The organism is Sphingomonas sp. Leaf38 (genome assembly GCF_001421825.1).
Lineage (GTDB): Bacteria > Pseudomonadota > Alphaproteobacteria > Sphingomonadales > Sphingomonadaceae > Sphingomonas.
Window position 1 is genome coordinate 747,260 of sequence record NZ_LMLD01000011.1, and the last position, 45,567, is coordinate 792,826.

Genomic DNA, 45,567 nt, shown 5'->3' on the forward strand with positions numbered 1-45,567 from the left:
TCCCCCGCGGGGAGAGGGCACTGAGGACGAGAACGATGGGCTACGAAGGCCAGGATTTCAGCGATATCGCAGCCGGCGTCAGCCCGGCGTTCGTAGAGACGCTCTACGCCAAGTTCACCGCCGATCCGGCCTCGGTCGAATCCGGCTGGCGGACGTTCTTCGAGGATCTCGAAGGCTCCGCGCAGGGCCCGAGCTGGGAAAGCGCGCGCTGGCCGCTGACCACCACGGACGACCTCACCGCAGCACTCGATCCCACCCAGATGGAGCCCGCGCCCAAGCCTGCAAAGGGCGGCAAGCCCGCCCCCGCGGCTGCTGCGCCCGCGCCCGTCTCGAAGGACGAGATCGCCAAGGCCGCGGCCGATGCGATCCGCGCGCAGATGCTGATCCGCACCTACCGCGTCCGTGGCCACCTCGCCGCCAATCTCGATCCGCTGGGTCTCTCGAAGCGCGAGATGCCCGAGGATCTGAAGACCGAATATCACGGCTTCTCCGACGCCGACATCGACCGGAAGGTCTATCTCGGCGGCACGATGGGCTTCGAATGGGCGACCATCCGCGAGCTCGTCGACACGCTGCGCAAGAATTACTGCGGCAATGTCGGCCTCGAATATATGCACATCGCCGATGTCGAGGAGCGCCGCTTCCTCCAGGAGCGCATGGAGGGCCAGGACAAGGCGATCGAATTCTCCGTCGACGGCAAGAAGGCGATCCTCAACAAGGTCATCGAAGCCGAGCAGTGGGAGAAATTCCTCGGCAAGAAGTATGTCGGCACGAAGCGCTTCGGGCTCGACGGCGGCGAATCGATGATCCCCGCGCTCGAATCGGTCATCAAGTACGGCGGCCAGATGGGCGTGCGCGAGATCGTCATCGGCATGGCGCATCGCGGTCGTCTGAACGTGCTCGCCAACGTGATGGCCAAGCCCTTGCGCGTCATCTTCCACGAATTCGCCGGCGGCTCGGCCAACCCCGATGACATCGGCGGGTCGGGCGACGTGAAGTACCACCTCGGCACCAGCACCGACCGCGAGTTCGACGGCCACAAGGTTCATATGAGCCTCGTCGCCAACCCGTCGCATCTTGAGGCCGCCGACCCCGTCGTGCTGGGCAAGACGCGCGCGATCCAGACGCTCAACAACGATCTGAAGGACCATGTCGCTTCGCTCCCCGTCCTGATCCACGGCGACGCGGCGTTCGCGGGGCAGGGCATCGTCTGGGAGTGCCTCGGCTTCTCGGGCATCCGCGGCTACAACACCGGCGGCTGCGTCCACTTCATCATCAACAACCAGGTCGGCTTCACGACCAGCCCGCAGTTCGCGCGCTCGTCGCCCTACCCGTCGGACGTCGCCAAGGGCGTCCAGGCGCCGGTCTTCCACGTCAATGGCGACGATCCCGAGGCGGTCACCTTCGCCACCAAGATGGCGATGGAATTCCGTCAGAAGTTCCACCGCGACATCGTCATCGACATGTGGTGCTATCGCCGCTTCGGCCATAACGAGGGCGACGAGCCGTCCTTCACGCAGCCGCTGATGTACGACATCATCCGCAAGCATCCGGGTGTCTCGTCGGTGTACGGCAACCGCCTGATCAAGGAAGGCGTGATCGACCAGCCCTGGATCGACGAGAATGTGAAGCAGTTCACATTGCGGCTCGAGGGCGAGTTCGAAGCGGGTTCGTCGTACAAGCCGAACAAGGCCGACTGGTTCGGCGGTCGTTGGTCCGGCCTCGGCGCGCCGACCGATCCTTCGTCCGCGCGCCGCAACATCGAGACGGGCCTCAGCAGCAAGCTGTTCGACTCGCTCGGCCGCACGCTGACGACCGTTCCCGACAGCGTGAAGATCCACAAGACGCTGGCGCGCGTGATCGATGCCAAGCGCGAGATGTTCAAGTCGGGCAAGGGCTTCGACTGGGCGACCGGCGAGGCGCTCGCGTTCGGCGGGCTTCTGTCCGAGGGCTATGGCGTCCGTCTGTCCGGCCAGGATTCGGGTCGCGGCACCTTCTCGCAGCGTCACGCGGTGTGGGTCGACCAGACCGACGAGCACAAATATGTGCCGCTGAAGGAAATCGAGCACGGCAATTTCGAGGTGCTCGACAGCCCGCTCAGCGAATATGGCGTGCTCGGCTTCGAATATGGCTATGCGCTCGCCGACCCGAAGACGCTGGTCCTCTGGGAGGCGCAGTTCGGCGATTTCGTCAACGGCGCGCAGATCATGATCGATCAGTTCATCACCAGCGGCGAATCGAAGTGGCTCCGCGCCAACGGCCTCGTGATGCTGCTCCCGCATGGCTATGAAGGGCAGGGACCGGAGCACAGCTCGGCACGTCCCGAGCGCTTCCTCCAATCCTGCGCGGACGACAATATCCAGGTCGCGAACTGCACCAGCCCGGCAAACTACTTCCACCTGCTCCGCCGGCAGATGCACCGCAACTTCCGCAAGCCGCTGATCGTGATGACCCCCAAGTCGTTGCTCCGTCACAAGCTCGCGGTGTCGAACGCCGAGGACTTCCAGGGCGACAGCCACTTCCGTCGTCTCCTGTCCGACACCAACGGTGCGGCCGACGTCGACACGAAGCGTCTCGTCCTGTGCACCGGCAAGGTCGCGTACGACCTGATCGAGGCGCGCGATGCGGCGGGCGACACCGACACGCAGATCGTCCGCGTCGAACAGCTCTATCCCTTCCCCGGCAACCCGATCGCCGAGCGCGTCGCTCGGATGCCGAACCTGGAAGAGATCGTCTGGGCGCAGGAAGAGCCGAAGAACAACGGCTACTGGTTCTTCGTCGAGCCGCTGATCGAGGAGGCGCTGGCAACGGTGAATTCGCCCGTGAAGCGCGCGCGCTACGCCGGGCGCAACGCCTCGGCGTCGCCCGCGACCGGCCTGATGAAGCGTCACCAGGCCGAGCAGGGCGCACTCGTCGCCGACGCACTCGGCCACAGCGTCCGCGACGAAATCCGCCGCACCCGCGCATCGTAACACCGCCACCCTCACTGTTCCCCGGCGAAGGCCGGGGCCCAGTCGGGGGAGGCCAGTCGCTAAGAAATGACCTTTCCCACCTGGGCCCCGGCCTTCGCCGGGGAACGATAGGAAGATAGAAAATGGCAACCGAAGTCACCGTCCCCGTCCTGGGTGAATCGATCACCGAAGCCACCCTCGGCGAGTGGCTGAAGCAGCCCGGCGATCCCGTCGCCGTCGACGAGCCCATCGCCAGCCTCGAGACCGACAAGGTCTCGGTCGAGGTGCCGTCGCCGGTCGCCGGCGTCATGGGCCAGCACGCCGTCGCGGTCGGCGACACGGTGCAGGTCGGCGCGATGCTCGCCACGATCGACGCCGGCGACGGCGCCGCCGCCCCCGCGAAGGCTCCCGAGCCCGCCGCAACTGCAACGCCCGCGAAGGACGAGTCCGGCGCAGGTTACGGCGACCAGCCTGGTGCCGGCACCAGCGACTCCCCCGCAGCCCTCTCGCCGTCGGTCCGCCGCGCGGTGCTTGAGCACGGCGTCGACCCCGGCACCGTCAAGGGCACCGGCCGTGACGGTCGCATCACCAAGGAAGACGTGACCGCCGCCGCCTCGAGCAAGCCTGCCCCCGCCGCAGCACCTGCGCCTGCACCGGCAGCCGCCCCCGCAGCCTCGGGCCGCGGCGAAGAACGCGTCCGCATGACCCGCCTGCGCCAGACGATCGCCAAGCGCCTCAAGGAAGCTCAGAACACCGCCGCAATGCTGACGACGTTCAACGACGTCGACATGACCGCGGTGATCGAGGCGCGCGCCAAGTACAAGGACCTGTTCGAGAAGAAGCACGGCGTCCGCTTGGGCTTCATGGGCTTCTTCGTGAAGGCCGCAACCATGGCGCTGCGCGATATCCCGTCGGTCAACGCGTCGATCGACGGTGACGACATCGTCTATCACGATTACGCCGACATCTCGGTCGCGGTCTCGTCGCCGGGCGGTCTCGTCGTCCCCGTGATCCGCGATGCCGACCAGATGTCGGTCGCGACGATCGAGAAGACGATCGGCGACTTCGGCAAGCGCGCCAAGGACGGCGCGCTCAAGATGGACGAGATGAAGGGCGGCACGTTCACCATCTCGAACGGCGGCGTGTTCGGCTCGCTGATGTCGACCCCGATCATCAACCCGCCCCAGTCCGCGGTCCTCGGCCTCCACCGCATCGAGGAGCGCCCGGTCGCGATCAACGGCCAGGTCGTCATCCGCCCGATGATGTACTTGGCACTCAGCTACGATCACCGCCTGATCGACGGCCGCGAAGCCGTGACGTTCCTCGTCGCGCTCAAGAACGCGATCGAAGACCCGACGCGCATCCTGATCGACCTGTAAGTATCCAAGCACCCCGGCGCAGGCCGGGGCCCAGTGGGGAAGGCCGCGATGACGAAGCGCTTGGCCCTCCCCATATATCTCCCAACTGGGCCCCGGCCTGCGCCGGGGAAGTAAGAGAGAAGCGACAATGGCTGACTATGACTATGACGTCCTCGTAATCGGTGCGGGCCCCGGCGGGTACGTCGCCGCCATCCGCGCCGCGCAGCTCGGCCTGCGCGTCGCCTGCGCCGAATCGCGCGAGACGCTCGGCGGCACCTGCCTCAACGTCGGCTGCATCCCGTCCAAGGCGCTGCTGCACGCGTCCGAGCTGTACGAAGAGGCCAAGGGCGGTCACATGACCAAGTTCGGCGTCGAGTTTACCGGCGTCACGCTCAACCTCGACCAGATGCACGCCGAGAAGGCCAAGGCCGTCAAGGAACTGACCGGCGGCATCGAATTCCTGTTCAAGAAGAACAAGGTGACCTGGCTCAAGGGCAAGGCCGCGTTCCAGGACGCGCACACCGTCGACGTCGCGGGCCAGAAGGTGACGGCCAAGAACATCGTCATCGCCACCGGCTCGTCGGTGATGCCGCTCCCCGGCGTCGAGGTCGACCAGACCACGGTCGTCGATAGCACCGGCGCGCTCGCGCTCCCCAAGGTCCCCGAGCACATGGTCGTCATCGGCGGCGGCGTGATCGGCCTCGAGCTCGGCAGCGTGTGGCGTCGTCTCGGCGCGAAGGTCACCGTCGTCGAGTTCGTCGACCAGATCCTCCCCGGCTTCGACGGCGAAGTGCGACGTGAATCCGCCAAGCTCTTCAAGAAGCAGGGCATGGAGCTGAAGCTCTCGACCAAGGTCACCGGCGTGACCGTCGACAACGGCGTCGCGACCGTCACCGTCGAGCCCGCCGCGGGCGGCGCGTCCGAGACGATGACCGCCGACGCAGTGCTCGTCTCGATCGGCCGCAAGGCAAATGTCGACGGCCTCAACCTCGAAGCCATCGGCCTTGAGCTCAACAAGCGCGGCCAGATCGAGACCGACCACAGCTTCCGCACGAAGGTCGATGGCGTCTGGGCGATCGGCGACTGCGTTCCCGGCCTGATGCTCGCGCACAAGGCCGAGGACGAAGGCGTCGCGGTCGCGGAAAACATCGCCGGCCAGACCGGCATCATCAACGAGGACGTCATCCCGTCCGTCGTCTACACGATGCCCGAGATCGCCGGCGTCGGCCTCACCGAGGAAGCCGCGCGCGACAACACCGAGATCAAGGTCGGCAAGTTCCCGTTCGCCGCGAACAGCCGCGCCAAGACCAACCGCGACACCGACGGCTTCGTGAAGGTCATCGCCGACGCCAAGACCGACCGTGTCCTTGGCGTCTGGATCGTGTCGAGCCTCGCGGGCACGCTGATCGCCGAAGCCGCCATCGCGATGGAATTCGGCGCGACGTCCGAGGACATCGCCTACACCTGCCACGCGCATCCCACGCATGCCGAGGCGATGAAGGAAGCCGCGATGGCGGTACAAGGCAAGCCCATTCACATCTAGCAAGCGCTGGATGTGGATCTATAGGGCTTGCCCGGCCGGCGGCGCTCCAGCGCCGTCCGACGGCAGGGGCTCTGCCCCTGTCCGGCCAAGCACGGTCCAGCCGAGTTTAGGAGGGCGTCGGTGGTAATCCCACCGGCGCCCTCCCTGCGTTTGCTGGGTGTGCAAAGGCGAAGATAGCGGCGAGCGAATGTAAGGCCGCTTCACTCCAACCGCAGTCGTCCTCCCAAGCCGTGAGGGACCTCAACCTATCCGTCATCTCGGCGAACGCCGGGACCCATGGACACGGCGGACCCGGCGATACCGTGCTGCCATTACCCGGTCCGCAACCTGGGTCCCAGCGTCCGCCGGGATGACGGGGAAGAGTTTGGGACCAGAGGCATAGGTCGCGGGGAGCGAGGGCGGAGGTGGTGGGGAGCAGAGGCGGGGCTGGCGGCGCGAGACTGCATCCGCGCTTCGCCTCATCCGCAATCCCCCTCCCAAACCTCGTGAGGGACCCACACCCCCCTCCGTCATCCCGGCGAACGCCGGGACCCACGGACACGGCGGACCTGGCAATGCCGTGCTGCCATCACCCGGTCCGCAACCTGGCTCCCGGCATCCACCGCAATGACGGGGGAGGGGGAGCCACAGCAGCCCCCAACCGGAACCAATCCTTAGCAAAGCCGCGCTAGGACGCCGCCTGACGAACCAACAAGCAGGTCGCCGTGGCGCTGGATCTTACTACTCTCTACGTCGTTGCTGGCCTCGGCATGCTGGTCGCCGGCTTCATCCACCTCATTCCGCTTGCGACCGGCCGGTTCGGCGCATGGGCCGGCCTGTGGGGCGCCGGCCACCTCATCGCCGGTTGCGCGGCGTTGATGGCGGTGCTGAACGACCGGATCGGGCTCGCCTGGCTGCCCGGCATCGGCAACCCCGCGGTGGTGATCGGCTATGCCTTGATCGCGGGCGCGGTGATGCGGTTCAGCCGCCCCGACGCGCGCCTGATGCCGTTGCTCGGGATCGCACTGGTCTGCGGGCTACCCTTCTTGGTCATCCGCGACCCTGCGCAATTTCACCTTCGCGTCGCCTATCTCAGCGTCATCCGCGCCGCGTTCGACCTCGTCGTCGTCGTCGTCGCGATCCGCATGGCGCGCCGCGAGTCGCTCCAGACCGGCTGGATCATCGCCGCACTGTTCGCCATCACCGTCCCGATGTTCCTCGCCCGCGGGTGGCTCGCTTATGGCGACCGGATCGGCACGCGACTGACCGGCGTCCATGACGATATCGGCGCCTGGTTTGCCGCCGGCCAGATCGCCTTCATCATCTTCCGCGCCTTCTCGCTGCTGATCCTCCAGGCGGAGCGCGGCCAGAACGCGCTGCGCGACCAGATGGAGCGCGACTGGCTCACCGGCGCGCTCAACCGCGCCGGCCTAGACCGCGTCGCGCGCACGCTCGCCGACAGCGGACGCGTGTCGGTGATGATGATCGACGTCGATCGCTTCAAGATGCTCAACGACACGCAGGGTCACGCCGCGGGCGACGCCGCGTTGCGCATGCTCGCCGACATCGTCCGCGACGTCCTCGGTACGCACGGCCATCTCGCCCGCTGGGGCGGCGACGAGTTCGTCTGCCTGCTCCCCGGCATTCCCGTCGAGCAGGCCAGCGCACTCGGCACCCGCATGGCGACCGCGTTCGCGCAGACCATGACGCATCACGTCCCGATCGGCATCGCCCCCAGCATCAGCGTCGGCCTCATCGAGGACGCCGCCACCACGCCGCTCGCCACGCTCATCGCCCGCGCCGACCACGCGATGTACGCCGTCAAGAGCGACCGTCGCGCACCAAGGCTCCTCGCCAAGGTCGCCTGACAAGGCCGCGCGCCACCGCGGCCCAAACGATCCTCCCCCGCCAGGGGGAGGTGGCAGGCGCCAGCCTGACGGAGGGGGCGGTATGCGACGGCCTATGTTGCGCGTCCTCCCCCTCCGTCGCCTAACGGCGCCACCTCCCCCTGGCGGGGGAGGATTCAACTCCGGTCAGGCTTTCGGCGAGTCCGGCTTGGCGGGCTTGGTGAAGCCCGCGGCGAAGCGCTCGATACCCGCAGCGACCGAATCGATCACCTTGGACAATTCGGGCGGCAGCGCGGCGGCGTCGCTTTTCGGCGGGGTGGCGGTGCCGCCGGCGAAGGGCCCGGTCCCGGTCGCCGCAGACTCGCGCGACTCCGACGGCGACTCCGGCGGGGCGGACGACTCCGGCGTCGCCGCAGGCTTTGGCGGCTCGGGCGGACGTGGCGCGGCGCCACGCGCGTCCTTCGCGGTAATGGCGTTGGCCGCCATCATCAGCCCGGCCGCGATCACCTGTCGCCCCGCCGGCGTTCCCATCTGCCGTGTCAACGCTGCCGCAATCCCCGCGAACGGAGCAGCGCCACCATGCTTGTGCTTCCCATGCTTGTGCGAGTCATGCGTGTGCGCGCCGCCCGCGGCCTGCGCGGTCCGCTCGGCCTCGCGTTCGCGCCGCTTTCGCTCGTCCTTCTTCTTGCCCATGCCGGCCTCCAAAGCTGTATTGTATATCCAATACACCATGTAAGTATCGCGCTGACGCACGACAATGCCCCCTTTCGCCGGCCGCCGACGTTACCCATCTCAGCACCCGATCGAATGGCGCCGTGCAGGCGTCGCTGCGCGCGAACACGTCTTGCCGCACGCGAACAAATATGGAACAGACCGCCTTATGCTGACCAAGATTTCCGTACGCGGCGCGCGCGAGCACAACCTCAAGGACGTCGACATCGACATCCCCCGCGACACGCTGACGGTGATCACCGGGCTGTCGGGCTCGGGCAAGTCGAGCCTCGCGTTTGACACGATCTACGCCGAGGGCCAGCGCCGCTACGTCGAGAGCCTCAGCGCCTATGCCCGCCAGTTCCTCGAACTGATGCAGAAGCCCGATGTCGACCATATCGAAGGCCTCAGCCCCGCCATCTCGATCGAGCAGAAGACGACGTCGCGCAACCCGCGCTCGACCGTCGCGACCGTCACCGAGATCTACGATTACATGCGCCTGCTCTGGGCGCGCGTCGGCATCCCGTACTCCCCCGCGACCGGCGAGCCGATCGCCGCGCAGACCGTCAGCCAGATGGTCGACCGAGTCATGGCGCTCCCCGAGGGCACGCGGCTGTACCTGCTCGCCCCCGTCGTCCGCGGCCGCAAGGGCGAGTATCGCAAGGAACTCGCCGAGTGGCAGAAGGCGGGCTTCACGCGCGTCCGGATCGACGGCACGATCCACGACATCGACGAAGCCCCCGCGCTCGACAAGAAGTACAAGCACGACATCGAAGTCGTCGTCGACCGCCTCGTTGTCGGCGGCGAGATCGCCACGCGCCTGGCCGAGAGCTTCGAAACCGCGCTGAAGCTCGCCGAGGGCCTCGCCTATGTCGACCCCGCGGACCCGGTCGAGCCGCACACGCCGAAATCGGAAATCCTCGGCAGCAACGCCCCCGACGGCCGCATCGTCTTCAGCGAGAAGTTCGCCTGCCCGGTCAGCGGCTTCACCATCTCCGAGATCGAACCGCGTCTCTTCTCGTTCAACGCCCCCCAGGGCGCATGCCCGGCCTGCGACGGCCTCGGCGAGAAGCTGCTGTTCGACGAAGACCTCGTCGTTCCCAACCACATGCTCAGCATCAAGAAGGGTGCGGTCGTCCCCTGGGCGAAATCCAACCCCCCGTCGCCCTATTACATGCAGGTCCTCGGCAGCCTCGCGCGCGAGTACAAGTTCGACATCGAGACGCCCTGGTCCGACCTCCCCGAGGAGGTCCAGCGCGTCATCCTGCACGGCTCGAAGGGCAAGCCCGTCACGCTCACCTTCATCGACGGCAAGAAGAAATACGACGTCTCCAAGCCGTTCGAGGGCGTCATCGGCAACCTCAACCGCCGCCTGCTCCAGACCGAGAGCGCGTGGATGCGCGAGGAGCTTAACAAATACCAGTCCGCCGCCCCGTGCGAGGTCTGCGCCGGCGCGCGCCTCAAACCCGAAGCGCTCGCGGTCAAGATCGCGATGAAGGACATCAGCTACGCCACGCACCTCTCGGTCGTCGACGCGCTCGAGTTCTTCACCGACATGCCGCAGCACTTGGGCGACCAGCAGAACGCGATCGCCGAACGCATCCTGAAGGAAATCGTCGAACGCCTCGGCTTCCTCAACAATGTCGGGCTCGACTATCTCAACCTCGATCGCACGAGCGGAACGCTCAGCGGCGGCGAGAGCCAGCGCATCCGCCTCGCATCGCAGATCGGCAGCGGGCTGTCGGGCGTGCTCTACGTCCTCGACGAGCCCAGCATCGGTCTGCACCAGCGCGACAACGATATGCTCCTCAAGACGCTGCGGCGCCTGCGCGATCTCGGCAACACCGTGCTCGTCGTCGAGCATGACGAGGACGCGATCCGCACCGCCGATTACATCATCGACATGGGCCCGGGCGCAGGCGTCCGCGGCGGCCAGGTCGTGGCCCAAGGCACGCTCAAGCAGATCCTGAAGTCGAAGGGCAGCATCACTGCGGACTATCTCAACGGCACGCGCGAAGTGCCGGTCCCCGCCACGCGGCGCAAAGGCAACGGCAAGAAGCTCACCGTCCACAACGCCACCGCGAACAACCTGACGGGCGTCACCGCGAGCATCCCGCTCGGCACCTTCACCTGCGTCACCGGCGTCTCGGGGTCGGGCAAGTCGAGCTTCACGATCGACACGCTCTACGCCGCCGCCGCGCGCGAGCTGAACGGCGCGCGCATCGTGCAAGGGAAACACGACAAGATCACCGGCCTGCAATATCTCGACAAGGTCATCGACATCGACCAGTCGCCGATCGGCCGCACCCCGCGCAGCAACCCCGCCACCTATACCGGCAGCTTCACGCAGATCCGCGACTGGTTCGCGGGGCTCCCCGAAAGCCAGGCGCGCGGCTACAAGCCCGGCCGGTTCAGCTTCAACGTCAAGGGCGGCCGCTGCGAGGCGTGCCAGGGCGACGGCGTGCTCAAGATCGAGATGCACTTCCTCCCCGACGTCTATGTGCAGTGCGACGTCTGCCACGGCGCGCGCTACAATCGCGAGACTCTCGAGGTGAAGTTCAAGGGCCACAGCATCGCCGACGTGCTCGACATGACCGTCGAGGACGCCGCCGAGTTCTTCAAGGCGGTCCCCCCGATCCGCGACAAGATGGCGATGCTGGTCGAGGTCGGTCTCGGCTACGTCAAGGTCGGCCAGCAGGCGACGACGCTCTCGGGCGGCGAAGCGCAACGCGTGAAACTCGCCAAGGAACTCTCGCGCCGCGCGACCGGCAACACGCTCTACATCCTCGACGAACCCACGACGGGGCTGCATTTCGAGGACGTCCGCAAACTCCTCGAAGTCCTCCACGCGCTGGTCGAGCAGGGCAACACGGTGGTGGTGATCGAACACAATCTCGACGTCATCAAGACCGCGGACTGGGTACTCGACCTCGGCCCCGAAGGCGGCGTCAAGGGCGGCGAGATCGTCGCCGAGGGCACGCCGGAGAAGGTCGCCAAGGCCAAGGGGAGCTTCACGGGGAAGTATCTGGCGCCGTTGCTGGAGAAGCGGGTGGCGGCGGAGTGAAGTCGTAGCAAAACTCGGAATAACCGGTTACGGCGGCTTTGCATGTCACATGCGGCAGAGGGTGGGAGCCGAGGATGGCCAGTATTTTAGGCTTTAGAGTTCGAAACTTTCGAACTCTCAAAGACATCACATTTGGTCAGCTATGGAATGATAGGGAAAGATCGGCGCCCCTGACACCCCTAACGGCCGTCATCGGTAGAAACGGTGTTGGAAAGAGTACTCTCTTTGACGCATTCGGGTTTCTATCTGATTGCTTAAGGTTGGGCGTCGAGGAGGCATGTGATCTCCATAATCGCGGCGGCTTTCAGCGAATAAGATCGCAAGGAAGTGTTGGCCCTATAGAATTTGCGATTTACTACCGGGAGGATGATCGATCACGTCCGATTACTTACGAAGTGTCGTTCGACACCGATAGTAAGGGGCGTCCCTTTGTCAAATCGGAGAGACTTCGTCAGCGTCGTGCAAACCAGTCGCGAGGGTGGCCGTTCTCATTTCTTATCTTAAATGACGGCCAAGGTATTGCATGGCGTGGCGAATCGTATGGTATAAGTTTGCAAGACGAAAAAGGGATGACGCTTGAGCAACTATTGTCCCAATCTGATGAAGAGTCACCCGATACCGAAGTTGTTGAGATGGATGATGTCCGCAGGATGGGGATTGCCACGCTTGGTTCACTTCGTCAGCATCCGCGGATATCGGCCTTCCGGCGGTTCATCGAAGGCTGGCATCTGAGCTATTTTACACCGGACGCGGCGAGAAGTCTCCCGCTTGCGGGGCCTCAGCGGCACCTCAATGTGCATGGCGATAATTTGGGTAACGTGGTGCAATTTATGGAGCGTGAGCACCCTAAGCGGTTCAAAGAGGTTCTCAATACGATTGCTGCAAAAATCCCTGGCGTGAATGCGATCGATACTCACAAGACCGAGGACGGAAGGTTGTTGCTCAGGTTTAACGACAGCAGCTTTGAAGACCCGTTCTTTGCTCAACAGATGTCCGACGGAACGCTGAAGGTTTTTGCCTACCTTCTTTTGTTGGACGATCCGTCACCGCCGCCATTTTTATGCATCGAAGAGCCCGAAAACGGTCTGTATCATAAGCTGTTAAATGCTCTGGCTTCTGAGTTTAGGTCTCACGCCCTGAATAAGGGCCGGGGATCGCAAATATTTATTACCACGCATCAACCATATCTGGTGGATGCTCTTGGCCCAGAAGAGGTCTGGGTTATGGAGCGGGGTTCGGATGGCTTCGCGTCCATAAGACGTGCCTCTGATGACGCATTGGTGACTAACATGATCGCAGAAGGCCTTCCGCTTGGTGGCCTTTGGTACAGCGATTATTTGGATATGCGGTGATGCACATCGAGGTATTGGTAGAGGACTCTTCGGGGAAAACGTTCCTTGAGTCAATAATTCCAAAGATTATCACGGACCCCAATGTTACGTGGCGAGTGCATGGGTACCGCGGGATCGGAAGGATTCCGCGCGGATTGGCAGGCGTTGCTGATCCCTCCAAACGGATTATTCTTGATCAACTACCGCGTTTATTAGGCGGATTTAACAGAACTCCGTACGTCGATGCTGTAATTGTTGTTGTAGATAGCGATGATCGAAATTGCGCATCGTTCTTCGATGAATTGAATAGTATATGCGTCAGGGTTGGTATGACAAAGCGCGTATTGTTTGGATTGGCCACAGAAGAAATGGAGGCATGGTATTTCGGTGATCAAGTCGCGGTGATTGCAGCGTATCCCGGCGCTAACAAGAATGCTTTGAAGGCGTATGTTCAAGACTCAGTTTGTGGGACTTGGGAGCGGTTGGCCGACGCAATTGCTCCAGGTGGGTTCGAGCGCGTTCGGATCCAAGGCTGGCCTGCCCCTGGGGTGCTGAAGGCTGAGTGGGCGGGGCGTATACCACCTCATATGGACGTTGATAGGAACGTCTCTCCAAGCTTTGAAAGTCTAAGAAATGGTATCAGGGAGTTACTTGTTTAAACAACGGCGACATGATTAACCTCTCCGCTTTCTCACTTTCCAGGCTCGCTAAATCCCAACCGCTGCCAGCGGCGCGGATTGGCCGCTCCTGCCACATGGTCAACGCGGTGCTGCCAGCGGGGCGCGTGGTCAAGCCGGCGCACGGAACACGTCACCGTCACAGCCCGTTGACCCTCCAGAAGCAACAACACCGGACTAACCCCATGCCCAAATTCGACCACCGCCACCCCAACCAGCCCGACCACAAGCCCAAGCCCAAGACGTTCGGCCGCAACGCGATCGCGGCCGCCGCCGCCGCGATCGGGCTTGGCGGTGCGTTGCTCGCCGTCTTCCTGCGATCAAAGAAGAATCCCGCCGAGCATGCCGCACCCGATCTCGCGCTCGACAAGCCCCGCCCCGGCGCGGACGATCGCGCGCCCGACGCGTTCCGCCCCGATCCCACCGCCGTCCCGACCAAGGCCGAGCGCGAGTCGCTCCGCCCCGCCACCGGCCCCGCGCCGTCGTTCGCGGCCGATCGCGGCTCGACGCTCGGCTGAGATAGCCGGTCCCCGCAGCGTCTCCCCCTACCTCTTCCTGGTCTCCCGCGAAGGCGGGAGCCCAGGATCAGGCAGGACGACGACCGTTGCTCCTGGGTCCCCGCCTCCGCGGGGGAACTAGAAGGGCAGGGGACAACCGGCCGCCGGACATCGAAGGTCCCCACCCCCGGTAAAAACCGCTGTCCTACACACCCCGACCCGGCATATCTGATCGGTCCTCTTCGCACAGCAGGAGGATCGATCATGGCAAACGCACCCACCGACCCGCAGCCGCCCCACGCGCAAACCGAGCCGCCGATCCCTGCGCCGCCCCATCCAGCGCCGCCACCGACACCCCACGCGCGCCCGAACGACCGATCCCCGATCATGTCGCCGAAGACGTCCGCCACGTCCTCGCCTGGATGGCGCATGTCGACGCGGGCCGGATCGGCCACCGCATCGCGGTCGCACCCGAGATCGCCGCCAACCGCGATTCCTCGACCGCGTTCTTCCGGCGCCTGCGCAAGTGACCGCCCCCCTCGCACCCCGCGACGCGAGCGACGCGCCCCCGCACGCCACCCCCGCGCCCCCGCAAATCGGCCCCGCCGCCCATCCCGAAAACGCCCCGCCAGACGCCGCGCCCCTCAACGGCTACGCCCCGGCCACGCCCGCACGCTACACGCAGCGCAGCGACGGCTGGACGCCCGATCGCCAGCGCGGCTTTCTCGAACGCATCGCCGAGGGCGCCACCGTCGACGAGGCCAGCGCCAGCGTCGGGCTCTCGTCGGGTGCCGCCTATGCGCTGCGGCGTCGCGCGGCGGGCGCGGCGTTCGCGCTCGGCTGGGACGCCGCCCGGCTCGTCGCGCGGCCGGCCGTCGCCGAGACGCTCTTCCTCCGCGCGATCGCCGGCCAGACCGAGCGCGTCACCCGTCCCGACGGCGCGGTGATCGAGCGCCACCGCTATGACAACCGCCTTGCCATGGCGCTGCTCAACCGGCTCGATCGCCACGCCGACGCGACCGAGGCCGCGAACGCCGCCACGCGGATGGTCGCTACCGAATTCGACGCCTTTCTCGACGTCATCGCGGGCGACGCCAGCCCCGCCCGCGCGGGCCTGTTCCTCGGCGAGCGCCTCCAGACCGACGCGACGATGGAGTCGGCAACCGGGCAGGGGGCAGCGGCGGCGGCACTGGCGCCGATCCTCGCGCTCGCCCGCGCCGATCGCTGGCTGCGCACCGGCGCGGGGCTCGCGTCCGAGATCGCGGTCGCCGATCTCGATCCCGCCGCGCGCGCCGACTGGACCGCGGCGCAATGGGCACGCGCCGAAGCCGTCGGCCTGCTCCGCCTCGCGCCCGACCCCGAACCCCCGATCGCGCCCCCCGCTGTCCCTCCCGCTGGCTCCGCTGCCCCTGCGCCAGCGTCTGCACTTTGTGAACTTCACTCGGATCTGCACGAGGGTCGCGTCGGCGACAGCCCGGTCTGGTACGACCCGATCGGCGATGGCTGGCGCACCAGTTTCCCGCCGCCCGGCGACTTCGATGGCGACGAAGGCAGCGATTTCGGCGATGACGGCTATAGCCGCGCCTGCTCGGCGGACGAGGCGATCATCCTCGATACCCCCCGCGATCGCGAGATCGCGGCGCGGCGCGTCGTGGAAGCCGCGGACCGCGATGCGTGGTTTCTCGGCTATGCGGTCGATGCCGGGTTGGTCGACGCGGACCGCCTGCCGGCGATCGGCGACACGGACGCGGACCGCGTCGCCGGGCTCGCCTGGGCGTTCGATTCGCACCGCTCGGGCGATCTGGACGCCCTGGAGGACGTACCCGACATTGCCGCCCCGCGGGACGCTGAACCCAAACCGCCGACCGGGCGTTCTCCCGCCGCTACCTATCCATTTGACGGAGATCCCCCATGAGCATTTTCAGCAAGATCAAGTCCGCCATCTTCGGCGAAAAGGGCCCGCTGGGCAGCGGCCATTTCGGCACGCCCAAGCCCGAGGCAGCGCCTGCGCCCGCCCCGCAGACCACCGCCCCGCAGACGACCGCCGCCCAGCCAGCGCCGACGCCCGCGCCCGCCCCGACGCCGCAGGCCGCCCCCGCCCAGTCGGTCGACGTCGAGGCTGTCCTCTCGGGCATCGCGTCGAAGAAGGGCTCCGATCTCAACTGGCGCACGTCGATCGTCGATCTGATGAAGCTGCTCGATCTCGATTCGAGCCTCGCCAACCGCAAGGAGCTCGCCACCGAACTCGGCTACACCGGCGAGAAGGACGGCAGCGCGGAGATGAACATCTGGCTGCAAAAGGCGGTGATGCGCGAGCTGGAGAAGAACGGCGGCACCGTGCCCGCCACCCTCAAGGACTGAGGCGACTTTCGGCGCCGGCAACCAAATCCCGGCGCCGATCATTACGCAAAGACATCAACCCTCTGAAAGGACACGAAATGCGCGTTGCGATGCTGGGCCTGCTGGCCGCCTCCACCATGGTTGCCGGCTGCGTCGGCGACGGCGGCAGTCGCTATGGCGTCGACCCGCGCTATCGCTCCTACGACTATAACGCGCCCGACCCCGCTTATGGCGGCTATGACGCGGGTCGCTACTATCGCGACGACCGTCGCTACCGCGAGCGTCGCCTGTCGAGCAACGACCGCGTCTATCGCGGCAATGACGGCCGCTATTATTGCCGCCGCGACGACGGCACCACCGGGCTGATCGTCGGCGGAGTCGCGGGCGGCGTGCTCGGCAACATCATCGCGCCGGGCGGCTCGGGGTTGCTCGGCACGGTCCTCGGCGCGGCCGGGGGTGCGCTTGCCGGGCGTGCGGTGGATCGCTCGAACAACGATACCCGCTGCCGCTAAATCGCTCGACCGGCGCCGAAATATCGGCGCCGGTCGACCCAAAGTTATACCGCTCCGCGGCGCGGTGGCGAAAATAATCTATGCGTATTTCGATGTAATTCCGGACTGATTTGACCGGCAAGATTTGCAATTCCGGCGGTCTTGGCCCATATAGCGCTCAGCTACAGTCGCACATCGACGGTTCTTGGCGCTTTGCGGCACCTTTCTCCTTCTTTCCCTGCTCCGCGGCACAGGGTCGCTCGAACGTCGGGTTACCCCATACTAAGAAGGAGCCACTTCATGGCTATCACCGGAACCGTCAAATTCTTCAACGCCGACAAGGGCTATGGCTTCATCGCGCCGGATGGCGGCGGCAATGACGCCTTCGTGCACATCACCGCGGTTGAGCGCGCCGGCATGCCGACGCTGAATCAGAACCAGCGCGTCACCTACGAGCTCGAGCCCGATAAGCGTGGCAAGCAGTCGGCCGTGAACCTCCAGCCAGCCGATTGATCTCGTTGGCGGAGCAATCCGCCACCTGATCTTGGTTGCGGTGCGGCGGTCTTCGGATCGCCGCATCAACCCTTTTTTACTCTCCCGCAGGAGCGCAGCAGCATGGCCGATAATCCAGAATTTTACCGGGCCCGCGCTGATGAAGAGCGTCGCAACGGCGATGCCGCCCTCCTCGACAATGTCCGCGACCGCTGCCGCCGCGCCGAAAAGGCCTGGGACGACATGGCATCGCGCGCCGAGCGCACCCAGATTCTCCGTGCCGCCCGCGAAGCCGCCCCTCCCGGTGGCGAACGCATGATGATCGGCGCGCCGTCGATGGTCCCCGCCGAGTAGGCGCACCATTCATCCTCAATAGCGCTAACGGAACCCGGGTGTTGCAATTCACTCGGGTTTTGCTTTGTCCGATCAGGTCGGCAGTTGCCCACCTCCGACGAAATCTCGTCCGGCATCTCACAAAGCCCAAAAGGCCCGCCAAACCGCAAGACCTCCGGCACTGCGGTGAAGTACGCAAAGTCGGTCGAAGCGAAGACCATCCGCGGCCTGGCACGAACGGATCTTGGTGCAGAACGACGTCGGGCGGTACGTCAGCGCCGCTGCCGGGGGTCCGACGTGCAACAGGGCGGGCAACAGCGTCCGCCTGATAGCTCTGCGATAGCTTGCAGGATCTTCTGAAATCCCGGCGTCAGGTGAAAACCGTCGCCTGGCCTATTTCAGCGGCGTCCCAGAATCTTTCCACCGGTCGAGAATCTGCGATTCCGGCGGCAGCATGTCGACGGCCACCGGCGCCGAGGTCCTGGCGTCTGCAACCACCACCGGCGTGGACGGCGTGGCGACCTTAACGGCCGCCGCCGTGGCGGCGGCGATCATCTGTGGCGTCGGTGCCGAAGGGGTGACCGGCTGCACGGTCATGTGCGGACCCGGGAGCGGCTCGCCACCGGCATAACGCTGGCTGAACGCCGCCGAGGTGCCCCAATACCCCTTCCACCGATGGAAAAAGTGCGCACCCACGACGTCGGTCATGACCATGCTGCGGTTCCACGCCGGCGTCACCGCATAGGTATGGTAGTGCGTCGCCAGTCCGACTGGGGCGTAGACATAACCGGCGAGCGCCATTCCCGCGGCGCGCGCCGCTCGCAGCCACGCCGCACGCGCCGGGATGCGCGCCATCGCCCCGTCGCAAGCAAAGCTGAACTGGCAGCCGGCATGCTCGGACCCTTGATACACCACGCCGCACACCGTCCCCGGAAACGCAGGATGGCGCGCGCGGTTGAGAATGACCTGCGCCACCGCCTGTTGCCCGGCATCGGGTTCGGATGCGGCCTCGTAATAGATTGCGGCGGTAAGGCACTGGATCGCGCGGTCACGGTCGATCGTCGACGCGCTCGCCATCGAGAACGGCCGAGCGGCCACCACGCCGGCATCCAGCACCGCTCCAGCCGGAATTGGCAAGGCGGGAAGGTTGATCGTGCCGGTCACACCGATGGCGGGGGCTGCGATTTCCTGATTGGGAGAGGTCGACAATGCCGAAACGGGCGTCGCCGTAGCGACGATCGCCTGATCCCGTGCGGCGTTCCGAGCGGAAATTCGGCGCAGCGCGGCGTTTGCCGACATGCCGGCGCCGATCACCAGCACCATGGCGACCATCGCCCACCAGATGCGGCGCATCAACCGAACCGTCTGCACCCGAACGCGCACCGTGCTACCTCGAATCTACCAGTGACGAAAATGCCCCGATGAGCATGAACATCCCGTATAGCTGAAATCGCGTGCAGGATCGCCCACCGATTCCATCCGTCCCACCTCGGGACGATCTGTGCGCTACCGCAGGGCTGGCGTATCGAGGTTCAGCGCGGCTTCGGGAATGACTTCGACGCTCGGATAGGCCTTGCGCAGCGGTGCGATGAACTGTTTCGCGTCGCCGACCACGACGATGCTCGCCGCCTTTGGATCGAGCAGCGCGACCGCCGCCGACTGCACCGCTGCCGGATCGACCGCGCCGACGGCGCCGGTGAACCGCTGAAGTTCGTCGAGCGGCACGCCATTTTGAACATAGGAGCCGACAATATTGGCAATGCCGCCGGTCGTTTCGATTCCGCGGCCGAAATTGCCGATCAGAACCGCTTTGCGCGTATCGAGTTCGGCTGCAGGTACAGAGGCGGACCCCATCCGCGCCATCTCCGCGACGATCAGCGTAACGACGTCGGCGGCGGTCGGGTTCTTGGTCTGCGTTTTTGCCGCGATCGTGCCCTGTGTCTTTCCGACGTCCAAGCCGCTGCCTGCACCATATGCCAGCCCGCGCTTGATCCGGATCTCCTGGTTCAGGCGCGACGAGAAGCCGCCGCCCAGCACCGTATTGGCGACCGCAAGCGGGTAATAGCGCGCATCCGATCTGGGTATCGCCGGCCGCGCGACGATTACGCCCGCCTGACCGGCTTCGGGCATGTCGACGACGATGACGCGTGGCTTGGGATAGATCGGCATCACCGCGGCCGCTGCCCCGCCCGTTGAGCTCCATTCGCCGAACTGCGCCTCCGCCAAGACCTTGGCGCGCGCTGGCGTAACGTCGCCGACCATGATCAGTGTTGCCTGATCCGGCTGGAAACTGCGCGCATAGGCGGCGGTGATGTCACTGCGCGTGATTGCCTTGAGCGACAGCGGCGTGCCGCCCGAGGGCGCACCATAACGCGACGCACCGAACACGGCGCGATCCGCCACCAGCCCGGCGAGCTGTGCCGGATCCTTCAGCGACAGCGTCACCGCATCGATCTGCTGGGTCCGCGCCCGCTCGAGTTCCTCGGGTACGAAAACCGGGTTGATGGCGACGTCGGCAAGGATCGCCATCGCCGGCGCCAACTGGTCGGATTTTACCGTCACGTCGACCGATGCACCATCGCTCGCGGCGTCGCTGCCGATCGAACCGCCGAGCCCTTCGATAGCGCGCGCGATCTGCGTGGCCGATCGCGTCTTCGTGCCCTTGGTAATCAGGTCCGCCGCCAAGCTGCTCACGCCCGCGCGGTTTACGGGATCGGATGCGCTGCCACCGCTGGTGACGAGGTAGGCGGTCACGATCGGCAGGTCATGTCGCTCCACCGTCACCAGCCGCATGCCATTAGCGAGACGAACCTCGACCGGGTGTGGAATCGTCGGTGAGACTGGCTTCCCCGGTGCAGGCGGCTTGATGCGCTGGCCTTCGAGCGCCGGCGTCACGATTTCGATATTCGCAGGCGCCTTCAGATCGGCGACCTTCACGGTCGGCGCTATCGCGATCGGATCCGCAACACCGGCCGCCGGCTTTGCGGCGATCGGCAGATACCGGATCGTCGCCGACTGGTTGTCGGCAAGGTATTTCCACGCCACCCGCTGGATGTCGGCAGTGGTGACCCGCGCTATCGCCGCCAGTTGCGTGTCCGCCGCCGCAGGATCGCCGTCGACAAGCACCGCCGCCGCCAGCGTGCTCGCCTTGCCCTCGGCGGTCTCGCGCGACTGGATCGACTGGGTCAGGATCTCGTTCTTCGCCTCGGCCAGTTCGGCGGCGGTCACCGGCGCATCGCGGAACCGCGCGATCTCGCGCTTGAGTGCAGCCTCGCCCGCCTCGACCGTCTTGCCACCCGCCAGGATCGCATAGACGACCATGTTGCCGGTCGCCTGCTTGGTGTCGAGAAACGCCTCGGCCGACTGCGCGAGCTGGTCGCGGTACACGACGGTCTCGTACAGCCGCGAACTCTCGCCCGTCGCCAGCACCGCCTTCAGCACCATCAGCGCAGGGATATCCGCATCACGGTCCGGTGGCAGATGATAGCTAATTAGCACCGCGGGCAGCGGCGTGTTGGGCTCGTACACGGTCCGCGTGACGGCCTTGGTCCGCGCCGGTTCCGTGACCGTCACGCGCGGGATCGCGGTGGATGGCTTCCTGATGCCGGCGAAATACCGGTCGACCCAGCCGTTCAACTGCGCCGGGTCGAAATTGCCCGAGACGACGAGGATCGCGTTGTCCGGCCGATAATAGGTCGCATGGAATGCCCGGACGTCGTCGATCCCGGCGGCTTCCAGATTTTCCAGGCTGCCGATACCCGGGCGCGCATAGGGGTGCACCTGATAGGCGAGCTCGGGATAATAGATCGAGAACAGCTTGCCGTAAGGCTGTGCGAGCGTCCGCTGGCGCAGTTCCTCCTTCACCACGTCGCGCTCCGAGCCGAAACTCTTGGGCTCGACGACGAGGCTCGCCATCCGGTCCGCCTCGGCGAACAGCAGCCGCTGGAGGTGGTTGGCGGGGACCACCTCGTAATAATTGGTATAGTCGTCGTTGGTCGACGCGTTGTTGTAGCCGCCGACATCCTCGGTCAGCCGGTCCATCTGCTCCGACACCAGGTTGCGCGTCGACTTGAACATCAGGTGCTCGAACATGTGTGCGAACCCGGACTTGCCCTTGGGATCGTCCTTCGAGCCGACGTCGTACCAGACCTGTACCGACACGTTCGGCGTGGCGGTGTCGCGGATCGCGTACACGCGCAGGCCATTGGGCAGCGTGCGCTGCGTATAGGCGATCGGCTTGACCGAAACCTGCGCCGGGGCAGGCGCCGATTGCGCCACCGCCGCTACGGGAAGACAGGCTGCGGTCAGCAGCAGCGCGGAGCGGAGGAGGCGCATAAAGGTCCTTACTTGTTGCGGTTGGCGAACAGCACGGCGCCCGCGATCGCCGCCGAGCCGATGCCGACGCCCAGGCCGATCTTCGCGAGCGGCCAGCTCTTCGACTTCTCGGCCGCCGCCTTGGCGACCGCCTCGGCCTGCTGCTTGGCTTCCTTCGCTGCGGCGAGGATCTCGTTGGGGGTGTCGCTGTCGATCTTGATGGTCATTTGGGCTCTCCTTCACTCTTCCGAGCATACACCGCCCGGAATTCATTCGCGAACTGCGTCAGCGTCCCCGCGGCGATCGCCGCCCGCAGGTCCGCCATCAGCGTTTCGTAGAACCAGATGTTATGCTCGGTCATCAGCATCGCGCCAAGCATTTCACCCGAGCGGACGAGGTGATGCAGATATGCCCGGCTCCAGGTCGCGCAGACCGGGCAGGGGCATACGGGATCGAGCGGCCCGGTATCCTCGGCGAACTTCGCGTTGCGGATGTTGATCGGCCCGGTGCGGGTAAAGGCTTGGCCGGTTCTGCCGGACCGCGTGGGCATCACGCAATCGAACATGTCGATCCCGCGCTCGACCGCGCCGACAATGTCGTCCGGCTTGCCGACCCCCATGAGATACCGTGGCTTGTCGACCGGCAACTGGTCCGGCGCGAAGTCGAGGCAGCCGAACATCGCCTCTTGGCCTTCGCCGACCGCGAGCCCACCGACCGCATAGCCGTCAAAGCCGATATCGATCAGCGCATCCGCCGATGACTTCCGGAAACCTTCGTTCAGGGCGCCCTGCTGGATTCCGAAGATCGCGTTGTTCTCGGCATGCGCCTCGCCCGCGTCGAACGCCGCGCGAGACCGCTTCGCCCAACGCATCGATCGCTCCATCGCCGCGGCCTGCACCTCGCGCGTCGAGGTCGTCGGCACCAGTTCGTCGAACGCCATGACGATGTTCGAGCCGAGCAGCCGCTGGATCTCGATCGACCGCTCGGGGCTCAGCAGATGCCGCGTCCCGTCGAGATGCGACTTGAACGATACGCCTTCCTCGGAGCGCTTGGTCAGATCGGCGAGACTCATGACCTGATAGCCGCCGGAATCGGTCAGGATCGGCTTCGACCAGCCCGAAAACGCGTGCAGCCCGCCCAGCCGAGCGACGCGCTCGGCGCCCGGCCGCAGCATCAGGTGATAGGTGTTGCCGAGGATGATGTCCGCGCCCGCCCCGACGACGTCGGCGGGCTTCATCCCCTTGACCGTCGCCGCGGTGCCGACCGGCATGAACGCCGGCGTGCGGATGTCGCCGCGCTGCATCGCGATGACGCCGGTGCGCGCCTTGCCGTCGGTGGCGGCGATGGTGAAGTCGAAACGAGGGCGGGTCATGATCTCAGTTTTTCTTGCGGATGCCGTAGCGATCGCCGATCGGCGCGCCGCGAATGGTGATGAGGTCGGCGCGAGTCAGCGCGCCGTCCTTTTGACGGTCGAACCGCGTGAAGAACTGCACGAACCGTGCTTGCAATTCGGCCAGCGTTATGCGGTTGTCGCCGTCGCGATCGACCTCGAACGGGCTCGGCAACGCGTTGCGATCGCCCAGCCACACCTGCGCCCAGTCGGCATAGGCGATGTACCCGATCGATCCAGTCGCGGCGCCCTCGGCGGTCGCATAGCTCCGCGCGACGCCTGCAGTCAGTTCGGCCTGCGTAACCCGCCCATCGCCGTTCGCGTCGCACGCGGCAATGAATAGCGCGGCGGGCTCTGCGAAGATCGTCGCGGGTGGCTGTGGCGTGCCGGCGGGCGGCGACGCGGCGACGATGGCCTGGAGCAGAGCGAGGGCGAGCAGCATGCCGCCCGTCATGGCAGCAGAAGCGAGGCGTCGCCATAGCTGTAGAAGCGATACTTCTCCGCGATCGCATGCGCATACGCCGCCTGCATCCGCTCGCGCCCCATGAGCGCCGACACCAGCATGAACAGCGTCGAGCGCGGCAAGTGGAAGTTTGTCATCAGTCCGTCGATCCCGCGGAACCGGTATCCCGGCGTGATGAAAATCGCGGTGTCGCCGTCGAACGGCCGAATGACGTCGTCTTCGCCGGTCGCACTCTCGATCAACCGCAGCGACGTCGTCCCGATTGCGATCACGCGCCCGCCCGCCGCCCGTACGGCGTTGAGCCGATCCGCGGTCGCGGCATCGATCCGGCCCCACTCCGCGTGCATCCGGTGCTCGGTCGTATCGGTCGCCTTGACGGGCAGAAACGTTCCCGCGCCAACGTGCAGCGTCAGCGTCGCATGACCAATCCCCGCAGCCTCCAGTGACGCCATCAACGCCGGCGTGAAATGCAGCGCCGCGGTCGGTGCCGCGACCGCGCCCGGCTCGGACGCGAACATCGTCTGGTAATCGTCCGCATCGCGGTCATCGGTCGGACGTTTGCCGGCGATATACGGGGGCAGGGGCATGTGACCCGCGCGCTCCAGCAACAGCTCGACCGGCTCGTCGCCCGCGAATACCAGCGCGTAGCTGCCGTCGTCTTCGCGATCGACCGCGGCCGCGCTGACGCCGTTGCCGAAGTCGATGACGTCGCCGTCGCGCAGCCGCCGCGCATTGCGGATGAACGCGCGCCACCGCCGCGGCCCCTCGCGCTTGTGCAGCGTCGCGCCGATCTTCGCATCGCCGCGCCGCCCGTCGAGTTGCGCCGGGATCACGCGCGTATCGTTGAACACGAGCATGTCGCCGCGCCGCAGCAGCGACGGCAGATCGGACACGCCCGCATCGCGCGTGGCGTCACCTTCGAGTACCAGCATCCGCGCAGCATCGCGCGGCACCGCAGGGCGGAGCGCGATGTTGTCGGCCGGCAGGTCGAAGTCGAAAAGGTCGACGTTCAACGGAATCTCACTTCTTGGCAGGCGCCTTCTTCGCTGGCGCCTTGCGGGCCGGCGCAAGCTTGGGCTTGGCAACGTCAGTCCCTGAACCGGTCCCCGGCAAGGTTACCGGTGCGCCAAGTGCCGGGGCGGGCGGCCCAGCCATGTACGCCGGAGGATTGTCCGCGGCGATATACGCATGGACGATCCGCGACGGGTTCGCAGGCGGCTCGCCGCGCTCGATCGCGTCGACATACTGCATGCCGTCGAGCACGCGCCCGAACACGGTGTACTTCTTGTCGAGGCTCAGGCGAGGCTGGAACACGATGAAGAACTGGCTGTTCGCGCTGTCCTCCTTGTCCGAGCGCGCCGCCGACACCGCACCGCGGACGTGCGGCAGGTAATTGAACTCGGCCTTCACGTCGGGCAGCGTCGAGCCACCGGTACCGTCGCCCTTCGGATCGCCGCCCTGCGCCATGAACCCGTCGATCACGCGGTGAAACGCGAGCCCGTCATAGAAATGCTGGCGGGTGAGAGTCTTGATCCGCTCGACCATCAGCGGCGCGACGTCGGGGCGCAGCCAGATCGTCACGCGCCCGCCGGTCGACAGATCGAGCAGCAACAGGTTCTGCGTATCCGTCGTCAGTGGCGGGGTGAGGCGAACGGCGGGGGCCGCGACATCATTCTTCTGCGCGGCCACCGCGGGCACCGTGACGAGGCACCCGAGCAACGCGAACATACCGGCGAAAAAGCGCATCAAATTCCCACTCGCAAGAGGCCCGGCGCAACCAGGCTGCCGCCACTTAGAGCAAATCCCCGCTTGCGCCAATCTGAACGTGACGGCGTCTCGAACGCCGCCACGTCAGGCGGTGACGATCTCGGGCAGGATCGCGTCGAGCAGCAATGCGCCTGCGTCGGTGACCCGCAATCGACCGGGGGTATGCGCGATCAGGCCAAGGGCCTCAAGCCTGGCCACCGCAGCGATATCTACCGGCATGATGCCATCGTTGAGTGCCGTGATCCGATCGAGATCGACCCCTTCCGTCAGCCGCAAACCCATCAACAGCGCTTCGGTAGCCCGTGTCGATGGTGTCAGCGGATCCTCGACCTCCATGCCGTGTCCGTTGCGCGCGATCGCCGCTAGCCAATTCTCTGGTTTTTTCCGTCGCACCGTCGCCAGCCCGCCGCGTCGGCCATGCGCGCCCGGCCCGATCCCGGCATATTCCTGATACCGCCAGTAAGCGAGATTGTGGCGGCTCTCCGACCCCGGCCGCGCATGGTTGGACGTCTCGTACGCGGGGAGTCCCGCGGCGGCGGTATCGGCTCGCGTCGCCTCGAACAGGTCGGCGGCCGAGTCGCCGTCGGGGATTACGATCCGCCCCGCCAGCGCCTCGGTCGCGAACCGGGTGCTGGCTTCGATCGTCAGCTGATAGAGCGAAAGATGTTCCGTTCCCAGGCTCAGCGCGCGCGCCAGTTCCGCGCGCCAGTCGTCGAGGCGTTGGCCGGGAAGCGCATAGATCAGGTCGAAACTGACGCGGGGGAAGACACTTTGCGCGGTCGCGAGCGCGGCTTGCCCCTCGTTCACGTCATGCGCGCGGCCTAGAAATTTCAGCGCCGTATCGTCGAGCGACTGCAGCCCGAGCGAAACGCGGTTCACGCCGGCGCGTGCCAGATCGGCGAACCGCGCGGCCTCTACCGAGGACGGATTCGCCTCGAGCGTGATCTCGATCCCGTCCGCGAATCCCCACGCCTTCTCCGCCGCGCCCAGAACGGCGGCGACGGTCGAGGGCGGCATCAGTGAGGGCGTGCCACCACCAAAGAAGATCGACTGCAACTTCCGCCCGGGCAGCACTCGCGCCTCATGCGCGAGGTCGGTCAGCAGCGCCTCCCGCCAAGCCGCCTGATCGACGTCTTCGCGTACATGGCTGTTGAAGTCGCAATACGGGCATTTCGACACGCAAAACGGCCAGTGGACGTAGAGCGCGAGATCGTCCGAGGAATCAGCGCGAGGGCTTGGTGTTTCGAAGACGGGCATTATCTCGCGCCTATGGTCGCAAGGAGCGGCCGAAGGAAGCGCAATGACGGCACGGATGGGTTTGGCGATCATCGGGGCGTTGTTGCTGGCGGGCTGCGCGCAGGGGCCGGTGCGAGTCGTCGAGCGTCGCGAGACGCAGGACCCGGCACCACGTGGTGCGAGCCTGCTCAAGACCGCGATGCTCGACGGCCACAATGCCGCGCGCGCTGCGGTCGGTGTGGGGGCGCTGACGTGGAGCGACACGCTGGCGACCACCGCGCGTGGCTATGCCGAGGAGATGGCACGCACCCGCAAGTTCGCGCACGCCCCGCAACCACAGGGGATGACGCGCGAAGGCGAGAACCTGTGGACCGGCACGCGCTATGCCTATGCCTATTCCGAGATGATGGGCCACTGGGTCGCCGAGCAGCGTGATTTCATCAACCAGCCGACCCCCGGGTTCAGCCGGACCGGCAAGTTCGAGGACGTTGCCCATTACACGCAGATCGTCTGGCGCGGCTCGACCCAGGTCGGCTGCGCGATGGCGAGCAACAAGACCGACGATTATCTGGTGTGCCGTTATTCGCCGCCCGGCAACGTATTCGGCGAGCGCGCTTATTAATTTTCGGATATTCCGATGCAGGCGGTTCCGGTGGGACTTTCTTAAGCGGTCGTCAGCTAACTTGCGTTAATGATACCACTACCCAATCAGCCCGCCATACCGCGTGTCGGCGGATGTGTCGGATGCCGCGACGGTGCCGGCCTGTCGTTTGCTTTCTCGATGGCGTTCCAGCCGATCGTCGATGTCGAGACCGAGACTGTCTTCGCCTACGAGGCGCTGGTGCGCGGCCCCGAGGGGCAGTCGGCGGCCAGCGTGCTGAGGCAGGTCGATGCGGACAACCTCTACGCGTTCGACCAGCAATGCCGGGTGCGCGCGATCGAGGCATCGGTGAAGGCCGGGCTGCTTGATACGGCCGCACGGCTATCGATCAATTTTCTGCCGAACGCGGTCTACTCGCCGGCCGCGTGCATCCAGTTGACGCTGAAGACCGCGGGCGCGGTGGGGTTGCCGACCGATCGCCTGATCTTCGAGTTTACCGAGAACGAGGAGATGCTCGATCCGGCGCACGTCGCGAACATCATCGCGACGTATCAGAAGATGGGGTTCGGGACCGCGCTCGACGATTTCGGCGCGGGGCATGCAGGATTGAACCTGCTCGCGCGGTTCCAGCCCGACATCATCAAGCTCGACATGGAGCTGATCCGCGACATCGACACCAGCTTGCCGCGGCGGATGATCGTCGAGGGGATGCTGCGGATGTGTACTGCGCTGGGGATCACAGTGATCGCCGAGGGGGTCGAGACGCTCGGCGAATACGACGCTCTCCGCGCTCTCGGCGTACGGTATATCCAGGGGTATCTGCTGGCCAAACCGGCGTTCGAGGCGCTGCCCGTCGTGTACTGGCCGGCGCGGCAAAAGCTGGCGGTTTGAACGCGCCTCGTCGAGGTAGTCGGCGGCGGTATGGTCCCCGCCGCCGGCCGCTCAGAACACCGCGGCTTCGAGCAGCTTGAACGCCTCGTTGCGGTGGCTGATCGCGTTCTTGGTCTCGTGCGGCAGTTCGGCATAGGTCTGGTCGTAGCCGAGCGGCACGAACACCGGATCATAGCCGAACCCGACGTTCCCGCGGGGTGGCCAGACGAGCGTCCCCTCCGCGCGCCCTTCGAACCATTCGACATGGCCATCTGGCCACGCCAGCGCGAGCACGCTCACGAAATGCGCGCCGCGCGTGACGTCCGGACCCTTTGCAACGACCGCGTCCTCGACCTTCCGCATCGCCATCATCCAGTCGCGACCGGTCGGCGTCTCCGCCCAATCGGCGGTGTAGACGCCCGGATCGCCGCCCAGCGCATCGACGCACAGCCCGCTATCGTCCGCCAGCGCAGGATAACCCGACAGGTCGGCTGCCGAGCGCGCCTTCAGTTCGGCGTTCGCGAAGAAGGTCGTGCCCGTCTCGACGGGCTCCGGCAGGTCGAGTTCGGCGGCGGAGACGACTTCGAGCCCTCGTCCTTCCAAAAGCGCCGCAATCTCGCGGACCTTGCCCTTGTTGTGGCTGGCGATGACCAGCTTGCCCGGCTGGAGCTTGCGGATCGCCTGCGGCTCCTTCCCCTCAGCGCTCACTTGGCGACCGCCTTTGCCTGCGCGGCGAAGATGTCTGTGCAACCGATTCGTGCGAGACGTAGCAGGCGAAGCAGCGCTTCTTCGTCATAGGTCGCGCCCTCGGCGGTCGCCTGTGCCTCGGCGATGTTGCCGTTTTCGAGCAGCACGAAGTTCGCGTCCGCATCCGCGCCCGAATCCTCGATGTAGTCGAGGTCGAGAACCGGGTTACCCTGGTAGATGCCGCAGCTGATCGCGGCGACCTTCTGCGTCAGCGGGTCGGCGGTCAGCTTGCCGCTCGCGAGCAAACCGTCGATCGCGAGCCGCAGCGCGACCCAGCCGCCCGAGATCGACGCGGTGCGCGTGCCGCCATCGGCCTGGATCACGTCGCAGTCGATCACGATCTGGCGCTCGCCGAGCAGCTTCAGGTCGACGACCGCGCGCAGCGAACGGCCGATCAGCCGCTGGATTTCCTGCGTGCGGCCCGACTGCTTGCCCTTGGCGGCTTCGCGGTTGTTGCGCGTGTTGGTCGCGCGCGGGAGCATGCCGTATTCCGCCGTCACCCAGCCTTCGCCCTTGCCGCGCATGAACGGCGGCACCTTTTCCTCGACGCTGGCGGTGACGAGCACCTTGGTGTCGCCAAAGCCGATCAGCACGGAGCCTTCGGCATGCTTGGTGAAGCGCGGCTCGATCGTGATCTGACGCATCTGGTCTGGGGCGCGGCCGGATGGGCGCATGGTCGGTATCCTAAAATCTTTCCGTTCGTCCTGAGTAGCTGCTGAGCGAAGTCGAAGCGGCGTATCGAAGGACTGGCCCGCTGGGGGCAATCCTTCGATACGGGCCTTCGGCTTCGCTCAGTCCCTACTCAGGACGAACGGGTGGTGGGCAATAAGCGCTGCCTAGCCTTTCGTCCGGCGGCTCGCCAGCCAAACTACCGCCGTCATCCTGACGAAAGTCAGGACCCAGGGTAACCGAACGGCGTGCTGTGTGGCTCAGGGTCCTGACTTTCGTCAGGATGACGGTTGGAGAGGGTGCATTCCCCTTTGTACGACGCCGGATCCGCCCTAGATCAGGCCGATGGCCACGCCTCCCGTCACCGAACTGACCGACCGCGCGCGTGATATTTTTCGCGCGGTCGTCGACAGCTATCTCGCCAGCGGGACGCCGGTGGGCTCGAAGACGATCGCGCAGCTGACGGGCTTGAGCCTCTCGCCCGCCTCGATTCGCGGCGTGATGGGCGAACTCGAGGGGCTGGGGCTGCTCGCCAGTCCGCATACCAGCGCAGGCCGGATGCCGACCGATCTTGGGCTTCGTCTGTTCGTCGACGGCATGATGCAGGCGATGGAGCCCTCGTTCGAGGAGCGCCAGACGATCGAAGCGCGCGCGGGTACCGGCGGTCCGGTCGAGGAGGCGCTCGCCGCCACCACGCTCGCGCTGTCGGGGCTGTCGGCGTGCGCGGGGCTGGTGATGGTGCCCAAGCGCGAGCTGAAGCTGCGCCAGATCGCGTTCGTGACGCTGTCGCCGGAGCAGGCGCTGGCGGTGCTGGTCAGCGAGGACGGCTCGGTCGAGAACCGCGTGATCGCGATGCCGCTTGGCATGACGCCGTCCGCGCTGGTCGAGGCGGGCAATTACATGTCGGCGACGCTCGGCGGGTTGACGCTGGCCGAGGCGCGCAGCCGGATCGAGCGCGAGCTGGCGGACGGGCAGGCGGCGCTCGACGGCGCGGCGCGGACGCTGGTCGAGCAGGGAATCGCGGTGTGGAGCGAGGATGCGAACCGCCGTCCGGTGCTGATCGTGCGCGGGCAGGGGCGGCTGATCGATGCGGCGGCGGCGGCTGATCTCGATCGGGTCCGCGACCTGCTCGACGATCTGGAAGGCAAGCAGGAAGTCGCTTCACTTTTGGACAGCGCGCGCGCGGGCGATTCGACGCGGATTTTCATCGGGGCGGAGACGAAATTGTTCGCGTTGTCAGGCTCTTCGGTGATCGCGCGGCCGTTCCGTGGATTGGACGGCCGGGTGGTCGGCGTGGTGGGCGTGATCGGCCCCACGCGGTTGAACTATGCGCGCGTCGTGCCCATGGTGGATTTCACGGCCGCAACGCTCGCCCGGTTGATGGGTTGAGCCGGCCCAACTTATAGGGAAAACCATGTCCGAGACCGACCAGAACGCCCCTGCCGACCTGCGCGAAGAAACCGCCGAAGACGCACCCGAAGTCGCGACGAACGACCGAGTAGCCGAGCTCGAGAACCAGCTGGCGGACGCCAAGCAGAACGTCCTGTACGCACAGGCCGAAATCCAGAACGTCCGCCGCCGCGCCGAGAAGGAAGCGCAGGACGCGCGTGCCTATGCCGCGACCGCGTTCGCGCGCGATGTGCTGTCGGTTGCCGATAACCTCGCGCGCGGCCTGTCGGCGATCCCGGCGGACCTGCGTGCGGACGAGAAGATGAAGGGGCTCGTCACCGGGCTCGAGGCGACCGGTCGCGAACTCGACAGCGTGTTCCAGCGCCACGGCATCACCAAGATCGTATCGGAGGGCCAGATGCTCGACCCGAACAAGCATCAGGCGATGATGGAAATCCCGAGCGACCAGCCTGCGGGGACAATCGTCCAGGAGATGCAGGTCGGCTACATGATCAAGGACCGCCTGCTGCGGCCCGCGATGGTCGGCGTCGCCAAGGCGGGATAAATCCTCCCCGGAACGGGGAGGGGGACCGCCGCGCGCTTGCGCGGGGGTGGAGGGGGCTCTCCTCCCGCGTAAGCTCTGCGGCCGGGAGCGCCTCCGTCGAGCGTGACGTTCGGGGTGAGCCCCCTCCACCAGCTGCGCTGGTCCCCCTCCCCTTGCAGGGGAGGATTTGAGAGATGCATATGAACCAGAACCTCACCACCGATCGCCAGACCTTCGTCTCGCATCTCGAATGCTCGATCACCGGGGAGCGGTACGAGCCGGACCAGCTTCACGGCCTGTCACGCGCCGGGCGGCCGCTGCTCGTCCGCTACGACCTCGACGCGGTGCGTTCGGTGATTTCGCGCGACACGATAGAAGCGCGGCCGACGGATCTGTGGCGGTGGCGCGAACTGCTTCCCGTGCGGCAGACCGCCAACATCGTCAGCCTCGGCGAGATCGAGACCCCGCTGGTGCCGCTGACAAAGTCCGGCGGCCCCAACGTGCTGGTCAAGGACGAAGGCCGCCTCCCGACCGGCAGCTTTAAGGCGCGGGGCCTCGTCATGGCCGTCGCCATGGCAAAGGAACTCGGCGTCACCAAGATCGCGATGCCGACCAACGGCAACGCCGGCGCGGCGCTGGCCGCCTATGCGACGCGCTGCGGGATCGAGACGATCGTGTTCTGTCCCGACGACACCCCCGAGATCAACGTCCGCGAGATCGCGATGCAGGGCGCGCGCGTCTGGCGCGTCAACGGGCTGATCGACGATTGCGGCGCGATCGTCGGCAAGGGCGCCGCCGAAGGCCGCTGGTTCGACTTCTCGACGCTCAAGGAGCCCTATCGAATCGAGGGCAAGAAGACGATGGGGCTCGAACTCGCAGCGCAGTTCGGCTGGCAGCTGCCGCAGGCAATCTTTTACCCGACCGGCGGCGGTACCGGCCTGATCGGGATGTGGAAGGCGTTCGATGAACTGGAACAGCTCGGCTGGATCGGCGCCGAGCGCCCCAAGATGTTCGCGGTGCAGGCCAGCGGTTGCGCGCCGATCGTCCGCGCGTTCGAGGCGGGCGAGGAGCATGCCGAGCGCTGGGAGGACGCGAGCACCGTCGCGGCGGGCATTCGCGTACCCAAGGCGGTCGGCGACTTCCTGATCCTGCGCGCGGTGCGCGAGAGCGGCGGGCAGGCGATGGCGGTCGGTGATCCGGCGATCCTCAAGGCGGTTGACGCCGCGGCGAAGCAGGACGGCCTGCTGCTCTGCCCCGAAGGCGGCGCGACGCTGGCGGCGTACCATCAGGCGCTGAACACGGGTCTGGTCGACGAGGACGACAAGGTCGTTCTTTTCAATTGCGCCACCGGGCTGAAATATCCGATGCCTGAGGCACCGCAAGCGCTTGATAGAACACAACCTATCGATTTCGACGCGCTGTAAGCCGCGGACCCACGCGGATCGGGTAGGTCACGATCTACCCAATCCATGGTTGAAATTGATCCATGTTGTCTTCAACGGGGCGCCCTTCTTTACAAAAGGGGTCTTCAATGCAGAAAATTATTCAGGTCGTGTGCGTGGTCCTCATCGCCGCAGCGGTCATGTTCGGCGGGCGCTGGTATATGTACGTCGCGCAGGGCTCGAGCCCGTATGACGAGGTCGGCATCGCGCTGAATGGCTACGCGCCGGGGCCGATGCGCAGCTGGGGCTGCCACAAGATGCAGGCGCGGTTCCCGGGGCAATTGCCGCCTTATGGCTGTGGCGGTCCGGATGGTCGCAGCTGGATGTAACCCACATCCGTCATCCTGACGAAAGTCAGGACCCAGAGTAACCAAGCGTGCCATTTGTCGCTCTGGGTCCTGACGTTCGTCAGGATGACGTGAACGGCAGCACGCTCTCATACTGCGCGAGCGGCGGCGCGCCCGCCACGGTCGCTCCGGCGCGCAGCAGGAACGCGTGCCGCACGATCTCGCCCTGCTGCTCGATTCCATAACGGTGCAGCGCGACCCCCGGCCGGAACGCGTAGTCGTACCGGCACCACGGATGCCGTGCGAGCGGCAGGAACACGCCGCGCTGGTGCTGCCAGACATGCGTCATTTCGTGGACGAACAGCCCCTGCAACGTCAGATGGGCCTGCGCGAAGTCATCGCACCACAGATCGCCTTTGGGGTGGAAGTGGATGCAGCCGCGCGGCGCCATCACCGTATCGCGCGGCTGGAAGAACGCCCATTTGCGCCGGGACAAAGTCACCTGCGAATAGTCAATCGCGTTTCCAAACACCGATGCGGCGAGTGCTGTTTCCCCCGCGGTCAGTGCGCGCCTCAAGTCTCCCCGGGTCACTTCCCTACCGGGGTCCCCGCCGCGACCACGGTCGCATTGTTCAGGATCCGCGTCCCGTCCGCAAACGCGAACGTCAGCATCACGCGATCGGCTGGCTTGATCCCGGGGTTCATATTGAACAGCATCACGTGCCGCGCGCCCGGCGCGAACGCGACGTCGGTCTTCGCGGGAATCTCCACGCGGGCGAGCGGAGTCATCGACGTCACGCCGTTCTTCGCCATCGTCTCGTGCATTTCGGACTTGATCGCGACATCGGTCGTCACCGAGATCAGCGTCGCGGGGGTCGGCCCGCCATGCACCGTGAAATACGCCGCCGCCGGTCGTCCCGTCACCGCGCCGAGCCGCACCCAGGCGCCGTCCACCGACAGCTCCTTGGGCAGCGCGCATGACGCCAGTGCCATCGCGGCGACACCCAGTCCGAAAACGATACGCATAGGTTACTTTTCTCCGGCCCCTGCCTCTTGTGCATCCTATGACCGGTACAATCTTGCGGCAAGCGCGAGGCCACCTATATCGCGCCCATCATCAGAAAGGTTCCACTCCCGTAACGGGGCGGAACCGATTTCATATTTCGTTTCAAGTGAGGGGCTAATCAGAACTCATGGCTAAAGTAATCGGTATCGATCTCGGCACGACCAACAGCTGCGTTTCCGTCATGGAAGGCGGCAAGCCCAAGGTCATCGAGAATTCCGAGGGCGCGCGCACCACGCCGTCGATCGTCGCGTTCGCCAAGGATGGTGAGCGGCTGGTCGGCCAGCCCGCCAAGCGGCAGGCCGTGACGAACGGCGACAACACCATCTTCGCGGTGAAGCGCCTGATCGGCCGTCGTTTCGACGATCCGATCACCAAGAAGGACACCGAGCTGGTCCCGTACAAGATTTCGCGCGGGCCGAACGGCGACGCGTGGGTCTCGGCCGGCGGCAAGGAATATTCGCCGTCGCAGATCTCGGCGTTCACGCTGCAGAAGATGAAGGAAACCGCGGAGTCGTATCTCGGCGAGACGGTCACGCAGGCGGTCATCACCGTGCCGGCGTACTTCAACGACGCGCAGCGCCAGGCGACCAAGGACGCCGGCCAGATCGCCGGCCTCGAAGTGCTGCGCATCATCAATGAGCCGACCGCGGCGGCGCTGGCCTACGGCCTGGACAAGCAGGACGGCAAGACGATCGCGGTCTACGATCTCGGCGGCGGCACGTTCGACATCTCGGTCCTCGAGATCGGTGACGGCGTGTTCGAGGTGAAGGCCACCAACGGCGACACCTTCCTCGGCGGTGAAGATTTCGACAACAAGATCGTCCAGTACCTCGCCGACGAGTTCAAGAAGGCGGAGGGCATCGACCTCGCCAAGGACAAGCTGGCGTTGCAGCGTCTGAAGGAAGCGGCCGAGAAGGCGAAGATCGAGCTAAGCTCGGCGCAGTCGACCGAGGTCAACCTGCCCTTCATCACCGCGGACCAGAACGGTCCAAAGCATCTGGTGAAGTCGATCACGCGCGCCGATCTGGAGCGGATGGTCGAGGACCTGGTAAAGCGTACGCTCGAGCCGTGCCGCAAGGCGCTCGCAGACGGCGGCCTGAAGCCCGAGGACATTTCGGAAGTCGTGCTCGTCGGCGGCATGACGCGCATGCCGCGCGTGCGTGAAGTCGTGAAGCAGTTCTTCGGCAAGGAGCCGCACACCGGCGTCAACCCGGACGAGGTCGTGGCCATGGGCGCCGCGATCCAGGCCGGCGTGCTGCAGGGCGACGTCAAGGACGTTCTGCTGCTCGACGTGACGCCGCTGTCGCTCGGCATCGAGACGCTGGGTGGCGTGTTCACCCGGATGATCGATCGCAACACGACGATCCCGACCAAGAAGTCGCAGACCTATTCGACCGCCGACGACAACCAGGGCGCGGTGACGATCCGCGTGTTCCAGGGCGAGCGTGAGATGGCGGCCGACAACAAGATGCTCGGCAATTTCGATCTCGTCGGCATCCCGCCCGCACCGCGCGGCGTGCCGCAGATCGAGGTCACGTTCGACATCGATGCGAACGGCCTCGTCAGCGTCTCGGCAAAGGACAAGGGCACCGGCAAGGAGCAGCAGATCCGCATTCAGGCGTCGGGTGGTCTTTCGGACAGCGACATCGACCAGATGGTCCGCGATGCCGAGACCTTCGCCGAGGAGGACAAGAAGCGTCGTGCGGGTGCCGAGGCGAAGAACAACGCCGAGTCGCTGGTGCACACCACGGAGCGCCAGCTCGCCGATAACGGCGACAAGGTCGACGACGCGCTCAAGACCGAGATCCAGGCCGCGATCGACGCGACCAAGGCCGCGGTCGAGAGCGGCGATGCGGATGCGATGACCGAGAAGAGCACCGCGCTCGCCCAGGTCGCGATGAAGCTCGGCCAAGCGATCTACGAGAAGCAGGCCCAGGCGGACGCCTCGCCGTCGGCCGATGGCGATGCGGCGAAGAAGGACGACGACGTCGTCGACGCCGAATTCTCGGAAGTCGACGACAACCCGAAGGCGTAAAACCATGACCGCCCACCGTCACCCCAGCGATGGTCCCATCGAAGTATTACTTCGATGGGTGCCTGGAAGCTGGGGTTTCCTTCCGCAGGGGTCCGCTCCCGTGGAACGAGATGCCAGCTTCCGCTGGCATGACGGGCGGGGCCGGGGGGGCGAAGTATGAGTACCCAGACAGACTATTACGAACTGCTCGAGATCGAGCGGACCGCGGATGCGGGGACGATCAAGTCGTCCTACCGCAAGCTCGCGATGAAATATCACCCGGACAAGAATGCCGGCTGCAAGGATAGCGAAGCGCAGTTCAAGGCGGTCAGCGAGGCGTATGACTGCCTCAAGGACCCGCAGAAGCGCGCCGCCTATGATCGCTTCGGCCATGCCGCGTTCCAGAACGGCGGCGGCGGCGGTCACGGCGGCGGCGCGCAGGATTTCGGCGGCTTCAGCGATATCTTCGAGAGCGTCTTCGGCGAATTCATGGGGGGCGCACAGCGCGGCGGTGGCCGCTCGGCGGCACGCCGCGGTGCGGACCTGCGCTACGACATGGAAGTCAGCCTGGAGGAAGCCTTCCACGGCAAGACGACCGAGATCACGATCGACGTCTCCGCGCTCTGCGACACCTGCGATGGCTCGGGCGCCAAGGCTGGCACGCGCGCAAAGACCTGCCAGCATTGCGGCGGTCACGGCAAGGTTCGTGCACAGCAGGGCTTCTTCGTGGTCGAGCGCGCATGCCCGGTCTGTAACGGTGCCGGCCAGGTCATCGCCGACCCGTGCCCCGACTGCCGCGGTGAAGGTCGCGTCGATAAGACCAAAACGCTATCGATCAACGTCCCCCCGGGTGTCGACGAAGGCACGCGCATCCGCATGACGGGCGAAGGCGAGGCGGGTGCCCGCGGCGCGCCGTCCGGTGACCTGTATATCTTCCTGCATGTGACGAAGCACGCGCTGTTCGAGCGCGAAGGCACGACGCTGTTTGCGCGTGCGCCGATCAGCTTCACGGTCGCGTCGCTCGGCGGATCGCTGTCGATCCCCGGTCTCGACGGCCGCACGCACGAGATCAAAATCCCCGCCGGGATCCAGTCGGGCAAGCAGCTTCGTCAGCGCGGTGCCGGCATGCCCGTGCTGCAGGGCCGCGGACATGGCGATCTCGTCGTCCAGATCGATGTCGAAACGCCGACGCGGCTCAGCAACCGGCAGAAGGAATTGCTCGAGATGTTCCGCGAGACCGAAACGGGCGACGAATGCCCGGCGAGCCAGGGCTTCTTCGCCAAGCTCAAGGGCGTGTTCGCGGCCGAATAAGCGGGACGGCGATACTGAACCATAGGGGGGCGCAATGCTGGCATGTCTGTTCACCGCGATAGCTTGTTGGCTGATCATGGCCGGCGCGTCCCAAACGCCGATCGGCAAAGCGATGCATCGGATGCTGGTCGACGCGCCGGCGATGCGGTTGTCGCGCTTTACCAGAGGGGACGCGGCGGTGATCGTCCTGATGATGACAGCCGCGGCGGTGGTCACCCTTGTTGGCGAAGGCGACGGCATCCGGGTTCTGACCCTTGCTGCCCCCGACATCGCGATCTGGATCACGACCTTCGAGATGTCGGCCTATCTCGACATCGTCATGGCGCTGGCAGCCGCCGCCGCAGGTCTACGCGTTCGCGGCATGGCGCGCTATCTGGGTGTCGTCGCCCGACACCCGGCGGCAAAGGCTCGCAAACGCGCAACCCGATCGCGGAGGACCCGGCCGATCGTCGGGGACAATGACGACGACAGACATTGGCGGGGTGTCGCATTCGTCGCTTGAGGTCTAGCAGTCCGAGAACGGACTTGCCTGATCCGAAGCAGCCGTCAAACTGCCGGGCGAACATCGAGGATTGATATGCGCGGACAGGTTTTAGGGGTGGACCCCCGCACCGGCGAAGGGATCGTCGCAGGGCAGGACGGACAACGCTATCGGTTCGTGCCGGGCGACTGGGCGGATCGGGGCGAGCCGGCGATCGGGATCGAGGTCGATTTCGACACCGCCAACGATCGTGCGCTTAGTGTTTTCCCGGTGCCTACCGCGCCGGGCCCGCGTCGCGCGGGGCCACCTGCGGCCATCGCCGCGCCGGCCAACGACCGCAACAAATACGTCGCTGCAGTGATGGCGTTCGTGATCGGCACGCTCGGTATCCACCGCTTCTACCTTGGCCGGACGGGCTCGGGAATCGTCATGCTGGTGCTAACCGTGACCGTGATCGGACTTGTCATCAGTGCGCCTTGGGCGCTGATCGACATGATCCGGTATCTGATGATGTCCGACGAGGAATTCGCCGCACGCTATCCACGCAGGCGATAGCCGCTCGCGGGCCGCGAACCGCCCGGCCTAGCCGCGCCCCCTCGGGAGGGGGCGGGCGGGCCGATGGATCAGAGGGCGGTGATGACCACCCCGACCACCAGCGCTTGAGCCGCGATCGCCAGCATGGTGCTGGTCACGGTTTCGAACATGCGCATAGGTAGGTCTCCGATGCCGGAACAATATCCGGCAACCGGGATATGGTCATAGTTGCGCGGTGTCGCAATTTTGTAACACGTAATCGCAATTGCGTTACGCGCACTTTGCGTGGTCGTGGCGGCAGACACGCCGCAACCCGTCATCCTGACGAAAGTCAGGACCCAGAGTACCGCGTGCTGCCCTGCTTGGCTCTGGGTCCTGACGTTCGTCAGGATGACGGGCGGGCGCTACCGGCGCGCCCTCAGGCCGCGCCGAACACCCGTGCGAAGATCGTGTCGACGTGCTTCAAGTGATAGCCGAGATCGAACTTGTCCTCGAGTTCGGCATCCGACAGCGTCACGTCCGGATCGGCCTTCAGCAGGTCGAGCAGCGACAGTGCGCCGTCCGAGTCCCATACCTTCATCGCGTTGCGCTGCACCAGCCGATACGCGTCCTCGCGGCTCACGCCGGCCTGCGTCAGCGCGAGCAGCACGCGCTGCGAATGGACCAGCCCGCCCATCTTGTTGAGATTCTTCAGCATCCGCTCGGGGTACACGACCAGCTTGTCCATCACCCCGGTCAGCCGCACGAGCGCGAAGTCGAGCGTGATCGTCGCGTCCGGCCCGATATAGCGCTCGACCGACGAGTGCGAGATGTCGCGCTCATGCCACAGCGCGACATTCTCCAGCGCGGGTGTGACATAACCGCGCACCATCCGCGCGAGGCCTGTGAGGTTCTCGGTCAGCACCGGGTTGCGCTTGTGCGGCATCGCTGACGACCCCTTCTGGCCGGGCGAGAAATACTCTTCCGCCTCGAGCACTTCGGTACGCTGCAGATGACGCACTTCGGTCGCGAGCCGCTCGATCGAGCTGGCGATCACGCCGAGCGTCGCGAAGAACATCGCGTGACGATCACGTGGGATGACCTGAGTCGAGACGGGTTCGATCGTGAGGCCGAGCTTGCCCGCGACATACTCTTCGACGAATGGATCGATGTTGGCGAACGTGCCGACCGCGCCCGAGATCGCGCAGGTCGCGACGTCGTCGCGTGCCGCGATCAGCCGCGCGCGGTTGCGCGCGAATTCGGCATGCGCCTGCGCGAGCTTCAGCCCGAACGTCACCGGCTCGGCGTGGATGCCGTGACTGCGACCGATCGTCGGCGTCATCTTGTGCTCGCGCGCGCGGCGTTCGAGCACCACCAGCAGCGCATCGAGATCGGCGATCAGGATGTCGCTCGCCTTCGCCAGCTGCACCGCGAGACAGGTGTCGAGCACGTCCGACGAGGTCATGCCCTGATGCATGAAGCGCGCTTCGGGGCCGACATGCTCGGCGACGTTGGTCAGGAAGGCGATGACGTCATGCTTGGTCTCGCGCTCGATCTCGTCGATCCGGCCGACCTCGAACGCGCCCTTTTCCCAGATCGCCGCGGCGGCCTCTTTCGGCACGACGCCCAGTTCGGCGAGCGCGTCGGTGGCGTGCGCCTCGATCTCGAACCAGATCTTGAAGCGCGCTTCGGGCGTCCAGATCGCGACCATGTCGGGGCGGGAATAGCGGGGGACCATCGGGTTTCCTCGGGAGCGTGAAGGGTAAGGCGTGTCGCGTGCCATATTGCCCGCGTTTGCGCGCGAAACGCGGTAGCAGGACGCAGGACAAGGTTCAAATACCCCGCCTCGCGTATGAATCCGGCATGGCAGCGCGTATAGAAAGAATGAGCAGTTCGCGGCGGCGAGTATATGCCATGCTCGATCGCCAAGCGGCTCAGTACATGCGTAGAACACCACCGGAGAGACGCAATGTTAAAATATGCTATGCTAGCCGGCGCGGCACTGGTTGCTGCACCCGTATTGGCGCAGGCGACCGCGACGGCGCCGCAGACTTCAGCACCGGCCGGCGCTGCTACTGGCCAAGCCAATCCGTCCGGCGCGATGGCGTCGCCGCAAGGTCCAACGACCGATGCGGTGCCGATGCAGTCCACTGCGCGCGAACAACCCGCCACGGGCAGCCAGGTCGCGCAGGTCGTCGACACCGAGTTTCCGACCTACGACAAGAATGGTGACGGCAAACTCAGCGCGGTTGAATTCGGCGGCTGGATGGTCGCGCTGAAGAGCAAGACCGATCCGTCGACCAGCCCCGACGCGCCGGGGACGAAGAAATGGGTCTCGGCCGCCTTCGCTCAAGCGGACGCGGACAAGAACAAGTCGCTCACGAAGACCGAAGTCACGCGCTTTCTGACGCAAGGCTAACGCGTATCGCAAGGCCGGTAGGGTCGTGAACGCCCGACCAAGTCGGTCTGCCTCCGTCCGCGTGCAAGGCAGCGCGTCAGCCCGGCTTGCGCGCCGCCCGCTCCTTCTCCGCGCCTGTCGCGGCCAAATCCTGACCCCGCGCCTCGACAGCGGCCTCGAGCAATCGATCAGACGTCTCGACCGCCGCGTCGGGCGTCAGCGACACCGCGACCCCGTCCGGTCCGTCGACCAGAACCTGCCCATGTTCCGCGGTCACGGTCGAGGGCTCGTCGTGTAACTTGTTGTCCAAATGCAATTCCTTCAGTGTGACAACGTAGATGCGGGCAAAACGACGCAGCACTTTCAGGAATGTAGACCGATACCTGATTTGCTTAGATCAACCCTTGCGCGCGCAGGCTGACATGGCCGCCGGTGCCCATCACAATATGGTCGTGGACGGTGATGCCCAGTCGCTTGCCGGCCTCGGCGATCGTCCGCGTGATCTCGATATCCGCGCGGCTCGGGGAGGGGTCCCCGCTCGGATGATTGTGGACGAGGATGATCGACGCCGAGCCGAGATCGATCGCCCGGCGGATGACCTCGCGGACATACACCGCGGCCTGGTCGATCGAGCCCTTGCTCATCACCTCGTCGCGGATCAGCATGTTCTTGGTGTTGAGGTGGAGCACGCGGAAGCGCTCGATCGCGTGGTGCGCCATGTCCGCGCGGAGATAGTCGAGCAGCGCCTGCCAGTTAGCGAGCACCGGGCGGTCGCTGACCTGCGATTGCAGCAGGCGGATCGCGGCTGCGTGCGCGATCTTGATCGCCGCGGTCGAGATCTCGCCCATCCCCTTCACGCGGCCGAGCGCCTCGGCATCCGCGGTGAGCACCCCGCCGATCCCGCCGAACTCGCGCATCAGCGCCTTGGCGAGCGCCTTGGTATCGCCACGCGGAATCGCGATCGCGAGCAGATATTCGATAAGTTCGTGGTCGAGCAACGCATCGCCACCGCCGTCGAACAGGCGTTTGCGCAAGCGTCCGCGATGACCCTTCAGATCATTCCCCAGGGCAGCGGCGTCGTCGTCCGGTTCGGCCATGGCGCGATGCTAGCACATCGCTGCGCAATTGCATGACGCCCCTGCACCCGCCTATGCAGGGCTTCGACTGTAGCGGAGTGCGTGGGTGAGCGAGACGAGCGAGACAGGGGCCAACCCTCGCCGTCCTGCGACTGCCCGCCGCGTCGCGCTGGTGGTCGCACTGCTTCTGCTCGCGGGGCTGATCGTGCTCTGGCTGGTGCGCAAACCGATCGCCGAAGGATTCATCGACCGCGAACTCGCCAAGGCCGGCGTGCCGGCGCGCTACGCCATCGCCGACCTGGCGCTGGGCGGCCAGCGGTTGACCAATGTCGTGATCGGCGATCCGGCGCATCCCGATCTCGTCGCCGACTGGGTCGAGACACGGACGGGCGTCGGCTTGTCGGGGCCGTATCTGAAGGGTGTGCGCGCGGGGAAGGTGCGGCTGCGCGGCCGGCTGGTTGACGGCAAAGTCTCGCTCGGTGCGATCGACAAATTGCTGCCGGCGTCGTCGGGCAAGCCATTTGCGCTGCCCGCCCTTGATGTTTCGGTCGCCGATGGGCGGATGCGACTCGAGACTCCGCACGGGATCGTCGGGCTGAAGCTGGTCGGGTCGGGCAAGCTCGACGACGGGTTTCGCGGCACGCTCGCGGCGATCAGCGAGCGGCTCGATATCGGTGGGTGCGCAATCGACAGGCTCGCGGCGACCGTCAAGCTGCGGATCGACGCCGTCAAACCAACCGTCACGGGGCCGGTGCGCGTGTCGCGGCTCGCCTGTGGCACGACGCGAGTCGACCGGCTGGTGGCAGACCTCGACGTCGGCTTCTCCGCCGCGCTCGATCTCTGGCAGGGCAAGGCCACGCTCACGACGGGCGCGGCACGGACGCCGGGCGGCACCTTGGCGGGCACGAGCGGCACGATCGCCTTCACGGGAAGTGCGGCGGCGAGCGCAGGGAAAGTGGACATTGCTGCGAAAACCGTTCGCACCCTCGAAGGCGGCGCGCGACGCGTTTCGGTCGCTGGCGCATACCGGATCGGCGAGCAGATCGCCTTCGACGGGCGCGTCCAGGCGAGCGGCGCCGCCGTGGCGCAAAAACGACTCGCCGGACTGACGGGGATCGGTGGCGCGGCCGCGGGTACGCCGGTTGCACCACTGGCGGCCGCCGCAGCGCAAGCGATTCAGAAGGCAGGTCGCGGGTTTGCGGCGGATGCCGACGTGCGCATGAAGATCGAGGGCGGACGCGGCAAGGTTTTGCTGTCGCGTCTGGCGCTCGCGTCTGCCAGTGGTGCGCGCGTGGCGCTCGGCGGCGGGAGCGGGGTCGCGCTAACCTGGCCGAATGGCGGTGTGCGGCTCGACACGACCCTCGCGATGCGCGGCGGCGGCCTGCCCGAGGCGCGCGTGTCGCTCGCGCAGGCGAAACCCGGCGCGGCGATCCGCGGCGTGGCCACCATCGCACCTTATGCGGCGGGGGCCGCGCGTCTGGCGCTGACCCCCGTCACCTTCAGCGCGACGCCGGGTGGCGCGACGTCGATCGCGACGCGCGTGACGCTTTCTGGGCCGATCGGCGGCGGCGGATCCGCCAACCGGGTCGATGGCCTGGCGATGCCGGTCGCCGCGCTGTGGGACGGTCGCGGGCGACTGGTCGTCAACACCGGTTGCACGCCCCTGGCGGTGCAGCGGTTTGCGCTATCCGGGCTGGTGCTCGACCCGTCGCGATTGACTTTGTGCCCGGTCGACGGCGCGCTGCTGCAGGTGAAGGGCACGCGGATCGGCGGCGGCGCCCGGATCGCAGCGGCACGCCTGACCGGACGGCTCGGCACCACCCCGATCACGCTCGCGACCGCCGGAGCGACCGTGTGGCTCGCCGATCGCGGGTTTGCGGTCGAGCGCGTGCAGACGCGGATCGGTGCGCCCGAGCGAGTCACGCGACTCGATTTCGGCACCGTCACCGGTCGCATGACCGCGCAGGGGCTGGCGGGCGCGTTCACCGGCGGCGCGGGGCAGATCGCCAACGTGCCGCTGCTGCTCGGCGATGCGGCCGGCGATTGGACGCTGGTCGGCGGCGCGCTCAATCTCACCGGCGCGATGGGCGTGTCCGATGCCGCACCGACCCCGCGGTTCAAGCCGCTCGCCGCGCGCACCGTGACGCTCGCGCTGGTCAACGGCAGCATCACCGCCGCGGGCACGCTAATCGAGCCGACGACGAACACCAAGGTCGCCGATGTCACGCTCGCCCACGCGCTCGGGGCAGGGGCGGGCAAGGCCGACCTCATCGTCCCCGGAATTGCGTTCGCCAAGGACAGGCTGCAACCCGATACGCTCACCCCGCTGACCTTCGGCGTGATCGCCGACGTCAACGGCTCGGTGAGCGGCGAGGGGCATATCGCCTGGAACCCCGATGGCGTGACGAGCAATGGCGTGTTCCGCACCGCTGGCACCGACCTCGCCGCCGCGTTCGGCCCGGTGACGGGCATCGCGACCGAGATCCGTTTCACCGACCTGCTCAATCTGCAGAGCGCGCCGGGGCAGGTGGCGACGATCCGCACGCTCAACCCCGGCATCCCCGTCACCGACGGCACGATCCGCTACCAGACGCTGCCCGGTGCGCGCGTCCAGGTCGAGGGCGGCGCATGGCCGTTTGCGGGCGGATCGCTGACGCTCGACCCGACGCTGCTCGATTTCTCCGCGGCGTCCGAGCGGCGGATGACGTTCCACGTCGCCAACATGGCCGCCGACCAATTCCTCCAGCAGTTCGATTTCAAGAATCTCGACGCGACCGGGATTTTCGACGGCGTGCTGCCAATGATCTTCGACGAGACCGGCGGCCGGATCGAGGGCGGCGACCTGCGCGTGCGGCCGGGCGGCGGGACGCTCGCCTATGTCGGCGACCTGAGCCAGAAAGATCTCGGCATCTGGGCGAACATCGCGTTTCAGGCGCTCAAGTCGCTGCGCTACCAGTCACTGCGAGTCGGCATGAATGGCCCGCTCGCCGGCGAGATGGTCACCGACGTGCGCTTCGCTGGGATCAGCCAGGGCGAGGGCGCGAAATCGAACTTCATCGTTCGCCGCCTGCAAAAGCTGCCGTTCGTGTTCAATATCCGCATCAAGGCGCCGTTCCGTGGGCTGCTCGATTCGGCGCAGAGCTTCTACGATCCGAAGCGGTTGATCCAGCGCAACCTGCCCGCGTTGCTGCAGCAGCAAGCCGCGCCGCCTCCTCCCAAACTCCCCACCATTCAGGCCCCGGAAAGCAGTATTGTGCCATGACCGAAACAGGATTGAAGAAGCTGGAGCAAAGGCCGATCTTGCGCAGGATGACGAGGACGATCGCTTTCGTGGTGACGACCGCTGCCGCCTTGCCAGGCTGCATCAACGTGTCG

General features: G+C 66.0%; 42 protein-coding genes. 25 read left to right on the plus strand and 17 right to left on the minus strand.

What is annotated here, in order from left to right:
* Positions 1-35 precede the first annotated feature (35 nt).
* The 4 genes from ASE88_RS10830 to ASE88_RS10845 all read left to right on the plus strand — a co-directional run bounded on the left by ASE88_RS10830 (position 36) and on the right by ASE88_RS10845 (position 7,699).
* A complete protein-coding gene (locus ASE88_RS10830) occupies positions 36-2,972 on the plus strand; it encodes a 2-oxoglutarate dehydrogenase E1 component (protein WP_056478056.1) in 2,937 nt (978 codons plus the stop codon).
* Positions 2,973-3,094: 122 nt separating this feature from the next.
* Positions 3,095-4,330: a 2-oxoglutarate dehydrogenase complex dihydrolipoyllysine-residue succinyltransferase gene (gene odhB / locus ASE88_RS10835; protein WP_056416586.1), complete on the plus strand. Its 1,236-nt coding sequence runs from the start codon at positions 3,095-3,097 to the stop codon at positions 4,328-4,330.
* A 127-nt stretch (positions 4,331-4,457) separates the two neighbouring features.
* The gene (gene lpdA, locus ASE88_RS10840) at positions 4,458-5,852 is read left to right on the plus strand and encodes a dihydrolipoyl dehydrogenase (protein ID WP_056478058.1); all 1,395 of its coding nucleotides are present in this window, start codon (positions 4,458-4,460) and stop codon (positions 5,850-5,852) included.
* A 704-nt stretch (positions 5,853-6,556) separates the two neighbouring features.
* Positions 6,557-7,699: a GGDEF domain-containing protein gene (locus ASE88_RS10845; protein WP_156357003.1), complete on the plus strand. Its 1,143-nt coding sequence runs from the start codon at positions 6,557-6,559 to the stop codon at positions 7,697-7,699.
* Between the two features lie 165 nt (positions 7,700-7,864).
* Here the strand turns inward: ASE88_RS10845 and ASE88_RS10850 are convergent, their stop codons facing one another.
* Positions 7,865-8,410 (minus strand): hypothetical protein, encoded by a 546-nt coding sequence (locus tag ASE88_RS10850; RefSeq protein ID WP_156357004.1) that lies wholly within the window; start codon positions 8,408-8,410, stop codon positions 7,865-7,867.
* Positions 8,411-8,558: 148 nt separating this feature from the next.
* Here ASE88_RS10850 and uvrA point away from each other — a divergent pair, with 148 nt between their 5' ends.
* The 9 genes from uvrA (at position 8,559) to ASE88_RS10890 (ending at position 17,635) form a co-directional block, all read left to right on the plus strand.
* Positions 8,559-11,453, plus strand: coding sequence for an excinuclease ABC subunit UvrA (gene uvrA, locus ASE88_RS10855; RefSeq protein ID WP_056478064.1), 2,895 nt, complete (start codon positions 8,559-8,561; stop codon positions 11,451-11,453).
* 74 nt (positions 11,454-11,527) lie between these two features.
* On the plus strand, positions 11,528-12,805 hold the full coding sequence (locus ASE88_RS10860; RefSeq protein WP_056478066.1) for an AAA family ATPase: 1,278 nt from the start codon (positions 11,528-11,530) through the stop codon (positions 12,803-12,805).
* Positions 12,806-12,939: 134 nt separating this feature from the next.
* The gene (locus ASE88_RS18380; RefSeq protein WP_235527907.1) at positions 12,940-13,443 is read left to right on the plus strand and encodes a DUF4276 family protein; all 504 of its coding nucleotides are present in this window, start codon (positions 12,940-12,942) and stop codon (positions 13,441-13,443) included.
* A 203-nt stretch (positions 13,444-13,646) separates the two neighbouring features.
* The gene (locus ASE88_RS10865) at positions 13,647-13,979 is read left to right on the plus strand and encodes a hypothetical protein (protein ID WP_056478068.1); all 333 of its coding nucleotides are present in this window, start codon (positions 13,647-13,649) and stop codon (positions 13,977-13,979) included.
* A gap of 505 nt (positions 13,980-14,484) precedes the next feature.
* Positions 14,485-15,873, plus strand: a complete 1,389-nt coding sequence (locus tag ASE88_RS10870) for a hypothetical protein (RefSeq protein ID WP_056478070.1) — start codon at positions 14,485-14,487, stop codon at positions 15,871-15,873.
* Positions 15,870-16,319 (plus strand): DUF3597 domain-containing protein, encoded by a 450-nt coding sequence (locus tag ASE88_RS10875; protein WP_056478072.1) that lies wholly within the window; start codon positions 15,870-15,872, stop codon positions 16,317-16,319. The genes ASE88_RS10870 and ASE88_RS10875 overlap by 4 nt, the downstream gene beginning before the upstream one ends.
* A gap of 77 nt (positions 16,320-16,396) precedes the next feature.
* Positions 16,397-16,810, plus strand: a complete 414-nt coding sequence (locus ASE88_RS10880) for a glycine zipper 2TM domain-containing protein (protein WP_200910203.1) — start codon at positions 16,397-16,399, stop codon at positions 16,808-16,810.
* A 279-nt stretch (positions 16,811-17,089) separates the two neighbouring features.
* Positions 17,090-17,302: a cold-shock protein gene (locus ASE88_RS10885; protein ID WP_031394996.1), complete on the plus strand. Its 213-nt coding sequence runs from the start codon at positions 17,090-17,092 to the stop codon at positions 17,300-17,302.
* Between the two features lie 102 nt (positions 17,303-17,404).
* Positions 17,405-17,635, plus strand: a complete 231-nt coding sequence (locus tag ASE88_RS10890; RefSeq protein WP_055873305.1) for a hypothetical protein — start codon at positions 17,405-17,407, stop codon at positions 17,633-17,635.
* 372 nt (positions 17,636-18,007) lie between these two features.
* Here the strand turns inward: ASE88_RS10890 and ASE88_RS10895 are convergent, their stop codons facing one another.
* The 8 genes from ASE88_RS10895 to hemW form a co-directional block, all read right to left on the minus strand.
* Entirely contained in the window at positions 18,008-18,967 is a 960-nt protein-coding gene (locus ASE88_RS10895) for a cell wall hydrolase (protein ID WP_056478074.1), read from the minus strand.
* Positions 18,968-19,120: 153 nt separating this feature from the next.
* Positions 19,121-21,949, minus strand: coding sequence for a M16 family metallopeptidase (locus ASE88_RS10900; protein WP_056478076.1), 2,829 nt, complete (start codon positions 21,947-21,949; stop codon positions 19,121-19,123).
* A gap of 8 nt (positions 21,950-21,957) precedes the next feature.
* Positions 21,958-22,155 carry a hypothetical protein gene (locus ASE88_RS10905; protein ID WP_056478078.1) on the minus strand — a complete coding sequence of 66 codons (198 nt, stop codon included), beginning with the start codon at positions 22,153-22,155 and terminating at the stop codon, positions 21,958-21,960.
* On the minus strand, positions 22,152-23,300 hold the full coding sequence (tgt, locus tag ASE88_RS10910) for a tRNA guanosine(34) transglycosylase Tgt (RefSeq protein ID WP_082466499.1): 1,149 nt from the start codon (positions 23,298-23,300) through the stop codon (positions 22,152-22,154). Before tgt ends, ASE88_RS10905 begins: the two co-directional genes overlap by 4 nt.
* Before the next feature lie 4 nt (positions 23,301-23,304).
* Positions 23,305-23,760 (minus strand): calcium-binding protein, encoded by a 456-nt coding sequence (locus tag ASE88_RS10915; protein ID WP_056479396.1) that lies wholly within the window; start codon positions 23,758-23,760, stop codon positions 23,305-23,307.
* An 8-nt stretch (positions 23,761-23,768) separates the two neighbouring features.
* Entirely contained in the window at positions 23,769-24,794 is a 1,026-nt protein-coding gene (gene queA, locus ASE88_RS10920) for a tRNA preQ1(34) S-adenosylmethionine ribosyltransferase-isomerase QueA (protein WP_055873298.1), read from the minus strand.
* 7 nt (positions 24,795-24,801) lie between these two features.
* A complete protein-coding gene (locus ASE88_RS10925; protein WP_055873297.1) occupies positions 24,802-25,527 on the minus strand; it encodes a peptidylprolyl isomerase in 726 nt (241 codons plus the stop codon).
* Between the two features lie 105 nt (positions 25,528-25,632).
* Positions 25,633-26,805: a radical SAM family heme chaperone HemW gene (gene hemW / locus ASE88_RS10930; RefSeq protein ID WP_056478081.1), complete on the minus strand. Its 1,173-nt coding sequence runs from the start codon at positions 26,803-26,805 to the stop codon at positions 25,633-25,635.
* A gap of 43 nt (positions 26,806-26,848) precedes the next feature.
* Here hemW and ASE88_RS10935 point away from each other — a divergent pair, with 43 nt between their 5' ends.
* Together ASE88_RS10935 and ASE88_RS10940 are read left to right on the plus strand one after the other, a co-directional pair.
* Positions 26,849-27,406, plus strand: coding sequence for a CAP domain-containing protein (locus ASE88_RS10935; protein ID WP_055873290.1), 558 nt, complete (start codon positions 26,849-26,851; stop codon positions 27,404-27,406).
* A 159-nt stretch (positions 27,407-27,565) separates the two neighbouring features.
* Positions 27,566-28,276 (plus strand): EAL domain-containing protein, encoded by a 711-nt coding sequence (locus ASE88_RS10940; RefSeq protein ID WP_056478083.1) that lies wholly within the window; start codon positions 27,566-27,568, stop codon positions 28,274-28,276.
* A 51-nt stretch (positions 28,277-28,327) separates the two neighbouring features.
* Here ASE88_RS10940 and rdgB read toward each other — a convergent pair whose 3' ends face one another.
* Together rdgB and rph are read right to left on the minus strand one after the other, a co-directional pair.
* Positions 28,328-28,963 (minus strand): RdgB/HAM1 family non-canonical purine NTP pyrophosphatase, encoded by a 636-nt coding sequence (gene rdgB, locus ASE88_RS10945; protein WP_056478084.1) that lies wholly within the window; start codon positions 28,961-28,963, stop codon positions 28,328-28,330.
* A complete protein-coding gene (rph, locus tag ASE88_RS10950) occupies positions 28,960-29,676 on the minus strand; it encodes a ribonuclease PH (protein WP_055873281.1) in 717 nt (238 codons plus the stop codon). Before rph ends, rdgB begins: the two co-directional genes overlap by 4 nt.
* A gap of 340 nt (positions 29,677-30,016) precedes the next feature.
* Here rph and hrcA point away from each other — a divergent pair, with 340 nt between their 5' ends.
* The 4 genes from hrcA to ASE88_RS10970 all read left to right on the plus strand — a co-directional run bounded on the left by hrcA (position 30,017) and on the right by ASE88_RS10970 (position 33,375).
* Positions 30,017-31,060, plus strand: a complete 1,044-nt coding sequence (hrcA, locus tag ASE88_RS10955; protein WP_056478085.1) for a heat-inducible transcriptional repressor HrcA — start codon at positions 30,017-30,019, stop codon at positions 31,058-31,060.
* 25 nt (positions 31,061-31,085) lie between these two features.
* Positions 31,086-31,625 carry a nucleotide exchange factor GrpE gene (gene grpE / locus ASE88_RS10960; RefSeq protein WP_055873277.1) on the plus strand — a complete coding sequence of 180 codons (540 nt, stop codon included), beginning with the start codon at positions 31,086-31,088 and terminating at the stop codon, positions 31,623-31,625.
* Between the two features lie 179 nt (positions 31,626-31,804).
* The gene (locus ASE88_RS10965) at positions 31,805-33,028 is read left to right on the plus strand and encodes a threonine synthase (RefSeq protein WP_056479399.1); all 1,224 of its coding nucleotides are present in this window, start codon (positions 31,805-31,807) and stop codon (positions 33,026-33,028) included.
* 107 nt (positions 33,029-33,135) lie between these two features.
* Positions 33,136-33,375, plus strand: coding sequence for a hypothetical protein (locus ASE88_RS10970; protein ID WP_056478087.1), 240 nt, complete (start codon positions 33,136-33,138; stop codon positions 33,373-33,375).
* A gap of 79 nt (positions 33,376-33,454) precedes the next feature.
* Here the strand turns inward: ASE88_RS10970 and ASE88_RS10975 are convergent, their stop codons facing one another.
* On the minus strand, positions 33,455-33,910 hold the full coding sequence (locus tag ASE88_RS10975; protein WP_235527908.1) for a vgr related protein: 456 nt from the start codon (positions 33,908-33,910) through the stop codon (positions 33,455-33,457).
* Between the two features lie 11 nt (positions 33,911-33,921).
* Positions 33,922-34,359, minus strand: a complete 438-nt coding sequence (locus tag ASE88_RS10980) for a copper chaperone PCu(A)C (RefSeq protein ID WP_056478091.1) — start codon at positions 34,357-34,359, stop codon at positions 33,922-33,924.
* Positions 34,360-34,526: 167 nt separating this feature from the next.
* On the opposite strand from ASE88_RS10980, the gene dnaK reads away from it, so the two are divergent.
* The 4 genes from dnaK (at position 34,527) to ASE88_RS11000 (ending at position 38,760) form a co-directional block, all read left to right on the plus strand.
* Complete coding sequence (gene dnaK, locus ASE88_RS10985; protein ID WP_056478093.1) at positions 34,527-36,434, plus strand: molecular chaperone DnaK; 1,908 nt, start codon at positions 34,527-34,529, stop codon at positions 36,432-36,434.
* 156 nt (positions 36,435-36,590) lie between these two features.
* A complete protein-coding gene (gene dnaJ / locus ASE88_RS10990; RefSeq protein ID WP_056478095.1) occupies positions 36,591-37,724 on the plus strand; it encodes a molecular chaperone DnaJ in 1,134 nt (377 codons plus the stop codon).
* Between the two features lie 112 nt (positions 37,725-37,836).
* The gene (locus ASE88_RS10995; RefSeq protein ID WP_156357006.1) at positions 37,837-38,226 is read left to right on the plus strand and encodes a hypothetical protein; all 390 of its coding nucleotides are present in this window, start codon (positions 37,837-37,839) and stop codon (positions 38,224-38,226) included.
* 96 nt (positions 38,227-38,322) lie between these two features.
* Positions 38,323-38,760 carry a TM2 domain-containing protein gene (locus ASE88_RS11000; protein WP_235525546.1) on the plus strand — a complete coding sequence of 146 codons (438 nt, stop codon included), beginning with the start codon at positions 38,323-38,325 and terminating at the stop codon, positions 38,758-38,760.
* Between the two features lie 68 nt (positions 38,761-38,828).
* Here ASE88_RS11000 and ASE88_RS18915 read toward each other — a convergent pair whose 3' ends face one another.
* A complete protein-coding gene (locus ASE88_RS18915; RefSeq protein ID WP_156357007.1) occupies positions 38,829-39,044 on the minus strand; it encodes a hypothetical protein in 216 nt (71 codons plus the stop codon).
* Between the two features lie 113 nt (positions 39,045-39,157).
* A complete protein-coding gene (purB, locus tag ASE88_RS11005; protein WP_082466501.1) occupies positions 39,158-40,456 on the minus strand; it encodes an adenylosuccinate lyase in 1,299 nt (432 codons plus the stop codon).
* Between the two features lie 231 nt (positions 40,457-40,687).
* On the opposite strand from purB, the gene ASE88_RS11010 reads away from it, so the two are divergent.
* A complete protein-coding gene (locus ASE88_RS11010; RefSeq protein ID WP_056478099.1) occupies positions 40,688-41,137 on the plus strand; it encodes a calcium-binding protein in 450 nt (149 codons plus the stop codon).
* Between the two features lie 76 nt (positions 41,138-41,213).
* Here ASE88_RS11010 and ASE88_RS11015 read toward each other — a convergent pair whose 3' ends face one another.
* Both ASE88_RS11015 and radC read right to left on the minus strand, forming a co-directional pair.
* Positions 41,214-41,477: a hypothetical protein gene (locus tag ASE88_RS11015; RefSeq protein WP_235527909.1), complete on the minus strand. Its 264-nt coding sequence runs from the start codon at positions 41,475-41,477 to the stop codon at positions 41,214-41,216.
* A 31-nt stretch (positions 41,478-41,508) separates the two neighbouring features.
* On the minus strand, positions 41,509-42,213 hold the full coding sequence (radC, locus tag ASE88_RS11020) for a RadC family protein (RefSeq protein ID WP_056478101.1): 705 nt from the start codon (positions 42,211-42,213) through the stop codon (positions 41,509-41,511).
* 85 nt (positions 42,214-42,298) lie between these two features.
* On the opposite strand from radC, the gene ASE88_RS11025 reads away from it, so the two are divergent.
* A complete protein-coding gene (locus tag ASE88_RS11025; protein ID WP_056478103.1) occupies positions 42,299-45,454 on the plus strand; it encodes a YdbH domain-containing protein in 3,156 nt (1,051 codons plus the stop codon).
* Positions 45,455-45,567: the final 113 nt, after the last annotated feature.

What these genes read in the sequence shown, in the direction of transcription:
- uvrA (WP_056478064.1), top strand. Translation starts at nt 8,559, where the DNA reads ATGCTGACCAAGATTTCCGTACGCGGCGCGCGCGAGCACAACCTCAAG.
- grpE (WP_055873277.1), top strand. Translation starts at nt 31,086, where the DNA reads ATGTCCGAGACCGACCAGAACGCCCCTGCCGACCTGCGCGAAGAAACC.
- ASE88_RS10875 (WP_056478072.1), top strand. Translation starts at nt 15,870, where the DNA reads ATGAGCATTTTCAGCAAGATCAAGTCCGCCATCTTCGGCGAAAAGGGC.
- ASE88_RS10925 (WP_055873297.1), bottom strand. Translation starts at nt 25,527, where the DNA reads ATGCGCTTTTTCGCCGGTATGTTCGCGTTGCTCGGGTGCCTCGTCACG.
- dnaK (WP_056478093.1), top strand. Translation starts at nt 34,527, where the DNA reads ATGGCTAAAGTAATCGGTATCGATCTCGGCACGACCAACAGCTGCGTT.
- ASE88_RS10915 (WP_056479396.1), bottom strand. Translation starts at nt 23,760, where the DNA reads ATGCTGCTCGCCCTCGCTCTGCTCCAGGCCATCGTCGCCGCGTCGCCG.
- ASE88_RS10965 (WP_056479399.1), top strand. Translation starts at nt 31,805, where the DNA reads ATGAACCAGAACCTCACCACCGATCGCCAGACCTTCGTCTCGCATCTC.
- ASE88_RS10970 (WP_056478087.1), top strand. Translation starts at nt 33,136, where the DNA reads ATGCAGAAAATTATTCAGGTCGTGTGCGTGGTCCTCATCGCCGCAGCG.
- ASE88_RS10935 (WP_055873290.1), top strand. Translation starts at nt 26,849, where the DNA reads ATGACGGCACGGATGGGTTTGGCGATCATCGGGGCGTTGTTGCTGGCG.
- ASE88_RS10980 (WP_056478091.1), bottom strand. Translation starts at nt 34,359, where the DNA reads ATGCGTATCGTTTTCGGACTGGGTGTCGCCGCGATGGCACTGGCGTCA.
- hrcA (WP_056478085.1), top strand. Translation starts at nt 30,017, where the DNA reads ATGGCCACGCCTCCCGTCACCGAACTGACCGACCGCGCGCGTGATATT.
- ASE88_RS11010 (WP_056478099.1), top strand. Translation starts at nt 40,688, where the DNA reads ATGTTAAAATATGCTATGCTAGCCGGCGCGGCACTGGTTGCTGCACCC.
- odhB (WP_056416586.1), top strand. Translation starts at nt 3,095, where the DNA reads ATGGCAACCGAAGTCACCGTCCCCGTCCTGGGTGAATCGATCACCGAA.
- ASE88_RS10905 (WP_056478078.1), bottom strand. Translation starts at nt 22,155, where the DNA reads ATGACCATCAAGATCGACAGCGACACCCCCAACGAGATCCTCGCCGCA.
- dnaJ (WP_056478095.1), top strand. Translation starts at nt 36,591, where the DNA reads ATGAGTACCCAGACAGACTATTACGAACTGCTCGAGATCGAGCGGACC.
- ASE88_RS10850 (WP_156357004.1), bottom strand. Translation starts at nt 8,410, where the DNA reads ATGGTGTATTGGATATACAATACAGCTTTGGAGGCCGGCATGGGCAAG.
- lpdA (WP_056478058.1), top strand. Translation starts at nt 4,458, where the DNA reads ATGGCTGACTATGACTATGACGTCCTCGTAATCGGTGCGGGCCCCGGC.
- ASE88_RS10995 (WP_156357006.1), top strand. Translation starts at nt 37,837, where the DNA reads ATGCATCGGATGCTGGTCGACGCGCCGGCGATGCGGTTGTCGCGCTTT.
- ASE88_RS10880 (WP_200910203.1), top strand. Translation starts at nt 16,397, where the DNA reads ATGCGCGTTGCGATGCTGGGCCTGCTGGCCGCCTCCACCATGGTTGCC.
- ASE88_RS10860 (WP_056478066.1), top strand. Translation starts at nt 11,528, where the DNA reads ATGGCCAGTATTTTAGGCTTTAGAGTTCGAAACTTTCGAACTCTCAAA.
- tgt (WP_082466499.1), bottom strand. Translation starts at nt 23,300, where the DNA reads ATGACCCGCCCTCGTTTCGACTTCACCATCGCCGCCACCGACGGCAAG.
- ASE88_RS10830 (WP_056478056.1), top strand. Translation starts at nt 36, where the DNA reads ATGGGCTACGAAGGCCAGGATTTCAGCGATATCGCAGCCGGCGTCAGC.
- purB (WP_082466501.1), bottom strand. Translation starts at nt 40,456, where the DNA reads ATGGTCCCCCGCTATTCCCGCCCCGACATGGTCGCGATCTGGACGCCC.
- ASE88_RS10885 (WP_031394996.1), top strand. Translation starts at nt 17,090, where the DNA reads ATGGCTATCACCGGAACCGTCAAATTCTTCAACGCCGACAAGGGCTAT.
- ASE88_RS10890 (WP_055873305.1), top strand. Translation starts at nt 17,405, where the DNA reads ATGGCCGATAATCCAGAATTTTACCGGGCCCGCGCTGATGAAGAGCGT.
- ASE88_RS10895 (WP_056478074.1), bottom strand. Translation starts at nt 18,967, where the DNA reads ATGCGCCGCATCTGGTGGGCGATGGTCGCCATGGTGCTGGTGATCGGC.
- ASE88_RS10865 (WP_056478068.1), top strand. Translation starts at nt 13,647, where the DNA reads ATGCCCAAATTCGACCACCGCCACCCCAACCAGCCCGACCACAAGCCC.
- rph (WP_055873281.1), bottom strand. Translation starts at nt 29,676, where the DNA reads ATGCGCCCATCCGGCCGCGCCCCAGACCAGATGCGTCAGATCACGATC.
- ASE88_RS10900 (WP_056478076.1), bottom strand. Translation starts at nt 21,949, where the DNA reads ATGCGCCTCCTCCGCTCCGCGCTGCTGCTGACCGCAGCCTGTCTTCCC.
- ASE88_RS10940 (WP_056478083.1), top strand. Translation starts at nt 27,566, where the DNA reads ATGGCGTTCCAGCCGATCGTCGATGTCGAGACCGAGACTGTCTTCGCC.
- radC (WP_056478101.1), bottom strand. Translation starts at nt 42,213, where the DNA reads ATGGCCGAACCGGACGACGACGCCGCTGCCCTGGGGAATGATCTGAAG.
- hemW (WP_056478081.1), bottom strand. Translation starts at nt 26,805, where the DNA reads ATGCCCGTCTTCGAAACACCAAGCCCTCGCGCTGATTCCTCGGACGAT.